The 57,671-nt window shown below is 46.6% G+C and carries 35 protein-coding genes and 1 pseudogene (1 of these 36 cut by a window edge); 21 read left to right on the top strand and 15 right to left on the bottom strand.

Features of this window, described 5'->3' with window-relative positions:
• Positions 1-399 carry the 5' portion of a YdeI/OmpD-associated family protein gene (locus QUB64_RS02485; protein ID WP_333266159.1) on the bottom strand. 186 nt of this gene lie to the left of the window's left edge, so the window shows 399 of its 585 coding nt (coding positions 1-399); the start codon lies at positions 397-399; its stop codon lies beyond the left edge, outside the window.
• A gap of 191 nt (positions 400-590) precedes the next feature.
• Positions 591-5,744, bottom strand: coding sequence for a CHAT domain-containing protein (locus tag QUB64_RS02480; protein WP_333266157.1), 5,154 nt, complete (start codon positions 5,742-5,744; stop codon positions 591-593).
• 207 nt (positions 5,745-5,951) lie between these two features.
• Between QUB64_RS02480 and coaE the strand changes: the two genes are divergently transcribed.
• The 3 genes from coaE to QUB64_RS02465 all read left to right on the top strand — a co-directional run bounded on the left by coaE (position 5,952) and on the right by QUB64_RS02465 (position 7,745).
• Positions 5,952-6,662 carry a dephospho-CoA kinase gene (gene coaE / locus QUB64_RS02475; protein WP_333266155.1) on the top strand — a complete coding sequence of 237 codons (711 nt, stop codon included), beginning with the start codon at positions 5,952-5,954 and terminating at the stop codon, positions 6,660-6,662.
• Between the two features lie 471 nt (positions 6,663-7,133).
• Positions 7,134-7,337, top strand: a complete 204-nt coding sequence (patX, locus tag QUB64_RS02470) for a heterocyst-inhibiting protein PatX (RefSeq protein ID WP_333266153.1) — start codon at positions 7,134-7,136, stop codon at positions 7,335-7,337.
• A 177-nt stretch (positions 7,338-7,514) separates the two neighbouring features.
• Positions 7,515-7,745: a hypothetical protein gene (locus QUB64_RS02465; RefSeq protein WP_333266151.1), complete on the top strand. Its 231-nt coding sequence runs from the start codon at positions 7,515-7,517 to the stop codon at positions 7,743-7,745.
• 192 nt (positions 7,746-7,937) lie between these two features.
• Here the strand turns inward: QUB64_RS02465 and QUB64_RS02460 are convergent, their stop codons facing one another.
• Positions 7,938-8,717, bottom strand: coding sequence for a PEP-CTERM sorting domain-containing protein (locus QUB64_RS02460; RefSeq protein WP_333266149.1), 780 nt, complete (start codon positions 8,715-8,717; stop codon positions 7,938-7,940).
• Positions 8,718-9,289: 572 nt separating this feature from the next.
• Positions 9,290-10,450, bottom strand: coding sequence for an RNA-guided endonuclease InsQ/TnpB family protein (locus QUB64_RS02455; protein WP_333266147.1), 1,161 nt, complete (start codon positions 10,448-10,450; stop codon positions 9,290-9,292).
• Between the two features lie 51 nt (positions 10,451-10,501).
• Here QUB64_RS02455 and tnpA point away from each other — a divergent pair, with 51 nt between their 5' ends.
• Positions 10,502-10,903, top strand: a complete 402-nt coding sequence (gene tnpA / locus QUB64_RS02450) for an IS200/IS605 family transposase (protein ID WP_333266145.1) — start codon at positions 10,502-10,504, stop codon at positions 10,901-10,903.
• A 178-nt stretch (positions 10,904-11,081) separates the two neighbouring features.
• Here the strand turns inward: tnpA and QUB64_RS02445 are convergent, their stop codons facing one another.
• Entirely contained in the window at positions 11,082-12,488 is a 1,407-nt protein-coding gene (locus tag QUB64_RS02445) for a TldD/PmbA family protein (RefSeq protein ID WP_333266395.1), read from the bottom strand.
• Between the two features lie 282 nt (positions 12,489-12,770).
• Between QUB64_RS02445 and QUB64_RS02440 the strand changes: the two genes are divergently transcribed.
• Positions 12,771-14,339, top strand: coding sequence for a sensor histidine kinase (locus QUB64_RS02440; protein WP_333266143.1), 1,569 nt, complete (start codon positions 12,771-12,773; stop codon positions 14,337-14,339).
• 602 nt (positions 14,340-14,941) lie between these two features.
• Here the strand turns inward: QUB64_RS02440 and QUB64_RS02435 are convergent.
• From QUB64_RS02435 to QUB64_RS02400, 8 genes are all read right to left on the bottom strand, one after another.
• Positions 14,942-18,673: a PAS domain S-box protein gene (locus tag QUB64_RS02435; protein ID WP_333266140.1), complete on the bottom strand. Its 3,732-nt coding sequence runs from the start codon at positions 18,671-18,673 to the stop codon at positions 14,942-14,944.
• 880 nt (positions 18,674-19,553) lie between these two features.
• A complete protein-coding gene (locus tag QUB64_RS02430; protein ID WP_333266138.1) occupies positions 19,554-20,825 on the bottom strand; it encodes a hybrid sensor histidine kinase/response regulator in 1,272 nt (423 codons plus the stop codon).
• 18 nt (positions 20,826-20,843) lie between these two features.
• The gene (locus QUB64_RS02425) at positions 20,844-23,597 is read right to left on the bottom strand and encodes an ATP-binding protein (protein ID WP_333266136.1); all 2,754 of its coding nucleotides are present in this window, start codon (positions 23,595-23,597) and stop codon (positions 20,844-20,846) included.
• 69 nt (positions 23,598-23,666) lie between these two features.
• Positions 23,667-25,919, bottom strand: coding sequence for a GAF domain-containing protein (locus tag QUB64_RS02420; protein ID WP_333266134.1), 2,253 nt, complete (start codon positions 25,917-25,919; stop codon positions 23,667-23,669).
• A gap of 63 nt (positions 25,920-25,982) precedes the next feature.
• Entirely contained in the window at positions 25,983-29,063 is a 3,081-nt protein-coding gene (locus QUB64_RS02415) for an ATP-binding protein (RefSeq protein ID WP_333266132.1), read from the bottom strand.
• A gap of 65 nt (positions 29,064-29,128) precedes the next feature.
• On the bottom strand, positions 29,129-34,597 hold the full coding sequence (locus tag QUB64_RS02410; RefSeq protein ID WP_333266130.1) for a trifunctional serine/threonine-protein kinase/ATP-binding protein/sensor histidine kinase: 5,469 nt from the start codon (positions 34,595-34,597) through the stop codon (positions 29,129-29,131).
• 166 nt (positions 34,598-34,763) lie between these two features.
• Positions 34,764-36,326 (bottom strand): UDP-N-acetylmuramoyl-L-alanyl-D-glutamate--2,6-diaminopimelate ligase, encoded by a 1,563-nt coding sequence (locus QUB64_RS02405; RefSeq protein WP_333266128.1) that lies wholly within the window; start codon positions 36,324-36,326, stop codon positions 34,764-34,766.
• Between the two features lie 188 nt (positions 36,327-36,514).
• Positions 36,515-36,820 carry a glutaredoxin family protein gene (locus QUB64_RS02400; RefSeq protein WP_333266392.1) on the bottom strand — a complete coding sequence of 102 codons (306 nt, stop codon included), beginning with the start codon at positions 36,818-36,820 and terminating at the stop codon, positions 36,515-36,517.
• 898 nt (positions 36,821-37,718) lie between these two features.
• Between QUB64_RS02400 and QUB64_RS02395 the strand changes: the two genes are divergently transcribed.
• The 4 genes and pseudogenes from QUB64_RS02395 (at position 37,719) to QUB64_RS02380 (ending at position 41,311) form a co-directional block, all read left to right on the top strand.
• Entirely contained in the window at positions 37,719-38,993 is a 1,275-nt protein-coding gene (locus QUB64_RS02395; protein ID WP_333266126.1) for an ATP-dependent DNA ligase, read from the top strand.
• Positions 38,994-39,068: 75 nt separating this feature from the next.
• A pseudogene (locus QUB64_RS02390) lies at positions 39,069-39,284 on the top strand (Uma2 family endonuclease); the annotation flags it as partial.
• A gap of 3 nt (positions 39,285-39,287) precedes the next feature.
• The gene (locus tag QUB64_RS02385; RefSeq protein ID WP_333266121.1) at positions 39,288-39,932 is read left to right on the top strand and encodes an SMI1/KNR4 family protein; all 645 of its coding nucleotides are present in this window, start codon (positions 39,288-39,290) and stop codon (positions 39,930-39,932) included.
• Positions 39,933-40,069: 137 nt separating this feature from the next.
• Complete coding sequence (locus tag QUB64_RS02380; protein WP_333266118.1) at positions 40,070-41,311, top strand: exonuclease SbcCD subunit D; 1,242 nt, start codon at positions 40,070-40,072, stop codon at positions 41,309-41,311.
• A gap of 87 nt (positions 41,312-41,398) precedes the next feature.
• Here QUB64_RS02380 and fmt read toward each other — a convergent pair whose 3' ends face one another.
• Together fmt and QUB64_RS02370 are read right to left on the bottom strand one after the other, a co-directional pair.
• Positions 41,399-42,397 carry a methionyl-tRNA formyltransferase gene (fmt, locus tag QUB64_RS02375; RefSeq protein WP_333266116.1) on the bottom strand — a complete coding sequence of 333 codons (999 nt, stop codon included), beginning with the start codon at positions 42,395-42,397 and terminating at the stop codon, positions 41,399-41,401.
• Between the two features lie 34 nt (positions 42,398-42,431).
• On the bottom strand, positions 42,432-43,049 hold the full coding sequence (locus QUB64_RS02370; protein WP_333266114.1) for a Uma2 family endonuclease: 618 nt from the start codon (positions 43,047-43,049) through the stop codon (positions 42,432-42,434).
• Positions 43,050-43,540: 491 nt separating this feature from the next.
• On the opposite strand from QUB64_RS02370, the gene QUB64_RS02365 reads away from it, so the two are divergent.
• The 12 genes from QUB64_RS02365 (at position 43,541) to QUB64_RS02310 (ending at position 57,571) form a co-directional block, all read left to right on the top strand.
• Positions 43,541-44,860 carry an ABC transporter substrate-binding protein gene (locus QUB64_RS02365; RefSeq protein ID WP_333266112.1) on the top strand — a complete coding sequence of 440 codons (1,320 nt, stop codon included), beginning with the start codon at positions 43,541-43,543 and terminating at the stop codon, positions 44,858-44,860.
• A 91-nt stretch (positions 44,861-44,951) separates the two neighbouring features.
• On the top strand, positions 44,952-45,137 hold the full coding sequence (locus QUB64_RS02360) for a hypothetical protein (protein ID WP_333266110.1): 186 nt from the start codon (positions 44,952-44,954) through the stop codon (positions 45,135-45,137).
• An 813-nt stretch (positions 45,138-45,950) separates the two neighbouring features.
• A complete protein-coding gene (locus tag QUB64_RS02355) occupies positions 45,951-48,464 on the top strand; it encodes a sensor histidine kinase (protein WP_333266108.1) in 2,514 nt (837 codons plus the stop codon).
• A 943-nt stretch (positions 48,465-49,407) separates the two neighbouring features.
• Positions 49,408-53,082: a response regulator gene (locus tag QUB64_RS02350; protein ID WP_333266106.1), complete on the top strand. Its 3,675-nt coding sequence runs from the start codon at positions 49,408-49,410 to the stop codon at positions 53,080-53,082.
• Positions 53,075-53,449: a response regulator gene (locus QUB64_RS02345; RefSeq protein ID WP_333266104.1), complete on the top strand. Its 375-nt coding sequence runs from the start codon at positions 53,075-53,077 to the stop codon at positions 53,447-53,449. The genes QUB64_RS02350 and QUB64_RS02345 overlap by 8 nt, the downstream gene beginning before the upstream one ends.
• On the top strand, positions 53,446-53,838 hold the full coding sequence (locus QUB64_RS02340; protein ID WP_333266102.1) for a response regulator: 393 nt from the start codon (positions 53,446-53,448) through the stop codon (positions 53,836-53,838). Before QUB64_RS02345 ends, QUB64_RS02340 begins: the two co-directional genes overlap by 4 nt.
• Positions 53,831-54,205, top strand: coding sequence for a response regulator (locus QUB64_RS02335; protein ID WP_333266100.1), 375 nt, complete (start codon positions 53,831-53,833; stop codon positions 54,203-54,205). The genes QUB64_RS02340 and QUB64_RS02335 overlap by 8 nt, the downstream gene beginning before the upstream one ends.
• Positions 54,202-54,468: a hypothetical protein gene (locus tag QUB64_RS02330; RefSeq protein WP_333266098.1), complete on the top strand. Its 267-nt coding sequence runs from the start codon at positions 54,202-54,204 to the stop codon at positions 54,466-54,468. Before QUB64_RS02335 ends, QUB64_RS02330 begins: the two co-directional genes overlap by 4 nt.
• Positions 54,461-54,835, top strand: coding sequence for a response regulator (locus QUB64_RS02325; RefSeq protein ID WP_333266095.1), 375 nt, complete (start codon positions 54,461-54,463; stop codon positions 54,833-54,835). Before QUB64_RS02330 ends, QUB64_RS02325 begins: the two co-directional genes overlap by 8 nt.
• Positions 54,832-55,890: an adenylate/guanylate cyclase domain-containing protein gene (locus tag QUB64_RS02320; protein ID WP_333266093.1), complete on the top strand. Its 1,059-nt coding sequence runs from the start codon at positions 54,832-54,834 to the stop codon at positions 55,888-55,890. The genes QUB64_RS02325 and QUB64_RS02320 overlap by 4 nt, the downstream gene beginning before the upstream one ends.
• 326 nt (positions 55,891-56,216) lie before the next feature.
• On the top strand, positions 56,217-56,735 hold the full coding sequence (locus QUB64_RS02315; RefSeq protein ID WP_333266091.1) for a Ycf51 family protein: 519 nt from the start codon (positions 56,217-56,219) through the stop codon (positions 56,733-56,735).
• A 233-nt stretch (positions 56,736-56,968) separates the two neighbouring features.
• A complete protein-coding gene (locus QUB64_RS02310; protein ID WP_333266089.1) occupies positions 56,969-57,571 on the top strand; it encodes a Uma2 family endonuclease in 603 nt (200 codons plus the stop codon).
• Positions 57,572-57,671: the final 100 nt, after the last annotated feature.

Raw genomic sequence — 57,671 nt, 5'->3', positions numbered from 1 at the left:
TGGCACAACTAATGCTTCAATCAAATCTAAGCTCGTCCACGAGCCATCTTGTTTGGCTGCTATAATTTTTTCTAACCCAGCTTCCATCATCTTCCCTTCGGCGCTCAATTCTTCGATATATTGCTTGTTCAATTTTGACCAAACACTTTTGGGTTTTCGAGGCGTGAATATTTGTCGGTAACTCTCTGCATCTAAGGATTTGACTTTACTGTCAATCCAGCCAAAGCAAAGCGCTTCTTTGACAGCTTCGCTGTACTGCACGCTTGGTTTGCCACTTTTGATTTTGTAGTAAACCAGCCAAACTCCGATCGCATTTTGATAGTTTTGCTCCAACCATTGCCGCCAGCAAGCGCGATCGCTAGCATAAACTATGTCGAGTTGGTCTTCAAATTTCGGCATAACAGCAAAGAGATTTAAGCAAAACTATTGAATAGCTTAGACCATTTCTAAAAATCCTTGCTACAAGATTTGCATAGCCCGGGTGCGTCGCTGTGAGATTATCTATTTTTATTTAGGGATTTTGAATGGCGACGCACCCTACAGCTTCCCTCTTCCTTCTTCCCTCTTCCTTCTTCCTTCTTCCTTCTGAATTACCAAGGCGAACCGATCATAGTAAAAGCAGCCCAATAATAAGGATGCGACAAATTTCGATCGCCCCTGGCGGCCAACTCCGACGGCAAAGGCAGAGCTTGATTGTTGCCCGATCGCACCAAATAACCATTTTGCAACCGCACTTCTCCTCGCAACATCGCCAACTGCGCTTGCCGCAAAGCCTCAGCCTTAATCGGCGCCGTGCGCAACTGCTGGTAAAACTCAGTCATCAACCCCAAAGTTCCAGCATCTGACACATACCACAAACTCGCCAAAGCCGATTTTACCCCCGCGTGCACCGCTAACCCCGCAAACCCCAACTCAGCTTGTTCATCACCCACCGCCGTAGTGCACGCACTCAAAACCAACAACTCCACCTGCGGCTTGTTAGATAAATTCAACTTATCCAACTGATTCAACCGCAACTTAGTATCCCAAAACTGAATGTACGAATTCTGGGATCCCCCAGGCTGAAAATCGCCATGAGTAGCTAAATGAATAATTTTGTATTGAGGTTGATTGCGCTTTTCATTCAAATTTGCCAGAGTAAAACCTTCGTTGAGAAAAGACGAACCAGGCCAAATTTTGCCGACAATTGTCGATATTTCCAGCGGCACAGCAGGCAGAGGATTTTGATCGTATTTTTCGGGAAATTTCGACGCACCCATCGCCAAAACTTCCGAATCCTTAACATCGGCATAGCTAGTATCAGTCAAACTCAAACTAGGAATCAGCCCCAAACTGTATTTTTCTACTAAAAACTGCTTGCCGTCAAACAGAGCAGCCAAAGGCAAAGTTCGCAAACCTGCATCCATCGAAAACACCAAGGTGTCAATCTTGTTAGCTTCCAATTCCGGTTGCAGCGGTGCAATTAACCACTGGTAAAGTTCCTGGGCAGGTTCCTTGTAATCAGAACCAGTCAATGTCTTGGGAATTCTGATCGCATTCGTGAATTCTTTAGCAACTTGCAGCACAGTCTCGCGGCTTGCAGGCACGCTTTTAAACACACTTTTGCCGTCTGGTAATAACAACACCAGTTCTAAATGGTTCTCTTTCGCCCACACGTAAACGATCGCGGGTTTAACTCCCGTCAAGCGATTGACGCTGCTGAGAGTATCTCGGATACTTTGCTGGGTGATTGACTTTTGACCGAGATTGCCGCCAAAGTAACGTTCAAATTCCCGGCCCTGAACTCTCTCCCTTTGCTGCACTGCGTCGATCGGGCTTATTTGCATCGAACTCGATCGAGAAATTTCAGGAATCCTTAAATTCGCAACACTTTCTGCATTTCCACCACTCCCGGGCTTCTGTGCAGGTGCCACCGCGCTGCCGTTTTCTGTCGCAGCAGGCACGCCCAGATTCTCTTTTAACACCGGCCCAGAGATCGCCACCCCCCCCGTCGCAGTATCGCTCGACCGCGCCTCAACAGCCGCAGCAGCAGGTTCTGGCGAGACATTTGCGGTACTGGTCTTGGGTGCCGACGCTGGGGGGACGAGACTCACCTGAGTCAATATTTGTTGAGAATTGCCTGTTGTTTTTAGTTCCACCCTGCTAGTTGGTGCCGGACTCGGCACGATCGCCAACGGCCCTGCAGCAGTTGGGGAGGCGGCAGGGTTCGACTTCGAGTTTCCTGTCGCCACAGTCGTCGTCGCGGTGCAGGTTCCCGACGGGCAAGTGCTTTGCAGCAGAGTCAGCGAACCCGATCGCACCTGCCCGTCTGTAGAAATGCTAACGCTGGCGCGATCGGCACTCGTTCCCGTTCCCGCCGCCCGAAACGATCCTCCAGCCTGGATTGCCACATCGCCGCCCGTATTTCCACTAGCTTTGATCGAAACAACTTCAACATCTTTCTGCCCGGTAATCTTGCTCGAACCGGCACTTCCCGACTGCGAACTAGAATTGATCACCCCTGTCACGATCCTGCCCGGCGCCGCGATCGAGATATCTCCGCCACTTCTGGCACCAAAAGCATTGACATTGCCCGCTTCTACCGAACCAGCGCTGCGGATGTTGATATCGCCCCCCGCCCCATTTGCCGATCGAGATGAAACAACACCAGTAGTCACATTACCCTGACTGCTAGTGATGTTAATCCCCGCATTCGAGGTAACATCTCCAACAGCCACAGTACCGGCGAGCAGAGATATCGTGGCGTTATCAATTCCCGCGATCGCACCCGTTCCCACGATCGCACCACTGCCCAAAGGCGATCGCAGCGTCGTCGGGTCTTGAAAAGTCACCGCCGGGACTGGCGTTGAATTTGGCGCTGCGGTTGTCGGAGCAATCGCGAGCGAGCCGCTACCGTCAGCACGCCCGATCGCGATCGAACCAAACCCGTTCCGCAGCGAGTTCAATTCCGCAGCAGTCAAATCCAAAGCTTCAGTCTCAGCAGCACCGGCAATAGTAATATTTTGAGCCGGAGTTGCCGGTTGCAGCACCAGATTGCCGTTGCTGGCGATCGAATTATTGCCGCCTGTCAAATCTATTTCGTTACCTGTCAGAGTAATATTTCCCCCGGTTTGCGAGCCACCAGCTTCGATCGCGCCAACAGTAACTGCGCCGCGGCCAGTCAGCGTCACATTCCCCGCGCGATCGCCCCTAGTGTCGATCGTCCCAGTCGTCACCTTACCCTCAGCGGTAACGCTCACATCTCCCCCCTCCGAGCGCGGCAATTGCGAAGAATTGACAGCAGTGCTGATGCTGGGGGTAGTTCCAGTGTGTAGCTGACCGGTTGTGACATTCCCCGCTGTGCTGGCGATGCGAATTTCTTGATTGTTAGTAGTGATATTTCCGGTGCGGATATTGCCCTCAGCTTTCAGAGTAATTGAGGCATTGTCTGCCCCTGTCAGGGAACTTGTGGTGGTGATTGTTCCCAAACCCGCCGGCGATTGAATAATTAGCGGGTCATAAAATGTGAACTCGTTAGCAATCAGAATCGAACCAGTACCGTTGCGGAGGCCGATCGTAATTCCAGCAAACCCATTTTGCAAACTTTCGAGGTCGTTTGCTGTCAGATTCAAATAACTATTCGTGCCAACATCTCCAGAACCGCCGAGCGCAATATTTTGATCGGGGCTCCAAGGTTGCAGTACCAACAAGCCAGTGCCGCTGACCGAATTTTTGTCGCCTTTCAAATTAATTTCATTACCAGTCAAAGTAATATTTCCAGAACCCCCGGCGAGGGAGCTAACTCCCAGAACATTCCGAGCCGTCAAAGTTACATTTCCCGACGATTTAGAGCCGCTAGCATCAATTTTTTGGGCCGTGACATTCAGGCCTTCCAGCCAAATATTGCCGCTGCTGCCGGTGTTGGGATTCGATGCAGAAATATTGTTGGCAACAGTTGCTCCCGGACTAATCAAACTAATATTTCCGCCGTTGCTTGACAAATTGCCCGCCGTAATTTGACTTCCCGAAATGGATAGCGAGCCTCCGCCAGTGCTAAGTGTATCTCCAGAATTCATCGAAAAAACACCCGCACCATTGCGATCGGCATCTGCTCTCAATGTTACCGAACCAGTAGTTGCTTGAAAGCGCAACTGATTGTCCGCCAAATCAGCAATTTTAATATCATTGAGCGCTTCCAGAACCAGATTTGCCGACGCCGACATACTTTCCAAAGCTGTTCGGGAAATTGTCAGCGAAGGCTCAGAATTGTTTTGCTGTCCAGGTGGCGTGCCACTTGCCAAAATATTACTGTTAGCAATAACTGCCGCATCCCCCGCAGCTTCTTGGGAATCTGTAATTAAAATATTTTCCGGATCGAACAGCAAAGTCCCCAAACCGTTTGTCCCGGAAGTATCGACAGTACCGTTAAAAATCAATCTTTGCTTTCCCGAAACTTCCACCAACCCGCCAACACCGCTGCTGGAAGTTGCAGAAACGCCCGTCGCGCTGATGCTGCCCAAAAATGCTGTTGTGTTGTCCGCCCAGACAAAAACTCTGCCGCCGTTACCTGTGCCAGTTGCGTTGGCTGCGATCGAACTTTTGGCATCCACATAAGTCATTTTGGCATTCGGCAAAGTTCCCTCGCCGCGGTAATCTCCCCCGATCCGCACCGTGCCGCCGCCGTCCGGGCCCGAAGCCTCAATCTTCGCTCCCAACAGCCCTACCTTCTCGCCCAACACGTTCACAGTTCCACCCGCGCCCCCCCTGGCAGACACGTCCGCAGCACCCGATACCATAGCAGTTCCAGCACCTACCGGCACTGTTTGGCCGCCCGTCAGTACGACTTCACCTTGAGCGTTCGTAGTTATACCCGTAGCGCTAGCCACCCCCGGCCCCGAGAGCAGCCGAGGTAAACTCAGGGGAGAGAAGGGAAGAGCTGGCGAACCCGACACTCCCGCAGCCGGAGCCACTTCTAAACTCAGCAAAAGTCCGTTTTGACTCAACCGCACCAGATTTTCCCCCGGAACAGCCGCCACCGTAATTTGACCGCCGTTCGCTTCAAGTTGCCCGGTACTGATGACAGTACCGCCGAGCAAAGTCAAATTTTGCCCGGTGCCCACAGCCAAGTTACCGGCATTGACAATACTGCCGGACTGTGAACCAAAAGCAAAAGCATTCGGCGTTCCCACTAGGGCCGCGTAGTTATTCGCCCCCGTACCGTTGAACCAGCCGCTGTCAAAACCGATACCGCTAGCGGTGGTAGCCAAAAAAGACCCCGACACGTCGAGTCGGGCATTCGTACCGAAAATAATCCCTGCGGGGTTCATCAAGTACAAGTTAGAATTGCCACCGCTAACTTGAATTAAACCGTTAATTAAGGAAGCGTCGCCGCCGACAACGCGGCCGAGGATATTTTTAATGGTTGGGTTGGAGATGAAATTAGCAGTTTCGCCAGAATTCAGACCGAATCGAGTAAAACTGTGGAACAGATTTGCTCCGTCTCTGGAGGGTGTGCCGCCTTTAATGTCGTAGCGAGGGGGCAGCCCTGTACCGGGGCCGGGGGCGGTGACGGTGGTTCCGGCGCCGTCTGATGCTGGAGTAATCGATTGTGCTTTCACAATTTGAGATTCGGGATAAATTGCTACAATCACCCATCCGCTGCTATCTTCTTTGAGGAAAACCAGGTTGGGAGAAAAATCTAATATCCAAAATCCAGCAATGGGAATTGCTGCCAGAATCGATCGCACAGCACGTTGAGCATTCATAAGTTTGCCTCGATCTAGACCTGAATTCGAGTTTTCAATGGAGATTTTAGGTAAAAAATAGTCGATCGCACCCCAAGCCTGACAATTCCTAACGCTAACTCTCGATCGCAAATTTCAAATTTTAAGTCTAATTTTGATTGTGTGACCAACATAGCAAACACTGACAGTAAGTGTCGAAACACAGTTCCGTTTAAAAGGGAGAAAATTATGAGCGATCGAATTGTCCGTCTGATCGGTTTAACTGGGGGCATCGCCACCGGAAAAACCGCCATATCTAATTATCTAGCAGATACCTGTGGATTTCCGATTTTAGATGCCGATATCTACGCCCGCGAAGCAGTGCACCCAGGTTCGCCAATACTGGACTCTATTGTAGAACGATACGGCGCCGTTATTTTGCTCCCCGACGGCAATTTAAATCGGCCCGAGTTGGGAAATATTATTTTTTGTAACCCAGCCGAACGGCAGTGGTTGGAACAACAGATTCACCCTTACGTGCGCCGCCGCTTAGTTGAAGCAACTCAAACCCACATTGCTGCATTTAGTCCTGTATCGCAGGACACAGATGACTTAGGTACAAAAACTCAAGAAAAACGAAGTATTGTTCAAAAAAATCCCGGTTTCTGCGCCCCGACTGACACCTTGACTTTGGTTTTGGTAGTGCCGCTGCTGTTTGAAGCTAACATGACTGACTTGTGTACCGAAATTTGGGTGGTGTACTGTTCTCCCGAAGTGCAGTTAGAACGGCTGATGCACCGAGACGGCTTGAGTTACGATCGAGCTAATGCCCGGATTAACACTCAGTTGCCAATCGCTCAAAAGTGTCAAAAAGCTGATTTTGTTTTAGACAACTCTTCAACCCTCGACTCGCTATTCCTACAGATAGATGCGCACATCAGTCATCGATTTAGCCTTTGAGATTTGAGATTTGAGATTTACTCCGGGATCTCGGTTGAAAAACCCGGTTTAAGGAATTGCATTCATCATAATATTTATATGTAGGGTATTAATGGTGCGCCCGGTACTCTACTTTTGTATCTTTAATCCGAAGGTCGAGTCGGAATATCACTAAATTATGAATTTAATCTGAAGACTCGTGAAAATTTACAATTTGCGGTTTTCGTGACCTGCTTTGAAGAGCGTTAAAAGCAGATTTCAGGGGGTAAATTCTGCTGGTTTCCCTTGAGAGGCAGGCAACTCGAACTTACGAGCTTCACAGGGAGCTAGATGATGGGTGTCACCCCCTTGCGACGCTAACTCAAAAAAATTGCCGTTGCCGTCAATTACTCATTGATGATTTCGCCACAATTCAAATTTTTTATCTTTTTTTACCCTGATAGCAGAGTACAGGCTGCGTATCAAGAAGTGGAAAATACGACACAGAACTCTATGATGCGCCTTTACTCTTCTATCTTGATCTCAAGCCTGTTACTGAGCGGCATTGCAGTTAAGGCTCAAAGCTTTGAAACTCGATCGACCTTTTTCTCTCAGGACAACTCTGCTCCCGAAATTATTACCGCTTTAGCCGACACTCAGATATTTTACGCAGATAACGATCAAAATGACCCGCCCGAACGAGGCGGCGGAAGATAAATGCAAAAAACGGATATTTTTACCAAAAAGAAGCGCAGAATACAGAATTATTATTTTTGTAATTTTAGCTTCTTTTTTTTTTGGATAAAGAGGGATTTCAGCATTTATCAAAATAAAAATTAACCGCAATTAGTTCCGGATCTGCAAAACTAAAGTATGTATCGGGGAGGAGAAACTTTGACCGAAAACTCCACCATGTACAGTCTGATGCAATGTGTATTGTTAAGCACACTATTGGCGAGCGCCATAGCTGTTCCTCAAAAACCAGATCGCAGTTCAATATCGGAAAATCAGTTGACTGCATCTCAACAAATGTTACTAGCTAAAAAAAGCGGTAGCAAACCAGAAGGTTGTAGCAGCTCCCCGACTCCGGGGTGTTCTCGCCGCGATCGCGTTACTGATATGTAGGATTCAATCTCGGAATGCTAACACAAATCAAGGATTAAGATGCCGATCGTCTCCAAATGCACAGTTGTAGTAAAGCGGGTAAAAATAAAAGGGAAAGCCCAAGTATTAATCTTGTAACTTACCCTTTATTTTTGATATTTTTAGGCTTGAATCTTTACCGCTACAATTACTTGAGTACAGGGTATGCTGTTTTTATGGTCGCTGACGTTTGTACCGCGATCGCGCCGAGCCGAGAATTCCCATTCCCAACAGAGAACCCAGCACAGTCGCAGGTTCCGGTACAGCGGCTGAGGCAGCTCCACCAATCCAGCCATTTACTCCCGCCACATTCTTACTGAAAGTGCCCGCTCCTGTGGCCGTATTAATCGCAATTTGTTTTCCGCCAGTGTATCCGTATAAAGTTCCTCGATCGAATAGCAAGCCATAAACTTTATCGAAGCCAATATTACCTATCTTAGTCGCAGAACCGTCGAGAGGGATCGACCACAAACTATCACCGTCTGAGGTCGCCAGAAATCGCTTCTTAGTCAAATCGTATGCTATGTCGCCACTGCTGCTGAAATTGGCGATATTCTTGATTAGCCTTGCAGCACCAGTTAGGGTATTAACTCTGTAGAAACCAGAATATCCTGTTCCGTAAAGCTCGTTATCCATAGCAAACCCCAAACCATTGATAACAGCTCCGAAGCTGCCGATATTTGAGAATGTGCCTAATGCTGGATTTATGCCGACTAAATTGTAAAAGTCACTCCCGAAAAGCCGATTGTCATTCGACAAAGCTATATCAGCCATAAATGAACCCCTGGCCACCTCTGTAAATGCCCCTGTTGAGGTATTGATTACTCCGACTTGTCCACTTTGGGTAGAAATGAAATTCAGCCCCGCTGTTGCCGCTTCCCCAGTACCTAGTGCGATCGCTGCTGCACTAAAAGTTGCGATCGATAACTTTTGCATGAATGTTGAAGTACCCATGACTATCATTTATCCTCAAATTAAGGTGAATATTTGCGGTGCAAACATTCTTATAAATGCTGTAATTTGCAGCTTTAAAATATTGGCGCGCCGCAAAACAGCAACAACTCCTCGATCAATACAAGTTTCAAGTTTATTTAAAAATAAACTATTTTGGAGTTATTTAAGAGTTGTTGACGATCTAAGATTGACATATTCCCGCAGTAAATATCAATACTTGATCAGCGATATTTACTAATTTTTTTGTTTGAATAATACTTAACACTGTAAAAATACTTAAATTCAGCCAAAACAGAAGTGTCCAGCAAGGTATAAACCTTAGTCCAGGACGCCCAAACTCTATCTGTAGGCGTGCACTCCGCACCTAACCGCTACTAATAGCGTCACCAAGCAATTTTGACATCCAAGACTTTACGTAATCACACGTAAGGATTGAGACCAGACTTTATGAAATTTTGGTAAAGCTCGAGACATAGCTCGATACCTGCACAAACTCTCGTTCGCCGTTGATGTCAAAAGTAATCTGCTGACTGTCATTGAAATACTCCCCGGCAATCAGGCGCGGGGATTCTTCACGCTTCATCGACAGATACTACCGAAGTAGTTTTACTCCGTCTCGACGTGCATTTAGAGTCGTGGCGATTCCCCATCCCGACTTTGTTTATGTTTTTTGCTGCATTTTCGTCGCGGTCGTGCGTTGCCCTACAATTTACGCACTGCACCGACCGCACTTTTAAATCTAGTTTACCCCATCTATACCCACACTTGGAACATACTTGGCTAGTCGGTTCCCAACGACTAATTACTACGAATTCTCTCCCATATTTGACGGATTTGCCCTCGCAAAATACTCTGAACTGTCGCCAACCTTGAAAGCTAATGGCCCTAGAAAGCTTGCGGTTCTTGAGCATTCCCGACACATTTAAATCTTCTAAGATAATGGCTTGGTTTTCGCTCACCACTTTGGTTGATAGCTTGTGCAGGAAGTCTTGGCGCGTGTCCGCAATCTTGTTGTGCGTTCTAGCTATTTTGATTCGGGTCTTGTTCCGACGTTTGGAGTCTTTTTCTTGTCGGGCTAGTTGGCGCTGCAACTTCCTGACTTTGCGGTCAAGTTTCGCGTAGCTCGGACTTTCAGTTTTCGTGCCATCACTCATGAAGGCAAAAGTTTTAATCCCTAAATCAATACCGATGCTTGGATTTTTAGCTTCTATACTGACGGGTTCTATATCAACTACGAAGCTCAGAAAGTAACGGTTGGCACAGTCTTTGATGATTGTTACCGAGCTGGGTTCAGATGGCAGTTGTCTCGACCAAATTGGTTCGACACTACCGATCTTAGCTAGATAGACGCATTCACCTTTAATAGAAAAACCGCCACGAGTTAATCTAGCAGATTGTTGGTTGGTTTTCTTCTTGAATCTAGGAGTACCCACTTTCTTGCCTTTCCGTTTCCCCTTTAGAGAATCAAAAAAGTTTTTATAGGCAACTCCTAAATCGGCGATGGACTGCTGCAAAGGTATTGCCGAAACTTCGGACAACCAATGTCGCTCTTTAGTCTTTTTTGCTTGAGTGATGAGCAGCTTTTGTAGGTCTCCATTGCTGGGAAACTTGGAAGAAGCCTTGCACAAAGCCAATGCATCATTCCAGACTACTCGCACACAACCAAACAACTGAGCCAAGCTCTGTCGCTGTTGGTCGGCTGGGTAGAATCGGTACTGGTATCTGGCTTTCATACTCTGTGCTATAGTTGGTCTGTTAATCTATTATATATTGGTCTACCTAAAATGACAACCAATTTCAGGAAAGAAAGGCATAGTGTTACAGATTTAAAGATTCACTTGGTCTGCGTGACTAAATATCGTAGGTCGGTGTTTAACGCTGAAAGCCTTGCGACGATCGAGAAGTCTTTTAGGGCTGTAGCAGAAAAGATGAACTTTCAGATCCAAGAATTCAATGGAGAGTCCGACCACGTACACGCTTTAATTGAATATCCACCAAAGCTATCTATCTCTGCAATAGTGAATGCACTCAAAGGAGTGTCGAGTAGGAAGTACGGACAAGAAGGCTTTGATAAACCCTATGGAAGAGAAGCTTTGTGGAGTCCGAGCTATTTTGCTGCTTCAGTAGGAGGCGCACCGCTGGAAGTTCTTAGGCGCTATATTCAGAATCAAGAAAAGCCGTCTTGAAAGACGGGGCTTTAAACCCATTTCTTTGGTAAATAAATCAGAACAGGCCCGAAAGCCTGTTCCACCAATAAATCAGAACAGGCTTTTCGGCCTGTTCCACAAAGAGTTTTTTTTGTCGAACGGGCCAGAAAGCCCGTTCCTAAACTGATGCTCGATCTGAATTCAACCAAACTTGATATCAATCCTCATCCGCAGCTTCGCCACCAACCACGACATCGCGAATCCGCAAACTCGGGCCGCCGCAGCCCACGGGTAAACCGCTTTGTCCTCCCTTACCGCAGCCGCCGGATTCATCCCAATAGAAATCGTCGCCGATCGCCTCAATATCCGCTAAAGTGCTGAAAACATTACCCGAAAGAGTCACATCCCGTACCGGATTGTCGAGTTTGCCATCGCGGATCATCCAAGCTTCGCCAGCGCTGAAAGTAAACATTTCGCCGTTAGTCATGCCGCCTTGCCAATTGCGCGCATAAACTCCTTCTTTGATACCAGAAAATAAATCAGGCACCGGTGTATCGCCCCGTTCGATCCAAGTATTCGTCATGCGGACGATCGGCGGATAGTGATAATTTAAACAACGAGCGTTACCAGTAGGCGTTTCTCCCAACTTTCCCGCAGTTTCCCGCGAGTGCAGCCGCCCGACTAAAGCGCCGTCTTTAATTAACTGAGTCGTAGTCGCCGGAGTTCCTTCATCGTCGTAGAAATAGCTGCCGCGGTGTCCCTGTGGCGCAGCACCGTCGAAAATTTGCAAGTTTTTCGGCCCGAACTGGCGGCCGAGGGTCATAATTTCCAGAATGTCGGGATTTTCGTAGGCCATGTCAGCTTCGGAAAGGTGTCCGAAGGCTTCGTGGACGAATAATCCGCTGAGTATTGGGTCAATGACGACGGTGTAAGTGTTGCCTTGGACGGGGGGCAAGGCTAGGGAGTCTACGGCGCGCTGGGCGGCGCTGCGAACTTGGGTGTCAAGTTCGGTTAAATCTTCGTAAGCTTTCCGCGAACCGGTGGTTTCGCGGCCTGTTTGTACGGTTTCCCCGCTGCGGGCTGTGGCGGCAAACCGCATTTCCATATCCGCCCAGCCTTGTTCGAGCATGGTGCCTTCGGAGGTGGCGAGGATCGTGCGCTGGGTGCTGTCGCCGTAACGCACGGAGATGGTGGCAATGCGGGGGTCTATGCTGCGCAAAATGGCTGCGTAGCGATCGCACAATTGCTTCTTGTCAATCAGCGGCACCAGACGCGGGTCTGTTCCTGTCAAAGGCAGGAAGCAATTGTCCTGTACTGGCGTAACTGCGGCCAGAATCGTTTCTTCTTCGCCGATCAGTTTGGCCGCGGCGATGGCTTCTTCGATTCTTTCGGCGAGGGTGGAAAGTCGGTTAAAACTGGCAAAGCCCCAGCCGCCTTTGTGACAAGCTCGGACTTGGCCTCCGATTGAGACTCCTTCGCTGAGGGTTTCAATTTTTTCGCCCCGCAGCAGGATGTCGGTTCCTTCGGCTTCTTCGAGTCGAATTGCTAGATAATCTACTTGGTTGCGGTAGCGTGCCATTAAGTCTGACAGCAGATTTTTCGAGTCGGCGATCGAGGTGGGCATAAGCAAAGCACGGTGTTTAACTGCTTTCATTTTGCACTTTTGTCAGGGCGATCGGGTTGGTTCGTCAAAAATATTGCCCGAAGCGCGGAGATTGCGACTTATTTGTACGGTTCTGCCAATATGGATAGTTGACAAATGTGGATATCCTGTGAGTTAGGAGCAAGGCGCAAGAAATTAGGCGGGATTTTTGGGTTCTGCTGGTGCTTGAATTCTTACTCCTGAACATTCCTATACATAAATACTTTATCCTTCATGCCTAGTGAAGGTGGGTTTATAACTACTGTGAATACTTACTTTCTACCGACAATCAGCGAAATTTTAGCCTCCGAGGCCCTAGAAAATGACCTCAGTATCTTTGACGTGAAGTTGGCTGGAGAAAACAGTCGCCCGAAGTGTCCTGGAAGTCGTGTGGCTTCCCGGCTGAAAGCTGAACAGGAATGGTACGGCGCGATCGCCACTTTGAATCAAATGCTGGCGAAGCAAAAACATTGTCTCTCCCCAAATCCTCATTCCTGTCAGGGATTGGTTTTGTCCGGGCCGTCTTCGGTTTTGACTGACCCCGCTGTGGCTTCGGGCTTTGCTAATTGGATTTTTACCAGTATTCCCGACAACGATGCAGCTTTGTGGTCATTTCGTGCTAGACAAACTTTAGCTTTGCTACCGTCGGCGCAGGAGCAAATATCTGCGCCTGCTGCTGCGCCTGCGCTGGCTTTGGCGATCGGCGATCCTTTAGCGAACGAGCAGTTTTGTGTGGTTTTAACTGCTAGTTTTAGTCTGGTGATGGTTTTGGGTGAAAATGCTGCGGGTCTTCCAGCTTTTCAATTTTCTTTCGACCCGCAAGTAGTCGCCAAAGCTTGGGAAGTTTTGCGGCGCCGGGTAACTGAAAGCGACAGTTTGCTTACCAATTCTGACGGCTGTCTCAATTTACCAGTTAGCCAATTAACTCATAATTCTACTAAATTAGATGCGCTGTTCCAGCAGTTTTCGCCTGTTGTTCCCAACTATCAAACAGTCATGCAGTTCAGCCGCTTGCTGTTGCATAATTTGCCAGTTGGGAAAGAGGAAGCAGGTAGGGTAAAGGATGAAAGAGTTGATGATAGTTTGAAAGGCCGCCAAGATATCAAGTGCAAGTCTGCAATTCCTCACGCTACTAAGGAGGTGGAATTGTTGCAGGCGATCGCCCACGAAGTCCGCACTCCCTTAGCTACCATCCGCACCCTGACTCGATTGCTGCTGAAACGCCCCAAACTCGATGCAGTGGTGGTGAAGCGCTTGGAAACCATCGATGCTGAGTGCACCGCTCAGATCGATCGCTTCGGTTTAATTTTCCGCGCCGTGGAAATGGAAATGTCGCAAGCTAAAAATTCCGCATTGCAGCTAACAGCAATGTCCCTGGGCGAAGTGCTGCAAAATAGCATTCCCCGCTGGCAAAAACAGGCGATTCAGCGCAACCACACTTTAGAAGTGATTGTGCCGCAAAAATTGCCGGCGGTAGTCAGCGATCCGACGATGTTGGATCAGGTTTTAACTAATTTGATTGAGAATTTTACTCGCACTTTGCGATCGGGGAGTCGCATTCAGGTAGAGGTGACTTTGGCGGGCGATCAGTTAAAGTTGCAGTTGGAATCGGAACATTTATCTGAAGGTAATGGCGAATCGACTTTTGCGGCGGCGGCGAATGCTCCTTTGCGATCGATCGGGCCTTTGCTCATGGTGCAGCCGGAGACGGGAAGTTTGAGCTTAAATTTGAGCGTGACTAAGAATTTATTTCGAGCTGCTGGCGGGAAGTTGGTAATTCGCCAGCGCCCAGAAAAGGGTGAAGTGATGACCGTATTTTTGCCGCTGCAATAGTCATATTACACCCGCTAGAACACAACAAAATAGGTTCGTAGTGAGGACTTTAGTCCGCATCCATTCCAGGACTCGCATTCCTCACAATCGAACCAATTTTATTACCAAATCAAAAAGTTCGTAGTGAGGACTTTAGTCCGCATCCATTCCAGGACTCGCATTCCTCACGATCGAACCAATTTTAGTAGAATCGTTCGACCAGACATGATACGATAGATATCTTGCAAAAGTCCTTTTAATCAAATTTGGGGACTGGCTCTCCGGCCCATCCCACAAAAGAAAAAATTTTTGTGGGATGGGCCGGAGAGCCAGTCCCAGGTATTTTTGCAAGAGGTTTACTGAAGGATTTTTGACGAATTTCTCAAGCCAACCATATTGCGGTAGGGGTGGGTTTAGAGAATAATTCATGAAATAATTGACTGTATCAAGGCAAAACCCACCCTCTTAAGTAAACCGTATTACGACATGATAGGATAGCAAATCCTAGTTATTCATCCCGTTATGAATGTAAGGTGCGTCGCTCCCTTAATCCTCGTTTATAGCGAGAATTATTCATAGCGACGCACCCTACCTCTAATGACCAATAACTAATGACCAAATTCTTACATCAATCCTTGGATTGACAAAGTAATCGTAAACTCAGCCCCCTCTCCCGGATTAGAAAAACACTGCAAATGACCCCGATGATTTTCCGTCACAATTTGATAGCTAGTTGCTAAACCCATACCCGTACCTTTACCCACAGGTTTAGTTGTAAAAAATGGATTAAAGATTTTTTCTTGAACTTGAAAACTCATCCCGCAACCATTATCCTGAATGGAGATCGCAACCTGATTTTCGGCAGTGAGAGAAGTGGTAATCGCAATCCTACCAATATAATCTAATTTTTCCCTAGGGTCTAGGCTCGATCGCTGTTGTTCGATCGCATCAATAGCATTGACTAACAAATTCATAAATACCTGATTCAATAAACCACCATAACATTTAACAAGAGGTAAGTCACCGTAATTCTTGGTGAGATGAATCTCTGGTTTTCCCGCGCGACCATTCAATCTATTTTGGAGAATGACCAAGGTACTCTCGATATTTTCGTGAATTTCTATTTGTTTTAAATCGGCTTCATCCAAACGCGAGAATGTCCGTAGAGACTTAACAATATCACTGATGCGTGTGGCTCCTGTTTTCATCGATTTCAGCAATCTTTCAAAATCACTTGCGAGATAATCAAGGTCAATATTTTCAATAAAACCAGAAATCTCTTGGGGTGGACTGGGATAATGATTTTGGTAAAGATGAATTAGCTCAATTAAGTCACTGGCATAATCAGCGGCTGGTTTAATGTTGCCATAAATAAAGCTCACGGGGTTATTGATTTCATGGGCAATTCCCGCTACCAACTGCCCCAAACTAGACATTTTTTCTGCTTGAATTAATTGAGTTTGGGTGTTTTGCAATTTTTTGATGGTTGCTGCTAATTCTTCAGATTGTAGCCGCAGTTGAATTTCTGATTGACGTACTGCTGATTCTGCCTCGATCCGCTCCATTTCTGCACCCGCACGGGTGGCAAATATTCTCAGGATAGCTGACTGCATTTCTAAATCTTGCAGCATCGGTTTAGTGTCGAAAATAGCGATTATTCCCAATTGATTGCCAGCAGCATCTACAATCCGCAAACCAGCATAGCTCTCAGCTTGGAGGGCGGCTAATTTATCATTATCAGGAAAGAAGGACTGCACAGCTTGTGTGTATCGACATACGTTAATGTGATCGTCAGCATTATGACAGGGTGTACCTGCTAAATTGTAAGTAAAGTTATCGCCAAAGTCGTCTCCTGTCCAAAATGCTAGACTTCTCGCGCTTGTTTTTTCTGAGTCAACAAATTCAACGATCGCAGCATGACGCACTTCTAATACTTGGGCCAGATATTGGACGCAACTTTTGAAAAATTCTTCGCCTGTTTTCGCCGCCGTACCTTCGACTATTAAGCGGAGAGCTTGTTCTTGACGTTTGCGAGCGGTGATATCTCTTGCTACCCAAACCACTCGATCTTCAGACATGGGAGAAATCCTGGCATCAAACCAGACTAACCTATCGCCTATGGGTAATGAGTATTCTAAGTGCGTTAGGGAGCGATCGATAATGGCTTGGCGAACAGTGTCGAGGAACAAATCTGCTACATCTTGGGGAAGAAATTCGTGCATTTTTTTGCCTAAAAGTTCATCTGAAGGTTTGTACAAATCGGGAGCAGAAGTGGGAGCAATTTTTAGATAGCGTCCCTCGGAATTCAAAACAATAATCACATCCTGCATGGCGTTAAATAGTGCCATTAATTCTGCTTGAGAGGCGGCTAACTCTATTTCGGCTTGTTTGCGATCGGTAATATCCCGTGCTGCTGCATAAATCAAATCTCCACAAGGAGCAGCACGCCATTCAATATATCGATAAGTGCCATCTTTGGCACGATAGCGGTTAATGAATTCGGGAAGTGCTTTCTGTTCCCTCAAATCACACATCGTCTCTAAGGTTGAGGCGATATCGTCGGGATGAACAAAATCTAGAAATATTTGACCTTCTAATTCTTGAATGCTGTAGCCGAGACTGTTTTCCCAAGCACGATTCAGGCGGCGAAAGCGACCGCTGACATCGGCAATGCAGAGCAGATCGAGAGCAACGGTAAAAAACTGCTCTAGTTCTAATTCGGCGGTTTTGCGATCGCTAATATCGCAATTAGTGCCAATAAACCGCAAAGGTTGACCATTTTTGTCCCAATCAGTCACCTGACCGCGAGCTAAAATCCATTTATAAGTACCATCTTGACAGCGCAGGCGATGTTCGTTGCGATAATTAGACTTTTCACCATTCAGGTGCTGAGCAATATCTTCATAGCATTGGGATAGATCGTCGGGATGCAGCCGACTATTCCACTCTTCTAAAGTATTGGTGATTTCGTCTTCGGCGCAGCCCAGCATCGCTTTCCACTGCCGAGAAAAAATCACTTCCTCTGTTTTGATGTTCCAATCCCAAGTGCCATCTCCGGCTCCTTCTATGGCTAACTGCCAGCGACTGTTACTTTCTTCTAAAGCGATTTGTGCTTGTTTGGTGTGGTGGATGTAACGCGCTATCCCCAAACAGGCAATAATTTGCCCGTTTTCATCTTTTAGGGCTGAGACATTTGAGGAGTGCCAGTGATATTTGCCATCGCGATGCAAAACTCGATATTCTAGCCCTCGCACTGGTTCGCCTCGGACACAGCGATGAAAAGCAGCCTTACAATTTAGTAAATCTTCGGGGTAAATTAAAAAACTAAAAGATTTGTCTAGCAATTCTGCTAACTCATATCCCATCATTTCTTTGAATTGGGGATTGACATAGCTGAAGGTGGAATCGGGATTGATGATATAAACTAGATCGTTGATATTTTCAATGATGCTGCGGAATTTATTTTCACTTTGGCGCAGGGCGATTTCTGCGGCTTTGATTTCTGTGATGTTTTGAATATAGCCATACCAATTTATACTGCCATCTGATTCTTGCTGAGGTGTAGAATGACCGAGCAACCACAGCAATCTGCCACTAGGCAAACAAACTCGATGTTCGCAATACCAAGGTGTGAGGTTTTCGGCGGATTCAATAATGGATTGATTGACGCGAACGACATCATCAGCATGGACAAAATTAAAAATTTGAGTCGCATTCTCGCGTACTTGTTCTCTGGAAACGCCATAAATATCTGGCATCCCATCGCTGGCGTAGGGTAAATGAGCAGTTCCATCAGGCCGGAGACAAAACTGATAAATAAAACCGGGGATGTGATGGGCAATTTGCTTGAGGCGATAATCATCGGGAGGAGCAGCGAGACTAACAGGCTCAATCCCCGCCTCCCGTAATTGATTGTGGGCTTGTTGGAGTTGGTCTTTGAGTTCTTGGACTTGTATTTCTACCAGTTTGCGTTCGGTAATATCTCGCATTACTGACAGATGGCGATGGGGTAAAAAGTTTGCCTTCGTGGCGTATTCCACTACGCGGAGCTGCCCATCAGCCCGCACTAAGCTCAACTCACCTCGCATTTTTTCTTGTTGCTGAAATTGTTGCCATGCTGCTTGGAAATTCAAATCTGGTTCTGTAAACTCCAGGATGCAGCGTCCCAGCAGTTTCTCTCTCTCTAGCCCAAATAATTCACAGGCGGCGGGGTTGACATCTATGTAACGCCCTTGGCTATCGGAGAGCGCGATCGCATCTAGGGTTGTTTCAAAAAGTGTCCGTAATTGCCTGTCTCTTAGAGATAACAACAGGTCATGGTCTTCAGATTTATGATTGTCTAAGGATTGGGACATAATTGTTCAGTAAATCTACTTAATTCAACGTCTAATCAGGATCGCGCTCAAGCTTGCTGTGTATGTCTTATGCCATCTTTTTACCTTGAAGGATTTGTCAGCCAGCGTAGTAGAAGGAAGCCGACTTGTCCGCTCGTGTAGCCGAAGGAAAGGCTTTCTTCCTTCTTTTTACCAGAAAAAATCGGTTGAAAGCCGGAACCCTTAAAGGCGAGAAATTAAAATCAGACGATTCATTACTCCAATCGTCTTCCTTCTAGGTAGAGGTCGCCCTCAACTGTCCCAGGTCCCAGGTCCCAGGTCAACTGAACTTGAGCGACTTGTACGGCGTAGTAGAAGGAAGCCTTTTATGCCTTCTTCCTTCTACTTAGGATCGCGAATTAAATAATTTACACAAGTTTGTGGGGTGTCGGACCCTTTCTGCCCTTTCTGGACGGGATCCCCCGCCCGTCCCACAAGAACCATCACGCATTGTAAGTTATTTAATTCTCATTCCTTAAGGGTGTACTTGAGAATTTCAATTAAAAAAAAATATAATAATTAAATAATTCTGACTGTTTTTGATTCCCAACGGTAGAATGAGGGTTCCAGGGCAATATGCCTGCCGGAGACAACGCTGACTACAAACTCAAAAGGTAAGTTTATCTATACGGACTCGCGAGTTCAGAAACCCGGTTTATTCCTATATTTCTGCTTAATTAAGGCAAAAATGGTATAAACCTGGTTTCTAGCTACATATCGGTCAGCGAGGAAGGAGTGCTTCGCCCCTACAGATATATTTGCTTTCTGAAAGAGATGCTCGCGATGTTTTTTCCCTACAGATGCTCGCCTCTAATTTATAGATATAGCACTAATTTCAGAATTAATTTAAGTAAACTACGGATTAACATGGAATGAAAATCGTAAATTCTGTGCCTTGACCTAAAATTGAGCTGACCTCTAGCATACCAGAGTGTGTATCAATCACAATCTGGCGGGCGATCGCCAATCCCAATCCCGTCCCCTTGCCAACCTCTTTCGTAGTAAACAAGTGGTCGAAGATGCGCGATTTTACTGAGTCAGACATCCCCGATCCGTTATCTTTGATACTAATTGCTACAGTGTCCAGGTCGATCGACAGTTGAGTAGAAATGATAATTCGTCCCGGCTCGGCTTGTAATTCGGCATAGGTTCGCCCAACGCACGCGGCATCCAAAGCATCGATCGCGTTAGCGAGAATATTCATAAACACTTGATTTAATTGACCGGGAAAACACTTAATGGCTGGCACATCACCGTAGTTAGCAATCACTTCAATAGCTGGACGCAGCTCATTTGCCTTGAGGCGATGGCGCAAGATTAGCACGGTGCTATCGATACCTTCATGGAGGTTGAATAACTGCTTTTGGTCGCTATCAGCACGGCAAAAAGTGCGCAGACTTTTACTAATTGATGTAATGCGATCGCCCCCATCTTTCATCGCTTTGATTAACTTGGGCAAATCTTCCCGCAGATATTCTAGGTCGATGGTGTCTAGCTCTGCCTCAATAGTAGGGCCGGGTTGGGGGAACTGTTGATGATATAGATCGAGCAAACCAAATAAATCGTTGATGCTATCTTGGACAGCACTGACATTACCCACCACACAACTAATGGGATTATTGATTTCATGGGCAACCCCCGCCACAAGTTGTCCTAGGGTGGAGAGTTTTTCTCGCTGCACCAGTTGCAATTGAGTCTTCTGCAAGTCATGAGTACGTTCTGCCACTTGTTGTTCCAAGGTGTCGGTGAGTTGCTTTAAGCGCCAGTGAACCTTCACTCTTGCTAATACTTCCTGCGGCTCAAAAGGTTTGGTAATGTAGTCCACCGCCCCCAAGGACAAGCCTTTGACTTTATTCTCCGTATCTGCTAAAGCCGTCATAAAAATTACTGGGATACCTTGAGTGGCCCGGTCTGCTTGGAGGCGGCGGCAGGCTTCAAAACCGTCCATTTTGGGCATTTGCACGTCGAGTAAAATTAGGTCTGGGTGAGCATAGGCGACCATAGCTAGGGCTTCTTCACCATCCACTGCCATGCGAACTTTGTAGTTTGCAGATTTTAAGGTTTTGGAGAGGACAGACAAGTTGGTTGCATTGTCATCCACAATCAAAATAAAAGGACTGGTTGAGTTAGCCATAGTTTCTACTGCTACAGATTAAGGAAGATGCTGCTGAATAAATGCCCGGAGTTGTTGGAGTTCGCACGCCTCAACCATCTGGATGATTTCTCCGACAAAAGCCGCATTATCCGCATCTGGGATTTGCTGGGCGACTTCCATCACTCCGTCTAAATCGCCAATGCGGGCTAGTTGAGCAAGTTCAGTTAATATGGCGATCGACGGTGGCTGAATTTCTGGGGCTACATCAGGCCCATTTACTGATTCGCCTTTCTGTGCTTGGTAAATCCACTCTAAGTTTAAATATTTTTGTAATTGTTCTAGCAACGTTTCAGCTATGATGGGTTTGGGCAAGAAATCATTGCCGCCGGCTTTAATGCTATTGTGGCGATCGAGATCAAACACACTCGCCGAAGAAACCAACACGATGTGATGTTGTAGGTCAGGGTGCGATCGCAAAGAGCGCAAAAACTCAAACCCGTCCATGACTGGCATTCTCAAATCGGTAACAATCAAATCCGGTGCTGTCTGTGAAACTTGTTCTAACCCGGATTGTCCGTTACTAGCTTCAATAATTGTAAAACCAATTGGTTCTAAAAGATTCAACAACACCGAACGGTTTTCCCAGCGGTCATCGATCAATAAGATTTTGCGTCGAACGCCAGTATAGCCTAGGATAGTTCCTTGGGAAACAACTCTCGAATCTGCTGCCCAATCTCTAACTTGGGGCAACTCTACCTCAAACGAGAAGGTGGTACCTTCCCCGGGAATGCTCTGCACCTTAATTTCACTACCCATTAAGGAGACAATTTTGTGGCTAATTGCTAGTCCTAGTCCAGTACCTTCTGATTGTTTCTGGGTATCACCTACCTGTTCAAATGGCTGGAATATCTTCTCTACCTGTTTGGGGGTCATGCCGACTCCCGTATCTGCGATCGCAAACCGAATCCGTGTATTTTTGGGATCGTTGGCTGTATCACTTATCTCTACTCTGAATGTAACTTTACCCTGTTCGGTAAATTTAATGGCATTGCCCAACAGATTAATCAATACCTGACGCAAACGCTTTTCATCGGCAATCACTCCGATAGGTAAGTTGTCATCGAAGAGGCAGTCGAAGCTAATTCCTTTTTGTTCGGCGCGGATCTGGTTGATTTCGACAATTCCTTGGAGAAACGAAGGGAAATGTAAGGATGTGGGATAGAGTTCGAGTTTGCGAGCTTCGATTTTAGAGAGGTCAAGGATATCGTTAATTAGCGTCAGCAGGTGCGAGCCGCACTGGTAGATAATGTTAATGCCATTAAGTCCCTTGTCGTTGATGGATTCGTTGCGTTGCAAGATTTGAGCGTAGCCGAGGATGCCGTTGAGGGGCGTGCGGAGTTCGTGGCTCATGTTGGCGAGGAATTCGCTTTTGGCGGAGTTGGCGTTGTCGGCTGATTCCTTTGCTTGTTGGAGTTCGGCTGTACGCTCAGCAACTCGGTCTTCCAATACTGTAAACGAGGTTTTGAGTTGCACTGCCATTTGGTTGAACGATCGCCCCAAACCTTCCAATTCATCAATACCTTTGACTTCCACAGGGCGATCTAAGTCTCCGCTGGCGATCGCTTCACTAGCTTCATTCAATCTGCGGAGCGGTCGAGCAATCCAATTTGCAGTGATAATCCCGACTCCTGTGGCTAGGCCTAAAGCTAACAAACACAATAAAATTGTAGCCTGGGTATTAGCATTGATTTGCTCCATAAAATCCGACTCAGGGACTACTACAACAATCAACCAATCGAGGCCTAAATCATCTTGGTACCGTGATAACTGCACAAATTGGTGCTTTCCTTCAATCTCAAAATCGAATTTCTGCGTACCCCGGACATTTTTGAGGTCTTTCACCCGTTCACTGATATTTTTGGCCGTATAACTAATTAGTTTATTTTGGCTATTAACAGCAGAAATTCGCTGTGATTTTTTACCTTTTAGTACAAATAGAACATCTTTCAAATTCGAGCTAGCCACTAGCAGACCGGAAGGTTCTATGATAAAGGTTGCACCAGATTTGCCTACTTTAAGGTCATTCAAGAATCTACTGATTCCGGATAAAAGTAAGTCACAACCCGTCACATACTGCAACTCACCGCTCTTATTATAAACTGGATAGCTAGCAGTAATATTGACAATTTCTGGACGGTTTTGAGCATGATAAATGCTACTCCAAATCGGCTTTCGCACTTTAACTGGATCGGCATACCAAGCATCTGTATACACATCATACGGAAAGCTATCAACTAACTTACCTATCTCCCCGCGATCGTTAGTTTTATGGGAATTAAATTTTTTATCTCCCCCTTGATTCGATAATTCCAGAAAAATTGGAGCTTGGGGATTTTCCCGACGCACACCATAAAACATACCGTTGGGTTTTGCGTACTGGATATAACTCAGGCTGTCAAAAAGTAAAATTTGATTCCATATATACTGTTGGGCAATAGCCGTATTTTTCACATTGAACTGCCCTTGCTCAATAGCTTTGACGTTAATACGATTGACAATTTTGGGAATGGCTAAGTAAGCATCTAAATGTTGTGCTATCCTAGAGGATATCTCGTTACGTAGTTGACCAGCCAGATCGTTCACGGCCTTTTGACTATTCAGAAAAGATAACCATCCCACCAGGCCGACAGCGGCTGAAATTTGGAGGACAAAAGGAATAATTAAGACTGTTCGTAGAGGAATTTGGCGAGAGATTTGAGGGAAAACCAGATTTAACTTTTTAACGATCACGATCGCCTCCACAAGATTCATAAAAATTATTTTTTTTATCCTAGGCAATTCTACCAGGAGTTGAATTGACAATAATTGATACTTGATGTTTTATATTGTACAACAATTTGATAAAATCGCCAATCCCAATCCCGTGCCCTTGCCAACTTCTTTTGTAGTAAACAGGTGGTCGAATATCCGGGATTTTACTGAGTCGGACATACCCGGGCAGTTATCTTTGATTCTAATTACTGCGGTGGAAAGGTCGATCGACCTGGAAGTACAAATCATAATTCGTGAAGGTTCAGCCTGTAATTCGGCAAAGGTTCGCCCAACGCACGCTGCATCCAAAGCATCGATCGCGTTAGCGAGAATATTCATAAACACTTGATTTAATTGTCCGAAAAAGCACTTGAAAAGCGGCAAATTACCGTATTGTTTTACAATCTCAATTGCCGGACGTTTATCATTAGCTTTGAGGCGGTATTTCAAAATCAACAGCGTACTGTCAATCCCTTCGTGGAGGTTGCAAGCCACTTTTTCGGCGGTATCGGTGCGGGAAAAAGTGCGCAGCGTGGTGCTAATCTCGCGAATCCGCTGCGATGCTACTTTCATCGATGGGATTAGCTTTTGCAAGTCTTCGATCAGGAATTCTAAGTCAATATCTTCGGCATGATCGAAGACTTGTGGGGCGGGTTCGGGATAATTTTCTTGATAGCATTGAATGTGGGCGAGCAAGTCTTGAATGTATTCTTCGGCGTTGTTGACGCTGGCGGTGATAAAGCCAATCGGATTGTTGATTTCGTGCGCTACCCCGGCTACTAAATTGCCCAAAGTTGCCATTTTTTCATTTTGGATCGTTTGCAGTTGGGCTTGTTGTAGATCGAGGAGCGATCGCTCTAATTGCTGCGCGTAATCTCGGGATTGTTGGTAAAGGCGGGCATTTTCCAGAGAAATCGCGGCTTGGGCGCACAAAAGTTGCACGACTTCCAGGCGATCGCGCGTAAATGCACCAATCGTTAATTGATTTTCCAAATACAGCAACCCGATCAATGTACCCTGATACAAAATAGGCGCGCACAGCACGCTTTTGGGCTGTTGCTGCGCGAGATACGAGTCAGCCAGAAAATCGGTTCCTGCTGTCGCATCATCCAGCACGACGGTTTTTAAGGTACGTTTAACATAGTCGATCACTGTGAAGGGAAGCGATGCGCCATTGGCTAGCGACACCGCTCGCAAGATAACGCTTTCATTCAGGTTTGCTAGAGCTTCCACAGCCAAATTCTCATCCTTGAGCAATAACAGAGCAGCCTTTTTTGCTCCGGCATTTTCCATCACCACTTGCATTAAAGTGTGAAGCAATTGCTCTAGTTGAATTTGACTCGATAAAGCTTGCGATGCTTTGAAAATGCTGGCAAAATCGAGGGATTCAGAAATGCCACTGCTGGTAGAGCAGGTTGTTTGGATAGTTCGATCGCTCAATGAAGGGCGATCGATTTGGAAGCGGGTTTCACCCAGCAAAGCGATCTCGCGCTGGGGTTGCAATATGGGAAGAAGCAGGTGCGGATAGCGGGTTTCTAAGTCATCGGTTTTGGCTTTGGCTCCCCAGCCGTAGCAGTAGTAAGCTTGCTGCATATAGGTTTCCGCGATTTTTTCTTTGCCCCAATCGAGGTAGAATTTGGCAGCTAATTCGTTGGCTAAGGCTTCTTCTTGGATGTAGTCGTGGGCTTTGGCGAGGTGAATTGCGCGATCGTACATTTCTATTGCTTCCATCTTTTGATTGAGCACCCGATATTTTTCTGCATCAACCAAACATAATTTGTGCAAAAAATTCATCGGTGCGTGATTCGCCCAGTGCTGCATCTTTTCCTGACTCGCACTAATCCGCTCTAATATTTTAAGTTGCTCGGCTGCTTCAGCATTGGGATAAATTGCCAACCGCGTTATGGAATCGTAGAAATAAAAATTGGGAAGTCTGAATTTTGAAACTGCAACCATTAAATATTGTTCTACCTGCACTGCATTTTCCAGCGCCGCACCGTATTCCCCCAACAAATAACAAAGCTGAAGCTGGTAACTGTAGAACTCAAAAAGCCCAAAAAAATCGCTTAATTCCCGGTGAATAGGGAGCATTTCCTCTGCGTTATAAGCAGCACCGCTCAGCAAACAAGGATTGGCACTTTCCCCCAATAAATTTAATACAGCCTGCTCGACGATTAGATTGCAGTACAGCACTCTTTCTTGCTTAATTTGCCGGAGTACATGATTGTATTTGGAAATTTCTTGCCCTAAATCCACTAGATTATTACCGCGAAAATACGCAGTATTGCAATACTCTGCCAAACCGTATGCTGCAAATTCCAAATCTCCTGTTTCCAAACCCAACGTGTAAATATCTAAGAAGAATTTTAAAGTATCTATAATATGTTATTTCCAAATCTTAATACTAGAGGCGACTGGTAACAATACCTTGACTCTGAACTCTGGCTTCTGGAACTTCGACACTAAAATCATAGCGAGTTCGCCAAATTGATAGCCAGTTTCGATATCGCCGATCATCCCGCAGAGAATTAATCCATAATTAGCATAACCAAAAGCCGAATCAGCAGCGTTGCCGTATTTAAGAGACAAATCGATTTGTTTTAAAGTAACTAGCGGAAACAAAGCTGGCTTGACAGTAAATGCCAGAGGAATCAAGTTTGACAGCACCCGCATTGCTGCTAGAGGTTCAGCTTCCGTCATTTGTGGCAAGTTAATTAAATCTTCAATCGATTGATTGCCTAAATTTACACTTATCTGCTGAAATGATCGCTGAAAATCTGACGGATTGGGCTGTTCGGGAAACTCTACCCCAAACATTTTTAACAAGCCTAGCGCGAGGTTTACTGCTTCCTGTGCTTGGTTTCTGGCAGCACAAGCTTGAATTTTTACTTCATAAGCTTTGACTTGCTCTACCGCTGTTTTAGCCTCGGCTAAAATTATTTGTACTGATTGCTCCATTGCTGCTAAATTTTCTGCAAAATATGCAGTTTTTGCCGCTAAATTGTGCATTTTTAATGTCAGTTGATACTGAGTTTTCCAGCAATCAACCTTCAGCAATGCCAGACATACTGTGGCATATTTGCTAGCAGCAACATAGGAAGTTGACGCTCTAGCTTTGTGTCCGGCTACCCAATTTAACTCGGCGAGTTGTTGCTGTTTGTCTGACCCAACTAGCAAATCAACGCCATAGTTTAATTGATTGACAATCTCAAAAATCTTCTCGTCTCGCTCTGGAGCCGGTGTATGTTGCAGCAGCAGTTGTCCTATTTGCAAGTGAGTTGCTTGTTTTTGGTTTTCGGGAATCAATGAATAAGCAGCTTGCTGGACGCGATCGTGCAGGAATTTGTAGCTGACAATTTCCGAAGTCTGCGGCGCATCTTCTCTGGCTCGTCCGAGATAAAACTTGTACACTTCACTGGTCGGCAAAATCAAGCCTTCTTGCAATGCTTTCCACAAATTTGTTGCTGTTTCGGTGGACAATTCCTCTGTTACCGTCGCCAAAGTTTCGAGATCGAAAGAGTTGCCAATACACGCGGCTTTTTTTAACAAGTTTTGCGTGGAATCGGGCAGTTTATGCAACTGCAACGCCATAAATTCAACCACATCATCCGTCAGCGCTAGTTTCTTTACTTGGGCAATGTCGCAGTGCCACCCCCCTTGTCTTCCCCCCTTACTAAGGGGGGACTGAGGGGGGTCAAACTGAATCAACTTATCGTCGTGGAGCAATTTTAGGAATTGCGTGCTAAAAAATGGATTGCCTTGGGTTTTTTGATAAATTAATTTAGTTAATGGTAGTGCGATTGCTTCCGCACAGCTCAGTGTATCGGCAACGAGTTGATTTAAACTCGTTTCAGTCAGCGCCGCTAATCTAATCGTATTGATGGCAGCTTGTGCATTCCGAATCTCTTCTAGCGCCAACATCAAAGGATGAGCGGCAGCAACTTCATTGTCGCGATCAGCTCCAATTAATAGGAGATATCCGCCCTCTGACTCGCTCATCAACAACTGCATCAATTTCAAAGATGCGGAATCAGCCCACTGCAAATCATCGAGAAAAATTACTAACGGATGTTCTTTGGTGGTGAATACTTGCAGAAATTTTTCCAACAGTAAATTAAAGCGGTTCTGTGCGGCTGTCCCCGACAGTTCTGTGGCGGTTGGCTGTTGACCGATAATTTGCTCTAGTTCGGGAATTACGTCGATAATTACTTGGGCGCTGTCACCGAGTGCGGCTAATATTTGGGTTTTCCAATTTGCTAATTCAGCGTCGCTTTCACTCAGCAATTGCCCAATTAATTCTCGAAATGCTTGGACAAAAGCTCCCAAGGGAATATTGCGGTTGAATTGGTCGAATTTGCCTTTGATGAAGTAGCCGCGCGCTCCGACAATTGGTTTGTGGACTTCGTTGACAATGGCGGTTTTGCCAATCCCTGAAAAACCCGCGACTAACATTAACTCGCGCTTTGACTGGTTCCCGGGAAGTGTTTTGGAACCAGAAATGCGATCGAATGCTGCCAATAATTGAGCAACTTCCGCTTCTCTGCCGTAGAGTTTCTCTGGTATGATAAAGCGATCGCACAAATCCCTCTGACCTATTTCAAAATCTTGTATTTTCCCGGTTTTTTCTAGTTGACGCCAACAAAATTCTAAATCAAATTTTAGCCCCAAAGCGCTCTGATAGCGGTTTTCGGCATTCTTCGCCATCAATTTAGCGACAATGGACGAGAGTACCGACGGGATTTGCGGATTGATCTCATGCAGGGATGGCGGTTGCTTGGCAATATGACAGTGTATCAACTCCATTGGATCGTTGCTTTGAAACGGCAATTCTCCCGCCAGCAACTCGTAAAAAGTGACACCCAGAGAGTAAAAATCTGTGCGGTAGTCAACGCCGCGATTCATCCTGCCGGTTTGTTCGGGAGACAAATAGCCGAGTGTGCCTTCGATCGCGTTAGGATTGATTAAGGTTTGAGTTTCCCTGGGCAGCAAAGATGCTATACTAAAGTCAATTAATTTAACTTCTTTGGTGTCAGGATTAATTAAAATATTGGCGGGTTTAATGTCTTTGTGAATGATGCGGTGGCGTCCGAGTATCTCTAATGTATCGCACAGAGCGATCGCAATTTGGAAAAACTCGATTAAATTGGGTACAGTTTGCCCTTGTCCCGTCCATTGTTTTAAAGAAATTCCCCCGAAGTCTTCCACAATCAACGCATAGCCGTTGCGGCATGACTCCAAACTGTAAGTTTGGATGATTCCGGGAAAATTTAAGTTTTTGGCGATCGTATATTGATTGCGAAAATGTAGGAGTTCGCTGAAGCTGGGATACTCGTTCCGCAAGACTTTGATGATGACAGGTGTTTCGTCGCGGAGGCGAGTTCCGCGATAAACTATGGTGCGAGTTCCTGAGTAAATGGTTTCGCCGAGGCTGTATCCAGAGAGAGTTAAAGTTGTTGGTATCATCATTTTGATTTTGTGCGAGTTACAATTAAGAATGTTTAATGAGTTCAGAAAAATTTTGGCTAAATTTTTTACAAAATAGGAAGAACGATCGTAAATTCTGTTCCCTCTCCCAGGGTAGAATTAACATCGATCCTACCTCCATGTTTATCGACAATAATCGAATAGCTGACTGAGAGTCCTAAGCCCGTACCCTTACCCACAGGTTTTGTAGTAAAAAACGGTTCAAATATCTTATTCGCCGCCGATGGTTCTATCCCGATACCATTGTCTGCAATACGAATGACTGCATTGCGATCGCCATCAACCCAAGTCTGAATCCTGATAGTCGGTTTTTTGTGAAAATTAGCTTCGTTATCCTGTGCTTGTCGCAAAGCGTCTATGGCATTGCTCAGAATATTCATAAATACCTGATTGAGGGCAGAGGCGTAACAGTTGATTAAAGGGAGTTGACCGTATTCTTTGAGCGCTTGAATTTCTTGATATTTATCATTGGCTTTTAGGCGGTGCTGCAAAATTAACAAAGTGCTGTCAATTCCTGAATGAATGTCGATCGGTTTAAACTCAGATTCATCAAGGCGAGAGAAGTTCCGCAGAGATTCGATGATTAGGCGAATACGCTCGGTTCCTGTCGTCATCGAACCTAGGATTTTAGGTAAATCTTTAAGGAGAAATTCTAGATCTATTTCGGCAATTTTAGCTTGAATTTCGGGTGGGGATTGAGGATAGACTTCTTGATATAAGTCAATTAACTCAATTAAAGATGTCATGTAGTCATCTACATGGTTGAGATTGCCGTGAATGAAGTTAACAGGATTGTTGATTTCGTGAGCAATTCCGGCAACAAGCTGTCCCAAACTTGACATTTTTTCTGTTTGAATGAGTTGGGATTGAGTCGCGTAAAGTTTTTGCAGGGTGGCTTCGAGTTGAGTGGCTTTTTCTTGTAACTCCTGGGTGCGTTCTTCCACCTTTTGTTCTAGGGTGTAGGAATAATCCTCTAATTGGCTATAGAGTTGAGCGTTTTGCAAGGAGATAGCCGCTTGGGCCATGAGCAGTTCGATCACTTGCAGGCGATCGCTCGTAAATACCCCTTGGGTTAAGCGATTTTCTAAATAGAGAATCCCAATTAATTTGCCTTGATTGATAATCGGAGTACACAATAAACTTTTGGGCTTTTGCTTTTGAATATAAGCATCCGAGGCTAGAGAAGTCTGAGCCGCATTATCAATGACTACAGTCTGCTGAGTGCGAGACACATAGTTAATGATAGAAGTAGGGACATCTTGACTGGAATCAACGGGGAGCCTCCGCCTTACAACAGCTTGATTATCTGTCGTTTTTTTTCCGAAAGCAGCCGTGGCTTCTATAAATAAATTCTCACCTTTTAGTAAGATTAAATCGCATTTATCTGCTCCGGCATTTTTCATCACGATTTGCACTAAGGTGGAAATCAATTGCTCCAGTTGAATTTCACCAGATAAAGCTTGGGAAGCTTTGAGGATGGTGGCGAAATCTAGAGAGTCAGAAATGCTACTGCTGCGAGAATAGGTGGTTTGAATGATTGAATGAGAAATAGACGAGCGATTGGTATTTAAAATCAGGTTTTCGTTGAGAAGAAATCGAGGCTGTTGGCTCTGCAAGATGGCAGTCAAGATCTGGGGATAACGTTTTTCTAAGTCATCAGTTTTGGCTTTGGCTCCCCAATGGGAATAGCAGTAGTAAGCTTCTTCTAGATAGCTGACGGCGACTTTTTCTTTACCCCAGTCGAGGTAGAACTCGGCCGCCAGTTCGTTGGCTAGGGCTTCTTCTTGAAGGTATCCCGTATCTTTTGCGCCTTGAATCGCTTGGTCATAAAACTCCATAGCCTCAAGAACATTCCCAAATACTCGGGCTTGTTCTGCCTGAATCAACCAATACTTATGGAGAAAATTCTGTGGAGCACTATCAGACCATTCTCGGAGTTTTGCTTGATTTTTATCGAGATCCAGCAGATATTGTTGCTGCTGGTTCGGTTCAGCTTGAGGGTAGAGCGCAAGCAGAATCAATGAGTGGTAAAAGTTATAAACACCAAGCGCGATCAATCCGATCGCAGCTTGTATGTATTCGCCAGCCAGCAAAGTACAATCTAAAGCACTCGCATATTCCTTAAATAAATACAAAATATTTGCTTTGGCAACATATAGCGCAAATAAGGACATATAATTGTTCGTACTTTGCCAAAGTTGCAGGAAGTGCAATTCATCAAAACGCTCTCCAATCAATTGGAGCTTGTCAGAAGATTTGCCTTGTAAGTTCAAGGTAGCTTGCGCCCAAATCTGAGCGTAGGATAAGGCAAAATCGTGCTTATTTTTTAGTATTAACTCTAGGTAAGGGGCTTGTTTTGCTTCGACTATTTCTAGTCTCTCCCCAGTTACAAAGAGATTCTTACAGTAGTGCATGGAGTTATAACTAGCCCACTCCAAATCCCCTGTTTCTAAACCGCTTTGGCATCCTTCTATAAAAGCAGTGAGTGTCGCTTTGGCTGGCTCCTTCCAAAATCGGATATGAGCATTAAATAAAGTATAAAGTCTTGCTTTCAGTGCGGTTGCGTGAAATTTGTCTAACAACTTTAAGGCTAATTTTCCCGCATGATATCCTTGCTCAATGCCTCCCGGGGCGGCGCAGAGAATCATGCCATAGAGCACATACCCATAAGCTGCCAATCCCGAATGTCCACCTTCAAGCGCAAGATTTACCATCGTTAAGATCAGGGGACGAATCATCTCTGGTCTGGCAATATAAATCGGAGGATAAAGTGTCATTAGAATCCGCAAAGCTGCCAGTTGCTGCGGATCGGTCATTTCAGGAATATTGTCTAAGTCTTCAATGCGAGGTAATTCTGGCATCGCGCGATCGCTGATGCTGGTATCGAGGTTAATTCCCAATTTTTCTAATGCTTCCAAGCCTATATCAATCGCTTTTGTCATCATGCTTTGCGACTGATAAGCTTGAATTCTTAGCTCATATATATTAATCATATCGAGCAAATTGTGAGCATCGATTAAAACAATCTTGGCAAGGCTTTCTAGTCGATAAAAATTGCCATTCAGGTATTCTGCTTCTGCTGTTTCGATATAAACAGCCAGCGTCAAATCATACTGAGTTTGCCAACTATCAGATTCCAGTAATGCCCAGCTTATATTCAAATATCTGGCAGCATCTGCATAAGCCGTAGCAGCTTTTGCTTTCTTTCCTGCCAGTAGATTGAGTGAGACAAGATGATTTAATTGCTCTCGATCAGCTATCAGTTCAACACCAATATTGAGTTGATTAACAATCTCGAAAATATTGTCTTTATGGGTTAATTGAGGTGTTATTGCCAAAAGAAGCTGACCAATTTTTAAATGTGTCGCTTTTTTTGCCGATTCTGGAATAAGCGAATAGGCAGCTTGCTGAATTCGATCGTGTAAGAATCGATAGATTACGGGTTCATGAGTAGTATCGGTTGTCTGCTCTGCTCCCAAATAAAACTTATAGACTTCACTTTCGGGTAGGATCAGCCCTTCTTGTAAAGCTTTCCATAAGTAAGTGGCAGCCTCGGGTTCTGTTTGTTCTGAAACGATCGCCAAAGTGGACAAATCAAAGGAGTTGCCAATACAAGCTGCTAGTTGGAGGATTGTTTGGGTGGCTTTTGGTAGCTTTTGTAACTGCAACGCCATGAATTCCACGACATCATCAGTCAATGCGGCCGATCGCACTTTTGCGAGATCGCATTCCCAATGCCCTAATTCAGTATCAAAGCTAATCAGCCGATCTTGATGCAGAGCCTTCATAAATTGGGTGGCAAAAAATGGATTACCTTGGGTTTTTTGAAATACCAAATCCGTGAGGGGTTGGGCTAATGCAGTCGAGCAATTCAGCGTATTAGCAACCAACTCATTGAGGCTGGTATCACTCAGGGGTTGCAAAGTAATCTGATTAACAGTGGCGCCGCTGTGGGTAATTGCTGCCAAAGTCACCATCAACGGGTGAGCTGCAAACACTTCATTATCTCGATAAGCACCGATCATTAACAAATAGCCTGCTGTTGATTCAACCATCAAAAGTTGCATCAAATTTAGAGATGCCGAATCTGCCCATTGCAAATCGTCCAAAAACATTACCAGAGGGTGATCTTGGGTTGTAAAAACTTGGATAAAGTTTTGAAATAGTAAGTTGAAGCGATTCTGAGCAGATGTTCCCGACAGTTGCATCCCAGGCGGCTGAGGACTAATAATTAGTTCTAATTCGGGAATGACTTCAATAATGACTTGTCCATTTTCACCAACAGCTTCCAGAATCTGCGTTTTCCAATTCTGCAACTGAGCATCACTTTCGCTGAGCAATTGTCCCATCAAATCTCGAAATGCTTGGACAAATGCTGAAAATGGAATATTGCGGTTAAATTGGTCGAATTTGCCTTTAATGAAATAGCCGCGTTGCCGTACAATCGGTTTGTGGACTTCGTTGACAACGGCGGTTTTTCCAATCCCCGAAAACCCGGCGACTAGCATCATTTCGCCTCGCCTCCGTCCCCCCTTGGTAAGGGGAGATGAAAGGGGGGTGGCTACGCGATCGAAGGCATTGAGTAAGGTTTCTACTTCCGTTTCTCGTCCATAAAGTTTTTCGGGAATGGTAAAGCGATCGCAAATATCTCGTTTTCCCAATTCAAACAGAACGATATTGCCTGTTTCTTGCCACTGAAACCGACATTTTTCGATATCCTGCTTTAATCCCAAAGCACTCTGATAACGGTCTTCCGCATTCTTCGCCATCAATTTGCTGACAATCTGCGAGAGTACCGGCCCGATTTCCGGATTGATTTCATGCAGTGATGGCGGTTGTTTGGCAATATGAGAGTGTACCAATTCCATCGGATCGTGGGATTGAAACGGCAACTCTCCCGTTAGCAACTCGTAAAAAGTGACGCCCAAAGAGTAAAAATCGCTGCGGTAGTCTATACCGCGATTCATCCTTCCCGTTTGTTCGGGAGATAAATAGCCGAGTGTGCCTTCGAGGACTTTAGGATTGATGAGAGTTTGATTCGATCGCGGCAGCAAAGATGCGATGCTAAAGTCAATCAGTTTGACTTCTTTAGTCTCAGGATTAATCAGAATGTTGGCGGGTTTAATGTCTTTGTGAATGATGCGGTGGCGGTAAAGTATATCTAATGTATTGCCGAGAGCGATCGCAATTTGGAAAAACTCAACCAGAGATGGCACTGCTTTCCCGAAGCCCGTCCATTCCTTCAGAGAAATTCCCCCGAAGTCTTCGACAATCAGCGCATAGCCGTTGTGGTAGGGTTCCAAGCTGTAGGTTTGGATGATTCCGGGGAAATTCAGGTTTTTGGAGATCGTGTACTGATTGCGAAAATGCAATAGTTCGTTGAAGCTGGGATACTCGTTCCGCAAGACTTTGATGGCTACGGGCTGTTTGTCCCACAGGCGAGTTCCGCGATAAACTAGGGTGCGAGTGCCTGAATAAATGCGATCGAGTGTTTGATAGCCAGTTAGTTCTATCATACCTATGAATAATTTTTTGATTATTATAGTATTTAGTGTTACTAACTATAGTGATCTCATCCCAATTATATTCTACTTTAGTATAAATGCTTAAAAATACCACAAATTTCTCCACCAGCGAATAGCTAACTGTTAACGGTTAACCGTTAACAGTTAACCGAATTAATTAATTCATTCTGGCTGTCAAGGCATCTCGGGCTTGTTCTCGATCGTCAAAATGGACTTTTTCGGTGCCCAAAATCTGATAATCTTCGTGTCCTTTTCCTGCAATCAGCACGCCATCTCCGGGTTTAGCCTCCATAATAGCAGTGCGAATGGCTGCGGCGCGATCGCACATGACGACGGGTTTTACGTCAGCGGGAATGCCTGCGAGCACGTCTTCTAAAATGCGATCGGGATTTTCGGTGCGCGGATTGTCGGAAGTAACGACAGCTAAGTCGGCCAATTCTGCAACGATTTTACCCATTTTCGGGCGTTTCGTGCGATCGCGATCGCCACCGCAACCAAACACGCAAATCATTTGACCGGGAATAAACGGCCGCGAAGCCTTCAACAAGTTCTCTAAACTGTCAGGAGTGTGCGCGTAATCGACAATCACGCTAATATCTTGGTCGGGACTAATTTGCACCCGTTCCATGCGTCCCGGCACTCCCGAAAACTGAGATAATTTCTCCACAATTGCGGACAAATCTAAACCCAATTCCAAAACAGCACCGACAGCAGCCAACATATTAGACAAATTGAACTGACCGACTAAAGGCAAAACAAAAGCAGCTTCGCCCTTGGGAGTATGCAGCATACCCTTAACTCCATTGGGCTGGTACTGCAAATCGTCAGCATACAAATCAGCCGTCTTGTCGCTAGTGCTGTAACTCCAAACTCGATCGGATTTGAGGCTTTCAACAATCCGCCGCCCGTAGGAATCGTCAATATTAATTACAGCGCGATTTTTGAGGTAATCGGAACCGAACAACAGAGATTTCGCCTCAAAATAATCCTCCATATCGCGGTGATAATCGAGATGGTCTTGAGTCAAGTTGGTAAACACCGCCACTTCAAAATTACAACCCAAAACTCGCTGCTGTGCTAAAGCGTGGGAACTGACTTCCATCACGCCGTGTTTGCATTTTGCGGCTACAGCTTCTGCTAGTTGTTTTTGCAAGTCAACCGCAAAAGGTGTAGTGTAAAGTGCAGTTTGTTGGAAGCCCGGCCAGCGAGTGTAAAGCGTGCCGAAAATTGCGGCCGGTAACTGCATTTGATTGAGCAAAAATTCGATTAAATGAGTTGTGGTAGTTTTGCCGTTAGTTCCGGTAACGCCGACAAGTTTTAATTTGCTAGCTGGATTTCCGTAAAATGCGGTGGCTATTTGACCGCAAATTTGAGCCATATCGGCTGCGACAATGACGCAGGGAAGCTCTTCTAGCCCCCCCTTGCTAAGGGGGGGTTGGGGGGGTGTTTTCTCTTCTAGCCCACCCTTGCTAAGGGGGGGTTGGGGGGGTGTTTTGTCGGCGGCTTGGGTGGAAATTATGGCGGCAATGGCACCGCTGGCGATCGCGCTCGGCCAAAAATCTCCCCCATCTACCCGAGTTCCCGGCATTCCCAAAAACAAATCTCCCGCCCCACAAGCGTGGGAATTAGTCGATAAACCCTTGACTTCGGCGTCGAGGGCCGGATGTTGGGCGTCAAAGGAAATTCCGGGAAGTGCTGCTAATAATTCTCTCAATTTCATCTGAAAAACTCCTCACTTGGATGTCTTGAATATGACTTGCGCAATTGTTTAGGCTGCACCCGGAGCGGGTTTTGCGGTGCGGGGCGCACACCTGGATCGGCTTTTGCGGTGCGCGGTGGTACGCACCGGAAGGGCTTTGCGGTGCGCGGCGCATTGCACTACAGACTTGAGTTTTTGCGTAAATCGTATTATTCTGACGGATCGGTTTGCAAATATTTCTGTAACATTTGCTCCAATTGTGCGATCGTACAGCGGGGAGAAGGACGAGGTAACTGTTCTGCTAGGGAAATTGCAGCGTCGCCAGCAGAATTTCTGCGTTGGGGCTGCACTTTAAACAAAACTGGTACTTCGTACTGATAAGCTTGAAACCAGTCATCGCGTTGGGTAATGTCTCGGACTTCCAATTGAAACTTGAGGCTTTCAATCTGTTCTAGTTTTTCTTGCAACCCTTCGCATAAGTGGCATCCGGGTTTGCTGTACAAAATCAATCGCATCATAAGAGTACAATTAGACTTGATCTTAAATTCTCGAAAGTGCGATCGCAAGTTAGCGAACCAGGTTTCGCAAGCAAGCTGCGGCTTTATTATTGCCCTCAACGCACCATCCAGATCATCTTAGCATTGGCGGCGAACCGATCACTACAATTTGCCATCTAAATGCACATACCAGGCGATCGAACCCTACACTCTGTCAGTAGAAAATGCAAATTACGCCTTAAATATATTACCGAATCAAATTATTACGTCTGCCTCTAATCATTGGGATTGTGACTATTCACTCGTCCCTCAATTCTGTGGGCTCTGCTGACCAATTATTCCAGACTTTTATTGCCGGGAATTGGGGCGGTTCTTGCGTAGCTTTTGTGTTCATTCTTTCAGGATTCCTGTTGTTCATAAATTTTAACTGAGCGCTGAATTCTTACAAACAAAAGCTAAAATCTCGGTTGGGGACTGTCCTGGTTCCTATTTGTTTGGGAACTTGGCTTTATTGGCAATGGTGTTATATAATGTCCGGTGGATTGACCGCAATAAGCATCGCGAATTAAATAACTTACACAAGTTTGTGGGGTGTCGGGCCCGCCCTTTCTGGACGGGATCCCCCGCCCATCCCACAAGAATCATAAAAATTGTAAGTTATTTAATTCTCATTCCTAAGTAAGGAACGCACGTGCGGACTTCAGTCCGCACGTGCGTTCCGTCTTTTGTTGTTAGAAGTTACGCGCGGGCGGTCATAAACCGGGTTTTTTACGCTCATCTGCGGGCTGCAATGAAGGATTTTTGTGGAAAAACCCGGTTTCTTGGGCTTGATGCGTAAATCCTGGTTTTGTCCTTGCTTGACTAATGAATCAAGCTTGAGTATAGTGTAAAAGTAGCCCTACAAAAAGGAGGCTGTATGGAGTTTACCGAATACGCAGAAGCCAAGCGAAAAGCAGCCAAAAAAATTAGCGCCGATATTCGAGAACGCTGGAACAATCGCATCGTCACGCGGGGATTACACTTAATGGGTGAAGCGGGCGCCGTGCAGTATTTAGCTGATTACGGGCGCGGAATTGGTACGGCAAAAGTTATTAGTTTTGCACTCTGCGCTGAGTCGGAAGGATACCCGGAAATTGCGATCGGCTTTTGGAAAAGAGCGTTTGAATTGGAAACCGGAGAAAAGCCGACTAAAAGCACTCCCAACAACTCTACCACCAATCCTGCTCCTGCTGCAAAATCAACAGCCGCTGCCAAAATAGAGACTGTCAACAATCCGATTGTTCCCGAATTACCTCCGCACTTGCAGCCGGGAAGGATTGTGACGATGCAACCGGTGGACGCGCCCAGCGAACGTTCTTATTACATCAAAAATCCCGAGTATTGGGGACAACCAAAACGGGACGGCAATCGAGTTGTGGTCGTGGCGACGCCAGATCGAGTATACTACCAATCGCGATCGACTAACCTGCGGCAACAAGCATCAAGTGCGATCGATCGCACTTTAACTGACACAGCAGCTAAAATTGGCATCTTTGTCTTAGACGGCGAACTGTATTACAAAAGCTGTACGGGCAGCGAACACCGCACGGGCGCGCAAGCTGCTACAGTTAATATTGAAAGCGGCTTTCCCACAACCCAGCCCACCGCAGTTTATGCCATTTTTAAAGCTTTGTTTTTCAAGGGAAATGACCTTACCGCAACCGCCGAATCAGCAAGAATTGCCGCCGGGGTTGAAGTTGGCGAAATGCTGCTAAGTTTATCTGCGGAATTTGAAATTGTACCGACATCTCGCACCACTGCCGAAAAATTGTTGCTGGCCCAACAGCAGGAAGCTGAAAATAGAGAAGGCGAAGTTTGGGTTTTACACAACTGCCGCTATGTCGGCGGTAAAGATGTTAAGAAATTGCCGATAGTCAGGACTAAATACTGTCAGGAATACGACTTATTTATTGTCGGGTTGACTCCGACAAAAGTTGCGGGGAGGCCGTTTAGTGCGATCGAAGTTGCGCAAGAAATCGCGGGCAAATTAGTGCCGGTCGGAACAGTGGGAACGGGCTTTAGCAGCGGGGAAATGCAGGAAATTGCCCGACTGTACGAAGCTAACCCTCGCGGAGTCAAAATCAAAGTGCGATCGCAGGGATTGACAGAAAGTGGCAAACTGTGGCACGCCCGATTCCTGGAATTTTGTTAAATCGTTTGTAGTCAGGATTGAAGTCCTCCCATCTATGCGGACTAAAGTCCTCACTACAAACCAAGTTTTGACAGAGGTGATAAATTTGCCGACTACCAAACTGCATCGAGTTTGCAGGAATACGTACTCATCAATCAATCGGAAATCAAAATTGAATGTTTTCGACTCAATGCTGAGGTAAATTGGGTTTCTCAGATTTACCGACAAGGAGATGAGTTAGAGTTGACGAGTATAGATTTTCGCTGCCCGATCGCCCAAATTTACCAAAAAGTCCCCGGCATTAGATTATAATCTATGAAACAACTCTTTCAGCCACGAAATCCTCTGGTTCGTACCTTTACACAAACCTTAAAACGCTGCTGTCCCGACGCGCTAAACTTGCTAAATTCCGGTGCAATCGAAACGGAAATCGACTTATTTAAAAATCGTCACCAACAATCGCTTCCCGAAACATTTTATGATTTTTATCGCTGGTATAACGGTTCGGCTTATGAGAGTTCAGAAAATGAGTGGCTGTTGCCTTTTGAACACGGTAGGAGTATTTTATCTTTAGCATCTATTGCTAAGGAGAAAAAATTTTGGGACGCCCAGAGTCAAGTTAATTTTCAAAAATGGCAGCCCGGAGAATATTGGCATGAAGCATGGATTCCGTTTATGAAAATAGATGATTTGTGGCTGCGGGTTGTGGATACAAAAGGCTGTTTCGGCGGTATTCCTGGACAAATTATCAGTTTCGAGTGCAAAGGCGAACCTTTGAGAAGTATTGAATGCGATTCGTTTGATAAGTGGCTGGAAACTGCGATCGCCAAAATTGAGTTAGAATGTTTGTTTACAGAGTTTAACGAAATCGGCTTAGAGGAAGAAAAGGCAATATTTGCGATCGAGAAACGCATCAATCCCCACCGGCGCAGCGTCGAATTAGTACCTAGAAACACATAAAATACCTGGTAAATAGAGGACTGAAGTCCTTACGAAAAACCAGGTTCGTAGTGAGGACTTTAGTTTTTCCTCGGAAGTGAAAGAAGGACTGAAGTCCTCACTACAAACCTAAATGAGAAGTCACAAACTAAAAAACAATGATTAAAATCTTACACCTTTCAGACATTCACATGGGAAGCGGCTTTTCCCACGGCCGCGTTAATCCAGAAACTGGTTTAAATACGCGGCTGGAAGACTTCGCGGCGACGCTAAGTAAATGTATGGAGAGAGCAATTTCAGAACCCGTAGATTTAGTCATATTCGGCGGGGATGCTTTCCCGGATTCAACGCCGCCACCGTTTGTAAAAGAGGCTTTCGCGCACCAATTTAGCCGCTTGGTGGAGGCGCAAATTCCGACGGTTTTGCTAGTAGGAAATCACGACCAACATTCGCAAGGACAAGGCGGCGCGAGTTTGGGAATTTACCGGACTTTGGGAATACCTAAGTTTATTGTAGGCGATCGCCTGGAAACTCACCTCATACACACCCGCAGCGGGTCCGTACAGGTGGTTACGCTACCTTGGTTGACGCGATCGACCTTAATGACGCGATCCGAGACTGAAAGCCTTTCTATGGGCGATGTTAACCAATTATTAACCGAAAAACTGACGATCGCCATGGAAGGAGAAATCCGCCGCCTCGATCCAAACATCCCCACCGTACTATTAGCGCACTTAATGGCAGATAAAGCAAGCTTGGGTGCAGAGCGTTTTTTAGCAGTCGGTAAAGGATTCAACATACCCGTTGCCATGCTAACACGCCCTTGTTTCGACTACGTTGCCCTCGGTCACGTCCACAAACACCAAAATCTCAACGCCAACAACAATCCGCCCGTAATTTATCCCGGAAGCATCGAACGAGTTGACTTTAGCGAAGAGAAAGAAGATAAAGGTTTTGTGTTAGTTAATTTAGAACGCGGAAAAGCAGAGTGGGAATTTTGCGCCTTACCCGTGCGAGTATTTCAGACGATTAAGGTGAACGTATCTGAATCGGAGAGTCCGCAAGCCGACTTGGTGAAAGCCATTGGGAAGAAGGAAATCCAAGATGCAGTGGTGAGATTGATCTACCAATTGCGATCGGAACAATTAGACTTAATTGATAACGCAGAATTGCACGCACTGCTGGGCGAAGCGCACAGCTACACAATTCAGCCGGAATTAGTCAGTCAGCTAGCAAGGCCGAGGTTGCCGGAACTCAATGCTAATAACAGTATAGAACCTTTAGATGCTTTGAAAACTTATTTAGCAAGTCGCGAAGATTTGAAAGATATTACTGAGAGTATGCTAGAAGCCGCACGGGATTTATTGGGAGTTGAAGAAGAAGTTTTAGTCGAATTTTAGATAAGATAGTGGTTGAAACCGCCCGGTTTTATAATCTTGTGGGGTGGGCATCTTGGCCGCCCCAAACCCACAACCTAAACCTACAATTTAACTCCCAAAAACCTCACCCGCCGCCAACCGAGTCCCATTCGCAAAATCCATCCCAGACTGAACTTTTTTCCCAGCCAACTGCACCTCCCGCAATAATAGCAAACCATCGCCAGTTTGGACGATCGCGCCCAAGCCCTTCACAACCTTCACAACCTCGCCATTTGCGCCCGACAACTGCTCCAAAACAGGCCATTCCCGTTCCAAAACCCTCAACTCCGCTGGTAATTGCAGCCAATATTCCGGCCCCACCGGCACAGTTGCGATTACTTTCAGGGAATTACCGCGAAAAGTCGTAGTGCAATCCGGGAAAAAACCCCTAACTTGATTGTGAAGGGCGATCGCACTTTTCGACCAATCCAGCACAAAATCCTCACCCTTAATCATCGGCGCATAAGTCGCCTCATCATCATGCTGAACAACAGGTTTAACATCCCCATCCCTCAACTTAATCAAAGTTTCCACCAACAAATCCGCCCCAAGTTCCGCCAACCTATCGCCCAAAGAATCAGCATTATCCAACAGCGTAATTCCCGCAAAAGCCTTCAAAAGCATCGCCCCAGTATCCATACCAGCATCCATCAGCATAGTAGTAATTCCAGTAGCCTTTTCCCCATTAAAAAGACACCGCTGAATCGGCGCCGCCCCGCGATATTTCGGCAAAATTGAACCGTGAACATTCACGCAAGCCAAACTAGGAATATCCAGAATTTCCTGAGAAAGAATCTGGCCGTAAGCCACCACCACAAACACATCAGCCTCCGCTTCCCGCAACTTAGCAAGCGTTTCCGCATCCTTCTTAATTCGGCGCGGCTGCAAAACCGGAAGACTGTGATTTAAAGCCACATCTTTTACAGGTGAAGGCATCAATTTATTCCCCCTTCCCCGGCGCTTATCCGGCTGAGTCACAACACCCACCACCTCAAAATCAGGGTGACTCAGCAAACTGGATAAAGTAGGAACAGCAAAGTCAGGAGTGCCAAAAAAAACAATTTTCATCGATTTTTAGTTAGTTTTTATAATAATAACAAAATTACGCCATTAACTCATCCACCGCCACGCTAAAACCGGCCAACACAAGCTGAGTTTTCGCCACCTCACCAGACTTAAATAAAACTGCCTCACCTTGAGTAATTACTAACACCCAACTACTCTTTGGAAATAGCAGCCAAACTTCCAAACAACCAGACTCTAAATACTCCTGTGCCTTCGCAAAAACATCATCAGCAAAATCGTTAGGCGAAACAATCTCAGCTAGCAGCGGAAAACTCTGCGGCAAAACAGAAAACTCTCCAACTTGCGCCAACAGTTCAGGAGTAATATAAGATACATCGGGTATTCGCCCTTTTTTCATAGTTTGACAAGTGACTTCCACATACACCTCGCCCCCTCGAGCGCTTGAATCCATGTAAATGCCCCAATATCGTACCAGTCTAGCTTGAATGCGGCGAGTCTTTGCAGTCATTCCCGGTTTCCCTACTACTTCTCCATTGACAAATTCTACAGGATGTTTGACTATAACTTTACCGTCCGCCCACTCAGTCCCGTCAGGAGGATTTTGCATCCATTCTTCCAAAGTTAAATCTAACTGTTCTACACTAAAAGTTGTCATCTGACTCACCAATTTTACTGCTAATGTCGATTTTATCATAGGATCGCGAATTAAATAATTTACACAAGTTTGTGGGATGGGATCCCCCGCCCATCCCACAAGAATTATCAAATTGTAAGTTATTTAATTCTCAGCCCAGATCTCCCAAAACATGGAAAAACCCTCGAATATGCGGCAGCCACACAGTCGCAGCTTATGGACAGATACCGCACTACCAGAAAAATATATTCATAACGAACAAGTCAGCCAATGGCTATTAACCAAATTACCGCATTCGAGCCAGTCGAAGTGCCTCATTTAGCAAAATAGCGATCGCACCTGACAGAAATTCCTTGCTATCGGATGTGGCCGCAAGATAGACTAGGAGCCGGAGCTTTCACAGTTTTGTTCCAAAACACCTCCGAAGGAAAGACAAATCAGCTACCCCCAGACTTCTTAGATTCAACCCATTTCACCAACCTCTAACCATCCGCGTCCATCCGCATTCATCGGCGGTTAAAAAAATCTTCTTCCCTGAATACAACTGAAAAATGATTTTCTCCAAATTATCCAAAGCAATTAAACGGCAACTAAAACTAGCGGCCTGCATTTTACTTACCTTAAATCTGCTAATATTAAGCGGCTGTCAAAACATTCCCAAAAATAGCGATCGAATCAAACTAACACTGTGGCACGGCATCAATCCCCCGCCCAATCGCGATGTATTTAAAACTCTCACGGACAAATTCAACCAAACCCATCCCCACATCCAAGTAGAACCAATTTACATCGGTCAGCCAGACCAACAAATGCCAAAGATCCTCACCTCAATAGTAGGAAATGCACCACCAGATTTGTTGTGGAACGGCCCCATAATAGCCGGAAAATTAGTAGCAATGGAAGCAATTAAACCGCTAGAAAACTGGCTCGACAAATCCCCCATTAAAGCCGAAATTGATCCGTCATTGTTCGAGTCAATGGAACTCGGCGGACACATCTGGTCAATTCCCCTAGGCACTAACAACACAGGCATATTTTACCGTCCCAGCTTGTTTGCAGCAGCAGGAATCAAAGAAGTGCCGCAGAATTGGGCGCAATTAAAGCAAACAGCCCGATCGCTCACACGAGACACCAACGGAGACGGACGCACAGATCAACACGGCATAGTCCTCCCCCTAGGCAAAGGAGAATGGACAGTATTCACCTGGCTCCCGTTCATGTTCAGCGCAGGCGGCGAACTCGTGAGAGAAGCATCTCAAACTCCTGTACCCCAAATAGACAATCCGGGTTCTCTCGCAGCCTTGGAATTGTGGAGCGACTTGTTAACGGAAGGTTCAGGAATACTATCAGCACCGGAGCGCGGTTACGAACTTGACAACTTCATCGCTGGCAAAGTTGCAATGCAAATCACCGGGCCGTGGACTCTGGCACAATTGCAGCAAAGCGCGATCGACTACGCAGTGATGCCTATACCCGCCCTCAAACGCCCCGCAGCCGTTGTTGGGGGTGAAAACCTATTTTTAATGAAAACCTCGCCAGAACGCGAAAAAGCAGCCCTAGAATTCTTAGAATACGTTCTTGGTGAAGAATTCCAAACAGCATGGGCATTGGGCACAGGTTACTTGCCAATTAACTTAAAATCGAGACAGAGCCCAACTTATCAAAGTTTTGTGGAAAAAAACCCTGTTTTGCGAGTATTTTTAGAACAAATGAACTCAGCCCGATCGCGCCCAATTATCTCTGGTTACTCTCGCCTGTCAGAAAACCTTGGCCGTGCCATAGAAGCAACTCTTCTCGGCCGCAACCCCCAAGACGCTCTTAAAGAAGCTCAAGACCGTTTGACATTAACCTTAGATATTGCAGTCAAGTAAGGTATAGATTGGGCATGGGGCATGGGGCATTGGGCATGGGGCATGGGGCATTGGGCATGGGGCATGGGGCATTGGGCATTGGGCATTGGGCATGGGGCATTGGGCATGGGGCATTGGGCATGGGGCATGGGGCATTGGGCATGGGGCATGGGGCATGGGGCATAGGGCATGGAGCATAGGGCATGGGGCATTGGGCATTGGGCATTGGGCATTGGGCATTGGGCATTGGGCATTGGGCATTGGGCATGGGGCATGGGGCATGGGGCATGGGGCATAGGGCATTGGGCATGGGGCATGGGGCATGGGGCATTGGTCAGAAGTGCTGTCCCCGCTTGCGAACCCGATCGTTAGTCATTCGTCATTGGTAAGACAAATGGCGATTACTTCACGAAATTTGAGCATCGCTCTATTACAATCAAAGGGAAATAGAGAAGATTTTTTGCTGTAAATTCTCCGCTGGCACTATACCTCTTGCAAAAATCGAAAAATACCCTGAAATCATCTGCGTTTATCTGTGTTTATCTGCCTGATATCTGCGGTTTCTGTATCCATCAAAGACTTATGCAATTCAAGTCTACTATATTCGACGACAGACTTGAAGCCTCGATTAATTGGTTGAAAATATTATGAAAATAATTCCCGCCTGCACTTACAATCAGAAATCGAGTTTATTGCCCCGCACTTACCTGAAAGCTGAGATGTTGCGTGGGTGTTATCGGTTTCTTAGGTATTATCGATCGGGGTGCCTGATGTGAGGGTGAATTGAGTTGCGATCGCCAGACACGAAAAGACGCCCGCTGTCGCTCGGTCATAAATCTTTAACAAAAACCCAAAATTAACAGACAGAATGCTTAGCCATCACAGATATATTGGCAAAAAAGGGATACTCTCGAAATTTAGGCGCTTCGGCGATCGCAGCGCCAAAAAACCGCTCCCTCAACGGCGCCACAAAAAGTTATCTCAACAGGTTCTCCCCCTACATACCACCCATGACCTACGATCACCTAATAGAAACATTTTCCCTACCCTGTGCCCGTCCCGTGCCACCTAATGAGATCCCAACAACCGTCCACCTTTTCCCCAAAAGACAATGCAGACAAAGTTCCTTAACGCCATCAAAGGACATTCCAGGCGGTACTTCCTCGCAGTAGGCGCGATCGCCCTGATCTACTATGCGGCTTCCCAATTCGCAATTTCCACCCTCACCCTCAGTTCAGAAATTTACCCCATGTGGCCCGCAGCAGGAATTGCCCAAGTCGCCCTGCTGCTGTTTGGGCGGCAACTGTGGCCCGGAATTGCGATCGGAGGCTTCCTGTTCAGCATCAGCACACCGTCGGCCAACATCGCCACGGCATTGATCTCGGCGGCGGCCAGAACCCTGCAAGCGTGGACGGGAACTTATCTGCTACAGCGCATTAACTTTAGCGCCGGACTCGATCGGCTCAAAGACGTTTTAGGAATAGTCGGACTAGCAGCCTTCGCATCTACCCTGATCAACTCCACCATCGGCAGCATCGTCGTGTGCCTGAGTGGTTTATCTAGCTGGAGCAATTTTGGCACGATTTGGGGGACTTGGTGGGTGGGAGACGCCATGGGAATTTTGCTCGTCGCCCCGCTGCTGCTGACCTGGCGCACATTGCCATCCGTCAGAAGGAATAAAGGACAGATTGCCGAACGAGCGATTTGGCTGGTGCTGCTGCTAGCAATCGGCTGGCTCGTCTTCTGCTCCCGCACCCGCGCCGCCTACGCCCGCTATCCCCTCGAATACTTACCATTTCCCCTAGTAGTTTGGGCTGCCTTTCGATTCGGCCAGCGCTACACAGCCCTCTCCAACTTCCTCCTCTGCGGCTTCGCCATCTGGGGCATCGCCCGTCAAAGCGGCCCCTTTCTCAAACACGCCAGCAGCATCCCCCAAGCACTGTTATCCCTGCAAGCCTTCATCGCCGTCATCGCCGTCACCGGCTTAGTCTTAGCCGCCACCGTCTCCGAACGCCACCAAGCAGAAGCCTCCCTGCGCGCCAGCGAAGCCAGCCTCGCCAACGCCCAGCGCATCGCCCAGCTAGGCAACTGGGACTTAGACCGCAACACCAAGCAATTGCGCTGGTCAGAGGAAATTTATCGCATCCTGGGAGAGCGGCCCGGAACTTTTGAACCCAGCCTCGAAGCATTCTTGCAATACGTGCACCCCGAAGACAGAAAATTAGTCAAAACCTCGATCGAAGCCGCTTTATTTCAGCAACAGCCTTACAGCATCGACTACAGGCTCCTACTCCGCGACGGCAGCAACCGCACAGTCTGCGAACAAGCCGCCATCAACTCTCTCTACATCACCAGCACCGTCCAAGACATCACAGACAGAAAGCGGGCAGAAGCCGCCCTGCGTTCTTCTGAAGAAAGATTTTCCAAGGCCTTTCACGCCTCCCCAGTTGGCATCAGCATCTGCACCCTCACCGACGCACGCTTCCTCGATGCCAACGACAGCTTTTTGCGCTCCCTAGGCTGGCTGCGGGACGAATTTATCGGCCGCACCGCCAGCGAGTTACGAATGTGGGTCAATTCCGAAGACGGGCGGCGGCTCGCCCAGATTTTGCAAGCACAAAATTCGATCGGCAACCAAGAAATCAAAATTCGCACCAAAGCCGGTGAAATACGCGACTGGCTGCTGTCTGTGGAACTCATCGACCTCGGCAGCAGTCAGTGCGTTTTAATCATGACCAGCGACATCACCGAACGCTTGCGTGCCGAAGAATTCCGCCGCGCCGCATTAGCCGCCGAATCTGCAAATCGATCGAAAACCATTTTTCTCGCCAACATGAGTCACGAACTCAGAACCCCCCTCAACGCCATCATCGGCTACAGCGAGATCCTCCAAGAAGACGCCCGAGACCTCGGTGCTGAAGAGTTTATAGACGACCTCCAGAGAATTAACACGGCCGGCCAGCACTTACTAGCGCTAATTCAAGATATTCTCGACTTCTCTAAAATTGAAGCAGGCCGCATCGACTTGCACATCGAAACCTTCACCATATTAAATCTGGTTGAGCAAGTAGTCGGCACGATCGCCCCCATGGCAGACAAAAATAGCAATATCTTAGAAATACAATGCCCTGAGGATATTGGCTCGATGCAGAGCGACTTAACTAAACTCCGCCAGTCCCTGCTCAACCTCCTCAGCAATGCCTTGAAGTTTACTTGCTCAGGCGCGATTACTTTCGCCGTTACCCGCTGCCTCGAAACCCCCGCCGAGGCTGCCAAGAGACGCAAAAAACTTGGAGCCTATAGAGGATCTGGCCAAGCTGAAAATAGCTCGTCTTCCTTGTCTTCTCCTCAATATTGGATCGTTTTTACCGTCAAAGATACCGGTATTGGCATGAGTCCCGAACAGTTAGCCAGAATCTTCGATCCTTTCACTCAAGCCGATTCCTCAACTACTAAGAAGTACGGCGGCACTGGTTTGGGGCTGACGATTACTAAGAAATTCTGCGAAATGATGGGCGGAGAGATTACCGCATTCAGCGAGTTGGAGAAAGGTTCTACTTTTACAATTCGGCTGCCAGCTATTCTCTACGAAACTTCGTTCTTCCTGGAAAACTCAGATAAATAATAATTTTTGCGAGTTGTCGGCGGCTGCAAATTTTATCAAATAAAAGTCAGAATTAAGAAGGCTTTAGTTATCGTCGCGAGAGAAGTCAATTCGTTTAATTTATACCAATTATTAGAATTATTGCAACAGTAGTCGTAGGGTGTGGATCCATCAACAATCTCTGAATAAAAACGGACAATTTAACAGATCCGCACCTCATGCCAATTATCAAAAATTATGCAACAGTTGCAGAAATTTTGATAATTGGTATAAGTTAAATAAGTTAAAAAAATTAAATCAGTGCGATCGCACTCGACCGATATGTAATACCAATTTAAAAAATCCTTGCTACAATGTTCTTCGTTGAGATCGTTTACTCAAATATTGTCGATGGTGCGTCGCCATAGCTGATTTTCCGTCTTTTTGGGATACTATCGATGGATCCACACCCTACGACGAATATTGTTGCATTGATTATTCAAATTGGTATAACAATCAAGCAGGTACTCTCATGCTGAGTGTCGATCGCCCAGCTTCATCAACCAAGAGGACTCATCCGGCGAGCAACAGTCAAAACCGGGCTAAAACCGTCCCAGAATTTTGTCAAGACTGACACGCTCTCGATCCCGAAACCCGGTTTCTTCACCTGAGTCGAGCCGTCAAAAAGCGAGTTTTGGCAGAAACCGAGTTTTTGAGAGTAAGTTCACTTGATAAGATGATACCATTTTTGAGTTGGTGACCGACATTTAGAGCCGGGGTTTGTTGAAAATCTAAAATTTTTTGATACTAAATATAATTAGCGCAGTTTAAAAGATTTTGGAGCTCGCAGATGACAGATCGGCTTCTGGATAAAACCTGCGATCGAGTTCGATCGCGTACCTTTACACTAACTGTATAGCTGCGTATAAATACTATTAATTAAAAAGATATACTGTAGAAAGTTGCCTACAAAGCGCCAGAAATTATGCATCCCCACCTCCAGCGCCAACTCGAACAGCTCGGTTTAGCCGGCGAGTCTACCCCTCCCACTGCCGAGCAGTGGCAGCTATTCTTAGAGCAGGTAAGTTGTAGCTATGACAACAGCACTCTGAGTCACCACGAACCTGTGGCGCTACAGGATTTGGCATCCTCGCCCCAGTCCCCTCAAGACTCTTCAACATCTTCAGAGTTCGATCGCCTGCGATCGCAGGTCAACACTTTAGGCGCGGGATTGTGTATCCTAGACGGCAACGGGTTTGTCATCTCAGTGAATCCAGAAGCCGAACGCTTGCTGGGCTGGCGAGAGTCGGAACTTGCAGGCCTTTCGCTGCTAGAGCACATTTCCCCCCAACAGCAGCAAGGCAAGAAATCCCCAGTTTTGAAGGCTCGGAAACAAAAAAACAGCAAAAATGAAGAGGAGGCGATCGCACCTACACTATCTTTACAACAGGCGATCGCCGACCGTCAACCTTGCAGCAATTGGGACGACGAGTTTCTATGTCGCGACGGCAAAATTTTACCAGTTTCCTATTTTTTCAATCCCGCAGTTGAGGGCGGCGAAATATCAGTCTTGGTGTTTTTTGAGCAGGGAGAACACCAGCGATCGCTCTCGATGCTGCAAGCAGTTCTAGAATCTACAGATGCTGGAATTCTCGCGGTTGACAGCAACGGCAATGTATGCCATTATAATCAGAGATTTGTCGAGATGTGGGGTTTGTCTGAAGCAGCAGGAAAGTTGAGCCGATCGTCCACAAGCCAGATCGAAAAAACCATCGCCACAGCATTCCCCTTCGCCAGGGAACAATTAAAAGACCCCCAAGGATTTCTCCAACACGCGATGAAATTGTCGGCAGAGCCAGATGCGAAAATCAGCGAATTATTAGAATTAAAAGACGGAAGAGTTATCGAATTAAATTCACTGCCATCAAAAGTGGGAGCAAACACAGTTGCCAGAATATGGAGCTTTCGAGACGTTACCGATCGCCAAAAAGTAGCACAATCTTTGCAGAATCGATTAGAATTCGATCGGTTGATAGTTAGTTTGTCAACCGATTTGATCTGCCAGCCCGGATCGGAAATAGACAAAGGCATCGATCGCACTCTCGAAGCAATCGCCACGTTCAGCGGCTTTGACCGCAGTTACATATACTTGTTATCTTGCGACAAAACTAGCGCCGACCAAACCTACGAGTGGTGCGCAGAAGGGATTAGGGCCCAAATTAAAGATAGCCCCGACCAACAAATAGACATCGCCCAAATCCCTTGGATTGCAGAAAAGCTCGATCGCGCCGAATGCCTGCACATCAGAGAAATCCGAGAACTCCCGCCCGGAACCCAAGCCGAAATTGCCCGGTTGACAGGCCAAAATTCAGCAGAATTCCTGACAAACTCGCCATCCCAAACAGCAACCGCCTCAACAGGTGCGATCGCACATTCCCCAAAAACCAAATTAAAAAAACCTCAAAAAAATCTGCGATCGCTCATAATTATTCCCCTAATTTACAGTAAAAATCTAGTAGGATTTCTGGGATTCGAGAGCTTCAAACCGGCAACCGCTCGATCGACCGAAATATCCGCTCCTCTCAAAATGGTAGGAGAAATGCTCGCCCATGCCCTAGAACGCCAGCGGGCAGAATTCGCCGTCAGACAAGCCGAAACTAAATACCGCAGCATCTTTGAAAACGCAGTCGAAGGCATATTCCAGACCACCCCAGAGGGGCGCTACCTCAGCGCCAACCCCGCACTAGCCGGGATTTACGGCTACGAAACAGTCGCTCAACTGATCGCCGAACTCCCAAACCTCAACAGCCAACTTTACATTGACCCCAACCGACGCGCCGAATTTGTGGCGCAATTGGCCGCGCGCCGTCAAGTGTCAAAATTTGAATCCCAAATATACCGCCGAGACGGCAGCACGATCTGGATTTCCGAAAACGCCCGCAGCATCTGCGACGAAAACGGCAGCGTTTTGTACTACGAAGGCACAGTCACCGACATCACCCATCGCAAACTTGCAGAATCCGTCATGCAGTCGGCCCTAGAAGCAGCAGAATCCGCCAACAGGGCAAAAAGTACATTTCTCGCCAACATGAGCCACGAACTGCGCACGCCCCTGAATGCGATCATCGGCTACAGCGAAATGCTCCAAGAAGAAGCCGAAGACTCCGGCGATGAAACCTTCGTCCCAGACCTCGAAAAAATCCGCGGCGCAGGCAAACACCTGTTATCGATGATCGATGACATCCTAGATATCTCTAAAATTGAAGCAGGTCGCATGGATCTCTACTTAGAAAACTTCGACATTCATGCCTTGATTGAAAGCGCTGTCGAGACGGCGAGGCCGCTGGTAGAAAAAAACGGCAACACGGTAGAAGTCTACTGTCCAGACAATCTCGATACCATGCACGCCGATATGACCAAAGTCCGGCAAGTGCTGCTGAACCTACTCAGCAACGCTGCCAAGTTCACCAAAAATGGAAAAATTGCGATCGGAGTTGAAAGAATTACAAATGAACAATTAAGAATGAAAAATCAAGAGGAATCTGCCCAAATTTTAATTTCCAACTCCGAATTTTTAAGTTTCCGCGTCACCGACACCGGCATCGGCATGACACAAGAGCAATTGCAGCGAGTTTTCCAACCTTTTACCCAAGCTGACGCCTCGACTACTAAGCAGTATGGCGGCACCGGTTTGGGACTAGCTATCAGCCAGCGCTTCTGTCAGATGATGGGCGGCAGCATTGAGGCAAGCAGCACGTTGGGTGCAGGGACTACTTTCACCGTACTCTTGCCCAGCGCCATCAAACAACCGGAAATCCCCAACAAAGTCGGCGACAGCACTAGGACTGCGGACGCACCTGCTGTCGGCACGGTGCTGGTAGTTGACGATGACCCCATCTCCCAGGATTTGATCGAGCGTGCCCTCGCTCGCCAGGGACTGCACATAGAAGTCGCAGGCAGTGGCGAGGAAGCCCTCAGGCTCGCAAAGCAACTGCGGCCAGACGCCATTACCCTCGACGTGATCATGCCAGGAATGGACGGCTGGGCGGTGCTTTCCGCCCTGAAGGCAGATCCAGACCTTGCCGAAATTCCCGTAATCCTGCTATCCTTTGTGGGCAACAAAAGCCTCGGCTTTGCATTGGGCGCTTCGGACTATCTCACCAAACCAGTGGACGGCAAACGGCTGGTTGCTTTGTTGAATAAGTACCGACGCGACCAAGACGGCGTTGCGGCTCACAGTTTGCCATGTCAGATATTAGTTGTGGAAGATGACTATGCCACCCGCAAAATACTGCGGCGCATACTAGAAAAACAAGGCTGGGCTGTGGCGGAAGCTGACAGCGGACGCACTGCTCTCGAACAGCTAGCAGTCGATCGCCCGCACCTGATCTTGCTGGATTTGATGCTGCCAGAAATGGATGGTTTTGAGTTGATCGCCGAACTTCGCAAGTCGCATTCTGGAGATCCTATACCGATCGTCGTAATTACCGCTAAAGACCTGACGACCGCCGAAAGTCAGCAACTCAACGGCTATGTCGATCGGGTGTTACAAAAGGGAGTCTACAGTTGCGATACTTTGCTGCGCGATGTTCGTTCTATAGTGAATGACAGGCTCGATCGCAGGTACGACTCGAATGGCAAGGAGAACACCAATGGCTAAAATCCTGTTGGTCGAAGATAACGAAATGTACAGCGATATGCTTTCGAGGCGTCTGGCCCGCAAGGGACACGAGGTCTTTATTGCTGTGGACGGTGCAGAGGGGGTGTCGATGGCCCTTGACAAAGTACCGGATTTAATTCTGATGGATATGAGTCTGCCAGTGCTCGACGGCTGGCAAGCAACCCAGCAAATTAAGGCGGCTCCAGAAACTAAAACAATTCCGGTGATTGCCTTGAATCGTCACGCAATGGCAGGCGATCGTGAAAAGTGTTTGGTGGCTGGTTGTAACGAGTATGAGACCAACCCGATCGAGTTGCCCCGACTTTTGAGTAAGATTGAAATGCTTCTGAGAGAGGCTATTAAATGAAAGATGCTACGCGCAAAATACTGCGGCGCATATTACAAAAAAAAGGCTGGTCAATGGCGGAAGCTGACAGCGCGCCCGCTGCTCTCGAACAGCTAGAAGTTACTCGCCCGAACCCGATATTTCTGGATTTGATGCTGCCAGAAATGGATGGTTTTGAGTTGATCGCCGAACTTCGCAAGTCGCATTCTGGAGATCCTATACCGATCGTCGTAATTACCGCCAAAGACCTGACTCCTGCCGAAAGTCAGCAACTCAACGGCTATGTCGATCGAGTATTACAAAAAGGAGTCTACAGTTGCGATACTTTGCTGCGCGATGTTCGTTCTATAGTGAATGACAGGCTCGATCGCAGGTACGACTCGAAAGGCAAGGAGAACACCAATGGCTAAAATCCTGTTGGTCGAAGATAACGAAATGAACAGGGATATGCTTTCGAGGCGTCTGGCCCGCAAGGGACACGAGGTCTTTATTGCTGTGGACGGTGCTGAGGGTGTGTCTATGGCCCTCGACAAAGTACCGGATTTGATTCTGATGGATATGAGTCTGCCAGTGCTAGACGGGTGGCAAGCAACCCAGCAAATTAAGGCGGCTCCCGCAACTAAAACGATTCCGGTGATTGCCCTGACAGCTCACGCAATGGCGGGCGATCGTGAAAAGTGTCTGGCCGCCGGCTGCGATGACTACGACACCAAACCAGTCGAGTTTCCCCGACTTCTGGGTAAGATTGAAATGCTTCTGAAAGAGGCAATAACATGAAAGGTGACGATGGCAGCGTGCTGGTTGTTAACGACAAAGAGCTGAACCTCGACTTGCTGGCTCGCCGAATTCAGCGTCAATGCCGTGTGGTGAGTGTTGCCGAAAACAGGTTTCAAGTTAACCTGGTGCTGCGAGCGACTCGGATCGGTACTTGTTTGGCAAAGAAACGAATCCAGGATCGAGAGCAAGTTGATTTGCAAAAGTTCACCGAGGAACAGAAAAAATCCGAGCGTTTGCTGGCAAAGGAGAACACCAATGGCTAAAATCCTGTTGGTTGAAGATAACGAAATGAACAGGGATATGCTTTCGAGGCGTCTGGCCCGGAAAGGGCACGAGGTGTTGATCGCTGTTGATGGCGCTGAGGGGGTATCGATGGCGAAGACAAAAGTCCCGGATTTGATTTTGATGGATATGAGCCTGCCGGTGCTCGACGGATGGCGAGCAACCCAGCAAATTAAAGCAGATCCCGAAACTAAAATGATTCCGGTGATTGCGCTGACGGCTAACGCTATGGCGGGCGATCGTGAAAAGTGTTTGGCCGCCGGCTGCGACGATTATGACACCAAACCGGTGGAATTTCCCCGACTTTTGAGTAAGATCGAAACGCTTCTGAAAGAGGCCACGCAATGAAAACTGACGAGGGCAGCGTCCTGGTTGTTGACGATAACGAGGTAAACCGCGATTTGCTGGCTCGCCGACTTCAGCGTCAAGGCCACGCGGTGACTGTTGCTGAAGATGGTCTCCAAGCTTTGGCACTGATGCGTAGCGAGCCTTTTGATTTGGTGCTCCTGGACATTATGATGCCGCAAATGAACGGCTATCAGGTTCTCGAACATCTGAAGGCGGACGAGAAGTTACGCTACATCCCAGTGATTATGATTTCGGCGGTGGATGATATCGACAGTATTGTCCGCTGTATTGAGTTGGGGGCGGAGGATTATCTTTCTAAACCTTTCAATCCAGTATTGCTCAAGGCTCGGATTAGTGCTTGTCTGGAAAAGAAGCGGCTGCGGGATAAGGAACAAACTTATTTACGCGAGTTGGCCCTGGAAAAGGAAAAGTCAGAGCGTTTGCTGTTAAATATTTTACCAGGCCCGATCGCCCAACGCCTTAAAGAAGGGGAAAATACGATCGCCGACAGTTTCGCTGAAGTCACAGTGATGTTTGCGGATTTGGTCGGTTTTACCAAGCTTTCGGCTCATTTGTCGCCAGCGGAGTTGGTGGAATTGCTCAACGAGATTTTTTCAGCTTTTGACGAGTTGGCCGATCGCTACGGACTTGAGAAAATTAAGACGATCGGCGATGCTTATATGGTGGTTGGCGGTTTGCCAAAGCCCAGCGACAACCACGCCGAAAGCATTGCAGAAATGGCGATCGAAATTGTAGCAGCAATGGCCAAGATCCGCACCAAGGGAGGTCAGCCGCTCAGCATCCGCATCGGCATCCACACGGGCCCGGTGGAAGCTGGGGTAATCGGTACTAAAAAATTTACTTACGATTTGTGGGGAGACACCGTAAACACAGCTTCCCGCATGGAATCTCAAGGCATCCCCGGCGCCATTCAGGTGACAGTTGCTACCTACGAGCGCCTGCGGAATAAATATGTTTTTGAGGAGCGGGGCGTGATTTCGGTGAAAGGAAAAGGCGATATGATGACTTATCTGCTTGTGGCCCGAAAAGGTTAATGGGGCATGGGGCATGGGGCATGGGACATGGGGCATTAGTCATTAGTCATTAGTCATTAGTTCTGTCTCCGCTTCCGAAGAATAATCATTAATCATTAGTTAGGAGTTATATAAAATCTTGTTAAATATGAATAATAATTTAGTCCGATTATGCTGCTGGGTTCCGTGTTTTTCGGGAATCCGAACTATAGTATAATTTCGTAGTTACACCCTTAGATACAATCGATGACTAATGACCACCGATAAGGTTCGCGAGTTCTTAGGCTCGTACTTCTGACCAATGACTACTGACTACTGACCAAATTACCCAATTACTAAATTGACAAATGAACGTAAATTCTAACCTTTTAATGTACGCCCAATGGGCGGGAATTCTAACAGCAGCATTGTTTCTTTTAACGATCGTAGCATTTATTTTCACATGGGGTTTTCGCTTCCGATTGGTAGGAGTGAGCAGCTTTATGGCCGTCATTGCTGCGAGTATATTCGGTCTCGGTTTAGGACTGTTTTCCCGCACCGAAATTCCCGGTGCAGTTCGCTATTCTTTAGTTTACGATACTGGCGGCGCTCAAACAGTAGTTACCGTTCCGCCTTCGATCACGGAATCCGAGTTAGAAGCAACCATGCGACAAGTGGCTGCGGATTTGTACTCTCCAGGGCGCTCTGGACGCGGCAGAGACTATATGACTATTCGGGTTCGGACAATAGTACATCCCGAACCAGGCTTGTCTCAGCCGCTGTTTTTGGGCGAAGTGAGGCGATCGCTCGCAACTAGGTATGATGACAAAATGGCGATCGAAATCTTCCCCGAAAAAGTCGCAACCCTCAAAAAATATCAAGCCTAAAAGTAGTGATTGTAGGGTGCGGATCCCTGAAAAATTCCCAACTTGCATATCGACAATCTCATAGATCCGCACCTGATAAAATAGTGATTGTAAGGTGCGTCAGGGCTGAATGTTTTAACCACTTACTCAAGGATTTCCCCCTGACGCACCCTACGGTTATACTACTTCATCCGAGCAGAGCCTGGTAATCAATTAGATAAAAACGATTCAATATCGAGTCGAGGAATCATAAAATGATTGCAACCACCCTACAAAAAGTAAGTTTTAACGAATTTATTGAAATTTGCCGTGAAGATGGTGCTTATGAATTGGTGAACGGAGAGATTGTCAAAATGGCAACTACCAGAAATCACGATGATGTTGCTGAATTTGCAGAGAGACAGTTTTATCAAGAGTGCCATCGGCTAAAACTCAACTATGTAGTCAAGCGAGGTATCACGATTAAAACTACCACAAAAGAAGGTATAGAGCCAGGAAGAGTTCCTGATGTCAGCATCATCGATCGCACTTTGTGGCGTGCCGAACGCAAATCCTATACCGCACTCGAATCGCCGATTCAGTTAGCTGTCGAGGTAGTATCAACTAATTGGGAAGATGATTATGTTGACAAGCTAGATGAATACGAACGTTTGGGCATTGCTGAATACTGGATTGTGGATTATTTGGCAATTGGGAAAAGAGAGTATTTGGGAAACCCGAAAATTCCCACAGTATTTGTGTTTTCGCTAAATGCTGAAGGGAAATATCAGCGGGCTAAATTTAGAGGTAACGAACAAATTGTTTCACCTACTTTTCCCGAATTGATTTTGACGGCAGATCGGGTATTATTTGCTTAAGTAGATGAGTGCAAAAATACACAAGTCGTAGGGTGCGGATCCCTGAAAAAATCTTAACTAAATTTCGACAATCTCATAGATCCGCACCTGACAAAATAGT

The sequence above is a fragment of the Microcoleus sp. Aus8_D2 genome, from assembly GCF_036702665.1.
Lineage (GTDB): Bacteria > Cyanobacteriota > Cyanobacteriia > Cyanobacteriales > Microcoleaceae > Microcoleus.
The sequence above is the reverse complement of the archived record's forward strand: the minus strand, read 5'-3'. Positions and strand labels throughout refer to the sequence as shown.

Bases quoted from the DNA above. Each gene is read 5' to 3' on its own strand.
- QUB64_RS02480 (WP_333266157.1), bottom strand. From the start codon at position 5,744: ATGAATGCTCAACGTGCTGTGCGATCGATTCTGGCAGCAATTCCCATT.
- coaE (WP_333266155.1), top strand. From the start codon at position 5,952: ATGAGCGATCGAATTGTCCGTCTGATCGGTTTAACTGGGGGCATCGCC.
- patX (WP_333266153.1), top strand. From the start codon at position 7,134: ATGATGCGCCTTTACTCTTCTATCTTGATCTCAAGCCTGTTACTGAGC.
- QUB64_RS02460 (WP_333266149.1), bottom strand. From the start codon at position 8,717: ATGGGTACTTCAACATTCATGCAAAAGTTATCGATCGCAACTTTTAGT.
- QUB64_RS02455 (WP_333266147.1), bottom strand. From the start codon at position 10,450: ATGAAAGCCAGATACCAGTACCGATTCTACCCAGCCGACCAACAGCGA.
- tnpA (WP_333266145.1), top strand. From the start codon at position 10,502: ATGACAACCAATTTCAGGAAAGAAAGGCATAGTGTTACAGATTTAAAG.
- QUB64_RS02445 (WP_333266395.1), bottom strand. From the start codon at position 12,488: ATGCCCACCTCGATCGCCGACTCGAAAAATCTGCTGTCAGACTTAATG.
- QUB64_RS02435 (WP_333266140.1), bottom strand. From the start codon at position 18,673: ATGTCCCAATCCTTAGACAATCATAAATCTGAAGACCATGACCTGTTG.
- QUB64_RS02430 (WP_333266138.1), bottom strand. From the start codon at position 20,825: ATGGCTAACTCAACCAGTCCTTTTATTTTGATTGTGGATGACAATGCA.
- QUB64_RS02425 (WP_333266136.1), bottom strand. From the start codon at position 23,597: ATGAATCTTGTGGAGGCGATCGTGATCGTTAAAAAGTTAAATCTGGTT.
- QUB64_RS02415 (WP_333266132.1), bottom strand. From the start codon at position 29,063: ATGATGATACCAACAACTTTAACTCTCTCTGGATACAGCCTCGGCGAA.
- QUB64_RS02410 (WP_333266130.1), bottom strand. From the start codon at position 34,597: ATGATAGAACTAACTGGCTATCAAACACTCGATCGCATTTATTCAGGC.
- QUB64_RS02405 (WP_333266128.1), bottom strand. From the start codon at position 36,326: ATGAAATTGAGAGAATTATTAGCAGCACTTCCCGGAATTTCCTTTGAC.
- QUB64_RS02400 (WP_333266392.1), bottom strand. From the start codon at position 36,820: ATGCGATTGATTTTGTACAGCAAACCCGGATGCCACTTATGCGAAGGG.
- QUB64_RS02395 (WP_333266126.1), top strand. From the start codon at position 37,719: ATGGAGTTTACCGAATACGCAGAAGCCAAGCGAAAAGCAGCCAAAAAA.
- QUB64_RS02385 (WP_333266121.1), top strand. From the start codon at position 39,288: ATGAAACAACTCTTTCAGCCACGAAATCCTCTGGTTCGTACCTTTACA.
- QUB64_RS02380 (WP_333266118.1), top strand. From the start codon at position 40,070: ATGATTAAAATCTTACACCTTTCAGACATTCACATGGGAAGCGGCTTT.
- fmt (WP_333266116.1), bottom strand. From the start codon at position 42,397: ATGAAAATTGTTTTTTTTGGCACTCCTGACTTTGCTGTTCCTACTTTA.
- QUB64_RS02370 (WP_333266114.1), bottom strand. From the start codon at position 43,049: ATGATAAAATCGACATTAGCAGTAAAATTGGTGAGTCAGATGACAACT.
- QUB64_RS02365 (WP_333266112.1), top strand. From the start codon at position 43,541: ATGATTTTCTCCAAATTATCCAAAGCAATTAAACGGCAACTAAAACTA.
- QUB64_RS02360 (WP_333266110.1), top strand. From the start codon at position 44,952: ATGGGGCATTGGGCATGGGGCATTGGGCATGGGGCATGGGGCATTGGG.
- QUB64_RS02355 (WP_333266108.1), top strand. From the start codon at position 45,951: ATGCAGACAAAGTTCCTTAACGCCATCAAAGGACATTCCAGGCGGTAC.
- QUB64_RS02350 (WP_333266106.1), top strand. From the start codon at position 49,408: ATGCATCCCCACCTCCAGCGCCAACTCGAACAGCTCGGTTTAGCCGGC.
- QUB64_RS02345 (WP_333266104.1), top strand. From the start codon at position 53,075: ATGGCTAAAATCCTGTTGGTCGAAGATAACGAAATGTACAGCGATATG.
- QUB64_RS02340 (WP_333266102.1), top strand. From the start codon at position 53,446: ATGAAAGATGCTACGCGCAAAATACTGCGGCGCATATTACAAAAAAAA.
- QUB64_RS02335 (WP_333266100.1), top strand. From the start codon at position 53,831: ATGGCTAAAATCCTGTTGGTCGAAGATAACGAAATGAACAGGGATATG.
- QUB64_RS02330 (WP_333266098.1), top strand. From the start codon at position 54,202: ATGAAAGGTGACGATGGCAGCGTGCTGGTTGTTAACGACAAAGAGCTG.
- QUB64_RS02325 (WP_333266095.1), top strand. From the start codon at position 54,461: ATGGCTAAAATCCTGTTGGTTGAAGATAACGAAATGAACAGGGATATG.
- QUB64_RS02320 (WP_333266093.1), top strand. From the start codon at position 54,832: ATGAAAACTGACGAGGGCAGCGTCCTGGTTGTTGACGATAACGAGGTA.
- QUB64_RS02315 (WP_333266091.1), top strand. From the start codon at position 56,217: ATGAACGTAAATTCTAACCTTTTAATGTACGCCCAATGGGCGGGAATT.
- QUB64_RS02310 (WP_333266089.1), top strand. From the start codon at position 56,969: ATGATTGCAACCACCCTACAAAAAGTAAGTTTTAACGAATTTATTGAA.